The sequence below is a fragment of the Kordia sp. genome, from assembly GCF_050633145.1.
Taxonomy (GTDB): domain Bacteria; phylum Bacteroidota; class Bacteroidia; order Flavobacteriales; family Flavobacteriaceae; genus Kordia.
In genome coordinates this window covers 1-57,671 of sequence record NZ_JBOEFY010000002.1, presented here as the reverse complement: position 1 = coordinate 57,671, position 57,671 = coordinate 1, and the positions used below count along the sequence as shown (strand labels likewise).

The following is a 57,671-nucleotide window of genomic DNA, read 5'->3' as shown; positions in this document are numbered from 1 at the left end:
GTGGTTTGGGCGGATGTAGATTTACTGGTTCTGGAACACTAGATCTATTTTTTACATGGACAGCAACAACCGATGGTTTAAAATTTGAGAGATTTGGAAGTAATGAAGCTGTTGGAGTCATTGTTAGAAATGCAATGGCACCGTATGATATAATTGATTGTACAAGCCTAGGTTCAGGTAATTCTTCAGATATTATTTTTACAGGTTGGGAAGTAGGAGACAATCTCATAATTCAAGTAAATAGAACACGATTTCCTTCTGGTGGAACTATGATTTCACGTTTCTGTTTAGAAGAAAAAACAATTATTCCGCCACCGAACGATACAGCTGCTGGAGCAATTCCGATAACGCCAAGCGCTGTAGGAAGTGATTGTTCCATAACGAGTAATAACCTAACTGTACTTTTCGACACAGATACCTATACTACCACAGATAGCGGATTAGATAGTAGTTGTAGAGGTGAAAACACAGGTGCAGATCAATTCTTTACATGGACAGCAACTTCTACAGGTTTGCTTTTTGGACCCAATACTGACTTAGTTGGAATTACAATTCGAAGTACTTCGGGGGTTGAATATGTATGTGCTGTAAGATCATACGGAGATTCTGTGAGACTTAGTGGATGGCAACTTGGAGAAGAACTCATCATTCAAATACATTTATACAAATACACACATCATGATTCTCGTACATTCTGTTTGCAAGAATTCAATACTCCAGAAAATGATTTAATAACTGGAGCCATTCCAATTGTTCCTGATGATTTTGGGGAGTATTGTATTGAAAGAACCTTACCTTTTAGTACGGATGGAACTACCGATAGTGGACTAGACGGAACATGTAATGCTGGCAATACAGGATATGATCAATTTTTTACATGGACGGCAACAACCGATGCATTAATTTGGACAACACTTGGAGGTAATCCTGGGATTATTATAAGAAATGCTGTAGGAAATGAGATTATATGCACAAATGCTATTGGTGTTACTCCAGAAGATACTGTTTTAAGTGGTTGGGAAGTAGGTGATGAATTAATTATTCAAATTTATTCTTGGGTATTTCAAACGAGTATAGAGCCTTATCCATTGGATCTAACACCCGCGAGGGATGTGTCATTCTGTCTGCAAGAATATATGTTAATAGTACCTCCAGGACAAACATTTGTACCAGACAATAACTTTGAGCAAGCATTAATCGATTTAGGTTATGATGATGTGTTAGATAATTATGTGCTTACGGCAAATATTAATACACTAACTTCTTTAAATATTGCCAACAAAAACATTGTAAAACTTAAAGGAATTGAAGATTTTACAGCATTACAGCAATTGGATTTTAGTGATAATATGGTTACTGTTTTAGATGTTAGTCAAAATGCACAATTGACAACATTGGTATTTCCTAACAATGCCCTAAGGGAGTTAGATGTTTCTCAAAATCCACTGTTAACAACGATACTTGCAGAAGGAAATTCATTATGGAGAATCGATGTCATTCAAAATCCATTATTAGAAAATTTGAATGTTGCTAACAATTCATTTAATAGTTTAATTTTAACTCAAAATCTAGCGTTAACAATCGTAAATGCAGCAAATAATTCATTAAGAAGGATCGATGTTACTCAAAATATCGCATTAACATCTTTAACAGTAAACGAAAACAGTATTACGACATTAGATGTTACAAACAATCCATCACTGTCGTATGTGTCTGCGGCAGATAATGAATTAACCTCAGTTGATATAACTCAAAATCCACTACTGTCAGCTGCATATTTTGGAAACAATCAATTAAACAGTATTGATGTATCACAAAACCCAACACTACAAACACTAAATATTGACGGAAACAGTCAAATTTCAACTATAAATGTCACTGTAAATACTGCTTTGGAAGTTTTAAACATAAGCAATACGCAAATTTCAGAAGTAGCTATTTCAGACAATATAAACTTAAAAAGTCTATCACTAGCAAATTGCCCTATCGCAGGAATTGATGTTACGGATAATGTCTTACTAGAAACGTTACATGCCGAAGGAAGCTCGCTATTTAATATAGACGTATCTCAAAACCCAGACTTAGTAAATTTATCTTGTAATGATAGCGACATGCTTAATAGTATAAATATTCAAAATGGAAACAATGCAAATGTCTTAACTTTCAATACTACAAACACACCAAGTTTAAGCTGTGTTCAGGTAGATGATGCGGCATACAGTACTGCCTATTGGAACAATGTTGATCTCGGCACAAACTTCACTACGGATTGTAATTTTCCTGAAAATGATAATTGTGTAGATGCCATTGCTGTGCCAATTAGTACTGTTCTTTGCGAAAATGCTGTTGCCGGAACGCTAGCATTGTCTACAAACTCAAACACATTTCAATGTTTTGGAGACTCAGGTAGCTTTTCAGATGTTTGGTTCAGCTTTGTAGCCACAGAAACTACGCATAACATCAAAATACTAAATTCATCTGGAATTAATTCAGGAATATATATTACTGTCATTGATGGACAAACCTATAACTGCGGAAACATCACCGATGCAATCTATTGTTCAACTTCAAATGCATTAGAAGATGAGGTAACAGGATTTACTATTGGAAATACTTACTACCTTCAAGTATATACAGATATAGCTGCTTCGACAGAAACATTTGATGTGTGTGTTGCCACAACAACGACACCAGGACTTACCTATGTGCCAGATGATAACTTTGAACAAGCACTCATCGATTTAAACTTTGACGATGTGTTGGACGATTATGTAGCAACGGCAAATATCAATACGGTAACTAACTTAAACATTCGAAATCTCGGTATTTCTGATCTTACAGGAATAGAAGACTTTGCAGCATTGGAAATCTTAGACTGTGGTGTAAACCTTTTAAGTGTACTAGATTTAAGTAACAATAGCAACCTAAATGATGTAGCAGCAGACAATAATATGTTGACTAGCTTCAATATAAAAAACGGAAACAATACCAATATAATAGCATTTACCACGCTTGGAAACCTTGATTTATCCTGTATTCAAGTAGATATTGCTGTATATAGTACAACCAATTGGCCAAATATCGAACCTACTACAAGTTTTAGTGAACTTTGTAATACTTCGGTTCAAATAGCGGCAAAAGTATACTTACAAGGCGCTATGCTACAAAGCACCAATGGTTTTATGCGAGCCGACTTAAAAGATAATAATTACATTGATACAGCCGCCAGCCCTTATGGAGATGGAGTTAGTATATCTTATGAGGCTTTTACCGCTGTAGGGAATGATAAAATAGTCGATTGGATATGGATAGAACTTAGAGATGCCACAAATCCTACGACGATCATTGATGGAAAATCAGCAATACTACAAAGCGATGGCGATATTGTAGATGCGGCCGCAAACAATGTTTCTACTCCGATAAGCTTCAGTCAAGATGCAGGCGATTATTATATTGTCATAAAACACAGAAATCACTTTGGAATCATGTCAAATAGTACTTTTGCGCTGTCTGATACAGTCACTGCTGTAGATTTTACAAATAGTAACAATCCAATTACCTATGGAACACATGCGCAAACGACCTTTGGAATGCCAGAAAACACTCTAGGAATGTGGTGTGGTGATGTAAATGGAGATCATTTAATCCAATATTCGGGAAACAGTGCAGATACACCAGCGATTCTCTCAAAAGTACTAAATGATCCAGGAAACTTTCTAAACTTCCCTACCTATAGAGTTTTAGGTTATGATGCACACGATATCAATATGGATGGTCACACACAATATTCAGGTACAAATCCTGATGCACCATTTTTATTGCAAAATGCATTGGCACATCCAGGGAACTTCTTAAACTTTCCCACCTTTCAAATTATAGAACAATTGCCAGAACATGAATAGAAGAATAAAAAAATCACTTTAATGATGTGTTTGTTTAAGCTCAAGATGAGGTTTTAAAAGCTTTAAAATAATCACCATACAATTTTAACAATCGTTATTTATAAATATCGATGGATTTAAGATTTTTAATCCCAAAAATAAAATTCATTTAAGTATTTTCGCAAAAGCAATTTCCCCGCTAACCAATACAATCTTTTAATTGACTTTATTATATAGTAAGTAGCAAAATTTACTATATAACGGTATTAGTAAACGCTTTCCTAGTTTGTTTTTACTTGAATTTTAAGGACACCTAAATTAAACCTTTTAGCACAGATCTAATCTGAAATATGTTAAAACAGATCGCTAATAGCAAAACATTCTTTAAAAAGAACCTAAAGTTTTAGGTTACGAAGATTAAAAAATGACATATAGATTAAACGCGTTACAAAACATTCTCAATTGATTTAAAAATATGAAACAGAAATTACTATTAACTTTTCTAATTATTAATAACATTCTTTGGGCAAATACAGAAATAGCAGCTCCTGCAAATGACAATTTTGCAAATGCTATCCCAATAACTTGTGGTAATAATTATACAGCAAGCACAGTAGAAACAACTATAGATGAAGACAATGCACCAGATTCTGTAAGTCCAGCTGTCGATTTAGATGCACCAAATATTTGGTACTCTTACACAGGTTCTGGAATAGCAGAAATTGTAACCCTAGATTTATGTGCTTCAGGGTATGATACTTCTTATCTGGTATATACAGGAACTTCAGGAAATTTAACATTAGTTGCCGCAAATGATGACAATGCCGATCAATGTGGACCAGGATATCGTTCGTACGGAACTTTTGAATCTGATGGAACAACAACGTATTACATCACTATTACAGGATATGGACCTGCAAGTATTGGTGCTGTTGATTTAACAGTGTCTTGTATACCAGTAGGAGCAGAGGAAATCCCTGATTCCAATTTTGAACAAGCATTAATAGATGCTGGATTAGATACTGGACCTGTAGATGGGTATATTTTTCCAGCAGCACTCGATCAAGTAACAGCTTTAAACTTAAGCAACAAAAGTATATCAGATTTAACAGGAATTGAATTTTTTACTTCCTTACAAACACTAAACTGTAGCAATAACAATTTAACAGCATTAGATGTATCTGCAAATACAGGAATTACAACACTAAACTGTTCTTATAATTCAATTGCGACATTGAATCTTATAAATTTGCCGAATCTAAATCTATTGTTATGTAATAACAATCAACTCACAATGTTGAATGTGAAAAATGGAAACAACGCAAACTTTATTGCATTCAGTGCTAGTGGAAATTCAAACTTAACATGTATAGAAGTTGACAATCCAACTTACAGTACTGAAAATTGGTCAAGTATTGATACAGGAGTAACTTTTGAAGTGTTTTGTGATGCTGTAACCTATATTCCAGATAACAATTTTGAGCAAAACTTAATTGACAGAGGTCTAGATGATGTATTAGATGATTATGTTGTAACGGCTAATATTAATACGATCACTGCTGTAGATATTTCAAACAGCAATGTTGCCGATTTAACAGGAATAGAAGATTTTACAGCATTGCGATTTTTATATGCGTACGGAAACCAAATATCAAGTGTAGATGTAACACAAAACACCGCTTTAGAAGTCTTTGAAATCAATGGTAATAACATAAGTACAATTGATCTTACACAAAACACCGCTTTAGTTGATTTGCAAATTTGGAGCAATCCGATAACAACCATAGACTTAACTCAAAATGTAGCATTAGAAAAAGCAAACTTTCAACATTGCCAATTAACTGCTATTGATGTATCTCAAAACATTGCATTAAAAGAGTTAAGTGTCATATTTAATACTCAAATATCAACTATAAATGTTTCAACAAATATCAACTTAGAAGAATTAGGACTTACTTCAACACAAGTATCTACGCTTGATCTTACAAATAATCCAAATCTACAAGAGTTATTCTTGGCCAATTGCCCTATTGCAACGGTAGATATTTCTACAAACTTAGCGTTGGAGTTTTTAAATATTTCTGGAACACAAATTCAAGATATCAATCTATCAAATCATCCAGCCTTCGATGCTTTATTTGCTGAAAACACAACAGCTTTAACGAACATAAATGTTCAAAATGGAAACAATACCAACTTTAGATTTTTCTACACTAGAAACACACCAAATCTAGAATGTGTGCAAGTAGATGATGTTGCATATAGTACAACAAATTGGACATTTGTTGATACAGGTATAAATTTCAGCACTTTTTGTGCAGCTGGTGTAAATGACGAATGTGTAAATGCAATAAATATTCCTATCAGTAGTGTTTCTTGTGATAATGTAGTTGCTGCTACAATGCAAGATGCTACCGATTCAAATTCGTTGCATTGCTTTGGTGATGATGCAAACTTCTCAGATGTATGGTTTAGCTTTATAGCTACGGAAACAAGTCATGTTGTAAAGTTGCAAAACCTAACAGGTTCGCCAGATTTTTTATGGCATACAGTAATTGATGCACAAACCTACAACTGCGGAAACATTACAAATGCTATCTATTGTACAGATGCATTAGAAGATACAGCAACTGGATTAACAGTAGGAAATACGTACTATGTACAAGTATATTCGCATGAAGCCAATGCAAATACAATATTTGATATCTGTGTGTCGCCAGTTGTTCCAGCAAATCAAGTATATGTGCCAGATGACAATTTTGAACAAGCACTGATCGATTTAGGATATGACACTGTATTAGACGATTTGGTGTTACGCGCAAATGTAAATACAGTGACTACATTAGATGTGGTAAATAAAAATATAGTTGACTTAACTGGTATTGAGGCATTTGCTGCATTGGAAGAATTATATATTGATCAAAATAATATTTCTACAACGGTAAACCTAACACAAAACCCGCTTTTAAAAACGTTCTTTGCTGAAAGTAATACGATGACAACATTAGATGTTACTCAAAACCCACTTTTAGAAACATTATATATTGCCGGAAATTCTCTGACGACATTAGATGTTACTCAAAATTCACTTTTAAAATTACTGTTTGTAGAAAACAATTCGCTTTCATCAATAGATGTAACACAAAATGGAGCATTAACGCATATAGCTATAACAGGGAATAATCTTTCAACATTAAACGTTACTCAAAATCCACTATTGCGATATGTTTCTGCAAACAATAACTCATTAACAACAATCGATTTATCACAAAACCCTGCATTGGAACAAGCATACTTTTCAAGCAATCAATTAACAGCTATTGACGTATCTCAAAATACGATGCTAGAAGACTTAGGAGTTTTTAGTAATCCGCAAATACCAAGCATAGACGTATCAAACAATCCAAACCTAAAAACCTTAAATGTAAGTTTTACACAAGTCTCAACAATAGATGTATCAAGCAATCCAGATTTAGAAAGGTTATCATTTGTTAATTGTCCAGTAACTGAAATTGATGTCACGACAAACTTGGCTTTAACACACTTAAGTGTCGCACAAAGTTTAGTGACAAGCGTTGACGTGTCTGGAAACCCAGTATTTGAATCAATATCTTGTAGAAACAGTCCGTTGCTTGCAAATCTAAATATGCAAAATGGAAACAATGCAAATGTAAGCCTGTTTCTAGCTACAGATACACCAAATCTAAGCTGTATTCAAGTAGATAATGTAGCGTATAGTACTGCCAATTGGACAAGTGTAGATACAGGTGTCAACTTTAGTACAAGTTGTCCAACACTTGTATATGTGCCAGATGATAATTTTGAGCAAGCACTAATCGATCTAGGATATGACAATACAATTGATGATTATGTCTTGGCAAGCAACATTAATACCATTACATCTTTAAGTATTAATGATAAAAATATAGCAGACTTAACAGGAATTCAAGGATTTACCGCTTTAGAAGAATTATATGTTTTTAATAATCCATTAGGAAGTTTAAATCTAACTCAAAACCCAGCGTTAGAACTTTTAAATGCAAATAATACGTCTCTTACTACAATAGATTTAACTCAAAATCCAGCATTACAATTTCTATCGATTGAAAGTAATTCACTCACAACAATAGATATTACGCAAAATTCTGCACTTATCAGCGCAAGCTTTCAATCAAACCAATTAACGGCAATTGATGTGTCACAAAATGCAACACTAGAAAACTTAAACCTAGTGCAAAACACGCAACTAGCAAATCTAGATGTGTCTGCAAATCCAAACTTAATCACATTAAACTTAAACTTTACCCAAATATCAAGTCTAGATGTAGCAAACAATTCAAATCTAGAAACAATATCTGCTGCGAGTTGTCCTATAACAACATTAAATGTATCGAACAACTTAAACTTAAAAATATTAAGTCTTGTAGGAACTCCAATAAAAAAGATAGACGTATCAAACAATCCAATATTTGAAAGTCTATATGTTAGTAATTGTAGTGACTTAACAGGAGTCAATATTCAAAACGGTAACAATGCAAATATTCAATTTTTCTTTACTATCAGCACACCAAGTTTAACATGTGTTCAAGTAGATGATGTTGCATACAGTACTGCCAATTGGGGAAATGTAGATACAGGAACAAACTTCAGTATTGATTGTGGTTTTCTTGAAAATGATGAATGTGTAGATGCAATTGACATTCCAATAAGCAATGTGCTCTGTAACACTACTGTTGCAGGAACATTACTTCAAGCATCAGACTCTAATGTATTTCAGTGTTTCGGGAATACGGATTTTTCAGATGTTTGGTATAGTTTCGTTGCCACAGAAACGACGCACAATGTCAAAATACTAAACACTTCAGGAAGCAACTCAAGAGTATTTCATGCAGTAATCGATGCACAAACGTATACCTGCGGAAACATTACAGATGCAATTTACTGTACAGACTCAACAGAAGGACAAGCAACAAATTTAACAATCGGAAACAAATATTTCGTTCAAGTATATACAGATGTAGCTAACTCAACGGAAACCTTTGATGTTTGTGTATCAACAACATCTTCACCAGGACTAACTTATGTGCCAGATGATAACTTTGAGCAAGCACTAATAGACTTAGGTTTAGACACTGTATTAGATGATTATGTAGTAACAAGCAACATCAACACAGTAAATGATCTAAATGTTCGTAACCTTAGTATTTTTGACCTAACAGGAATTGAAGACTTTGCAGCGTTAGAAATCTTAAACTGTGGATTAAATTTCTTAGGAGAATTAGACTTAAGCAACAACACCAACCTAAACTATCTCATTGCGGATAATGCTGCTTTAGTTGGACTGAATGTGAAAAATGGAAACAACATGAATGTTACAACCTTCATCACTCTTGGTAATGTAGATTTATTCTGTGTTCAAGTTGATGATGCAGCATACAGTACAACCAATTGGACAATCATTGAAGGAACAACAAGTTTCAGTGAATTTTGTGGCGATCCTATTCAAGTAGCAGCAAAAGTATATTTACAAGGAGCAATGCTTCAACATACAGATGGTTCCATGCGAACAGATTTGAATGACAATAACCTTGTTTCTTCAATCAGTAGTCCGTATACAGACGGAATAGGAGCATCAGATAATGTATTTCTAGCCACAGGACAAGACAAGGTAGTCGATTGGATTTGGATAGAACTTAGAGATGCTACAAACCCTACAACGATCATTGAAGGGAAATCAGCAATATTACAACGCGATGGAGATATTGTAGATGCTACTGCAGATGATGCTTCAACTCCTGTAAGTTTCAATCAAGATGCAGGCGATTATCATATTGTAATAAAACACCGAAATCACTTAGGAATCATGTCAAACAGTGCGTTGGCATTGTCTACTACTGTCACTGCTGTAGATTTTACCGATGGTAACAACCAAATAACCTATGGTACAAATGCTCAAACGACTTTTGGAATGCCAGCAAATAGTGTAGCAATGTGGTGTGGAAATGTAAATGGAGATAACGTAGTGCAATACTCTGGAACCAATCCTGATGTACCAACCATTCTTTCAACGGTGTTAAATAATCCTGATAACTTCCTAAATTTCCCAACTTATGTAGTTTCTGGTTACGATACAAACGATGTTAATATGGACGGTAGTGTACAATATGCAGGGACAAATCCTGATACGCCATTCATTCTACAAAACATATTTGCACATCCAGGAAACTTTCTAAACTTTAGTACATATCAAATCACAGAACAATTACCTCAAAGTGAATAGAAAATAAAAAACACGGCATTTTTTAGCATTCAAAAGCGATTATTAAATTCATAATAATCGCTTTTGTTTTAGTATAAATTTTAATGATATCTAAATTGTTAAATCCTTTGTAAAGTATTTTCATAAATCGCGACAGATTTTGTAATTTAGCAAACCAGATAAAAAATAAAAATTCTTATAGAAAATATGTCAGATAACATAGCTACGTTAGAAATTAATGGTGAGAAACATGAGTTTCCAATAATCGAAGGAACTGAAAATGAAATCGCTATTGATATTAAAAAATTGAGAGGCGCTACAGGAGGCGTTATTACCATCGATCCAGGATACAAAAACACAGGTTCTTGCCAAAGTGGTATCACTTTTTTAAATGGAGAAAAAGGTATTCTTCGCTACCGAGGTTATGCTATCGAAGACTTAGCTGAAAAAGCAGACTTTCTAGAAGTTGCATACTCATTAATTTTTGGTGAGTTACCAACTGGAGAGCAACTGGCAAAATTCCACAAAGACATCAAAGCACAATCTGTTGTTGATGATGATATCAAAAAAATAATAGATGCTTTTCCAAAGTCAGCACATCCAATGGGTGTTTTGGCATCACTTACAAACGCATTAACAGCCTTCAATCCATCATCGGTAAATGTTGATTCGGAAGAAGAAATGTATCATGCTATTGTAAAAATACTAGGAAAATTCCCTGTGTTGGTAGCTTGGACAATGCGTAAAAAACAAGGTTTACCATTAGATTATGGTGATTCATCACTTGGATACGTTGAAAATGTATTAAAAATGATGTTTAAACAACCACATGAAGAGTATACGTTAAATCCAATAGTAGTAAATGCATTAGATCAATTACTAATCTTACATGCAGATCATGAGCAAAACTGTTCTACATCTACTGTACGTATTGTAGGTTCATCACATGCTGGATTATTTGCTTCACTAGCAGCTGGAATCTCTGCACTTTGGGGACCATTACACGGAGGAGCAAACCAAGCCGTATTAGAAATGTTAGAAGCTATTCGTCAAGATGGTGGAGACACTAAAAAATACATGGCAAAAGCAAAAGATAAAAGTGATCCTTTCCGTTTAATGGGATTTGGACATAGAGTTTACAAAAATTTTGATCCAAGAGCAACAATCATTAAAAAAGCGGCAGATGAGGTGCTAGCAGATTTAGGAGTTCAAGATCCAATCTTAGACATTGCAAAAGGACTTGAAAAAGAAGCATTAGAAGATCCGTACTTTGTAGACAGAAAACTATATCCAAATGTAGATTTCTATTCTGGAATTATTTACAGAGCCATGGGAATTCCTACTGAAATGTTTACGGTAATGTTTGCTTTAGGTCGTTTACCTGGATGGATTGCACAATGGAGAGAAATGCGCCTACGCAAAGAGCCAATTGGTCGTCCACGTCAAATATACATTGGAGAAAACTATAGAGAATTTAAAGAAATCTCTAAAAGATAATATATAAAAAACATTCAAAAGCTTCATAGGTTCAAAACCTGTGAAGCTTTTTTACTATATAAAAATACCCCCGAATTACATGTTAGAATTATACGTAAACGACGAAACTTCTAGACTAAAAGCAGTTGTTCTTGGAACTGCCGAAAGTTGTGGTCCTACACCAAAAGCAGAAGACTGTTACGACCCAAAATCGAAACAACACGTACTGGCAGGAACATATCCTTTAGAAAAAGATATGACTTCCGAAATGGAAGCAGTGGCTGCGGTTTTTGAAAAATATGATGTCAAAGTATTTAGACCAAAAATTATTCAAGACTACAATCAAATTTTTTCAAGAGACATTGCTTTTGTAATTGAAGACAAATTTATCAAGTCGAACATTTTACCAGATCGTGATCGTGAAATAGATGCAATTCAACACGTAATTGATCAAATTAATCCAGAAAATGTAATCACATTGCCAGAAGAAGTACATGTAGAAGGTGGCGATGTAATGCCTTGGGGCGATTATATATTTGTTGGAACATATTCGGGAGAAGATTACCCAGATTACATTACTGCTCGTACCAATACGGATGCAGTGATTACACTACAAGAATTATTTCCAAACAAAATAGTTAAATCATTCGAACTTCGTAAGTCAAATACAGAACCAAAAGACAATGCATTACACTTAGATTGTTGTTTTCAACCAGTAGGTAAAGACAAAGCTATCTTGCATAAAAATGGTTTCTTAGTAGAAGATGAATATGAATGGTTGGTTAATTTTTTTGGGAAAGAAAATATCTTCGAAATTACGAAAGAAGAAATGTACAACATGAATAGCAATGTGTTTTCCATTTCTGAAGAAGTAGTTATTTCCGAACAAAACTTTACACGCTTAAACACGTGGTTAGCATCTAAAGGAATTACAGTTGAAAAAGTACCGTACGCAGAAATCGCAAAGCAAGAAGGGTTATTGCGCTGCAGCACAATGCCATTAATCAGAGCGAAGTAAGGTTTCTTTTTATCTGTAGACTAACATTCAAAAATTGGTCTATGCACAAATATTTTATACAATTTTGCATCTTTATCGGCATTCTCTGTTGTTCTTATAATGGAATGGCGCAAGGAGCTATAAGTGGATTCTACAATAAAAAAGGAGACGCTACGCTCGTATTGGGTGCAGGATTTGAAGATTCTAAAAACTATTTCATCGGAAGAGAAAAAAGCGATCTCAGTCGAAATCTATACAGTGTTTCTATATTTGGAATCTATGGAATCAACAATCGATTGAATGTGCAAGCTTCATTGCCGTATTTATCAAGCAATAAGCAAAATGGATTGCAAGATGCGCAAATCTTCATCAAGTACAAAGCTACAGAAACACAATACAAAAAAGGAAAACTAGAACTATCGTTCGCTGCAGGGTTTTCTTCCAATGTAAGCGATTATCGTATTGGTGGATTAAATGATTTAGGACAACAAGCTAAAATTTTAGAAACACGTGCGTTAGTGCATTACCAAAAACAATCAGGTTGGTTTGCCAATGTGCAAAGTGGTTTCTCTTTTAAATTTGAAGAAGTTCCGAATAGCTTTCCGTTTACATTCAAATTTGGAAAAGCCAGTAACAAAAGCTATTTCGATTTTTGGTATGACTTTCAATACGCTTTTGGCGGAATTGACTATCGTGGCACACCAAGACCACAAAACTTTAAAGAATTTGGTGTTACGTATCACAAAGTAGGAGGAACATATCACTTTCCACTATCCAACAAATCAGGAATATATATCGCACCTTCCTATACTATCTCAGGAAGAAATGTATTTCAAGGGTTTGCGTATCATGCAGGTTTTACATATCAATTATAATACATTAAAACAACAAACCTTTCTCTCTTTATTTTGATCTTCTATTGAATTGTATTAGCTTTAGTTTTCATAACTAGATGTCTTAACACAATGAAAAAACTAGTATCAATACTAATTATTTGTCTCTTCAGTTTTCCAATTTTTGCACAAGATGCAATTACGACTGAACTCGAAAACGCATATCAACAACGAAAGTATGATATGATTATCGCAGAACATGCAACAAAAGTAAACGAATATTCTGCAAAGGCCATTTATTATGTAGGCATGGCGTATTACATGAAATCTGACGATAAAAATGTTGTAAAACTAATGGATATATCAATAGGTAAAGATAACTCAGATCCTGATGCGCATTATATAAAAGGTATGGCTTTGAATTATATGGAACAATATCAAACAGCGATAGAAGCATTTAAAGCAGCAATTAAATTAGATGACAGAAATGCGAATTATTATAGCGGACTTGGCGATTCATATCTAAATACAAAAAAATACGATTTAGCTTTAAGCTCATATACAGCTGCTACAGAAAAAGAAAACCATATTGACAGACCGTATGCTATGATTCCTCAAATGTACGCAGAATTAGGTCAGCCAGAAAAAGCCTTGCAAGCATTTTATACATCCAAAGAAAAGGTTTCAAAGGAATCCAGTTCGTATATAAATGCTCTATACAATATTGGGCTCTACGAATATTTGAATAAAAACTATGATGCCTCAGAAAAAGCTTTGACAGAGCTTGTTTCTTTAGCACCAGATGATTTTCAATCCTACACAAAACTTATTCAGGTTTTTTATGCAAAGAAAGAATACGAAAAAGCAGAACCTTATAAAGAAAAACTATACAAAGCCTATGAGCAAGGAGTTTTAAAAGGAACTTCAAAAACAATGTTTTGTTTCGATCAATTCTTATGGAAAGACAAAAGAATATTTGCCTATGAAAAATATGCTGTAAAAGAAGGAGAACTCTATTACAAGCACGTGTTTTATGTAACAGGTAAAGACGGGAAAAGTGAATTTACCATACAAACCGAAAATTCTCCAATTTCAATAGAAATGGGCGGACCTAAATATGTGCTCGGAATGGACAAAAAAGAAATGCACTCAACATTTAGATATGGATTTGAAGAAAACTTTGATTACGAGGATTTAAAAAAAGCGGTACTTACTGTTTTAGAAGGAGAAATTAAACCTAGTGCTAGTTCTACCAAAGTAAAAAAACAATAGGTCATTGCAACCAACAAAAAATCAGGATAAAAAAACTATAACTAGTATTTGTTATCTCAATTTTTGCGTAATTTTGTAGCTTTAAAAACAACAACAAAAGTTAGCTACAATGCAGCAAATTACCAATACGATTCTTATGGTGCGTCCGGTTGCGTTTCGAATGAACGAACAAACCGCCGTAAACAACTATTATCAAAAAGTATTAGAAGATTTATTACCAGAAACAGTACAAACTAAAGCGCAACAAGAATTTGATGTGTATGTAGAAAAACTTCGCGCTATTGGTATCAATGTAGTTGTCATTCAAGATACAAAAGAACCTGATACGCCAGATTCTATCTTTCCCAACAACTGGATTTCATTTCACGAAAACGGAAACGTAGGTTTATACCCAATGTACGCTGAAAATCGTCGTCATGAACGTAGAGAAGATGTGTTAATCGAGCTAGAAAAAGCAGGCTATCATATTGAAAATATTGTAGATTACACATCTGCGGAAGAAGAAGATATTTTCTTAGAAGGGACAGGAAGTTTACTGTTAGACAGAGTTAACAGAAAAGCATATTGCGCATTATCACCAAGAGCAGACGAAGAACTCTTCATTGAATTCTGTGAAGATTTTGAATATTCACCTGTAATTTTTACCGCAAACCAAACAGTAAACGGAGAACGAAAAGCCATCTATCATACAAATGTAATGATGTGTTTAGCGGAAACGTTTGCAGTTATATGCTTGGAATGTATTGATGATAAAAAAGAACGTGAAAACGTAAAAAAACATCTCAAACAAGACGGAAAAGAAATCATTGTGATTACTGAAGCACAAGTAAACAACTTTGCTGGAAACATGTTGCAAGTAAAAGGTACAAATGACGAACCTTTCTTAATAATGAGTGCTGCAGCGCATCAATCATTAACAAAAAGCCAAGTGCAAGCCATTGAAAAACACTGTAAAATTGTATCAAGTTCTTTAGATACAATTGAAGCTTGTGGTGGCGGAAGTGCTCGCTGTATGATGGCTGAGGTTTTCTTGCCGAAGAAATAATATTTCGACTCCGCTCAATATTTTCAATCAAAAATGCATTGAGATTCAATACTAAAGTACATTGAGCGGAGTCGAAATGTACTTTGTTAAAATCTACTACTATTGAATCAACATCCTACCAACCAAAAAAAACGAATTGAACTCTTAGACGTTTATCGCGGGTTTGCCATTCTCGGAATCTTTGTTGTCAATATTGTCATAATGAATTCTACCTTCTTAAATCAGGATGAATTTGCATTGCAATGGACATCAACTATTGACAAAACTACGGGAGACATTTTAAAGCTATTCTTTTACACAAAATTCTTTCCAATCTTCTCATTACTTTTCGGGTTAGGAATTTCAATGCAAGTCTTAAAACTATTTAAAAAAAAACAACTTTCATTTTCATTCTTTGCAAGAAGAATGTTCATATTATTCCTAATAGGCGTTTTTCATATTCTATTTTTATGGTCTGGTGATGTGCTAAACATATATGCAGTTCTCGGATTGTTTACAACGTTAATGATCAAGCAATCAAACAAGTTAATTTTAGCATTAGCGTTCATCTTTCTATTCTTTCCGTTTTACGATCAAGTATTTGCATATGTTTTTAAGTTGCTTCACTTTCAACCGGAAACCTATTTGAATGAATATACGGGCGAATCTGTCAATCAAATCATAAAAAACGGAACCTATTTAGAAGGATTAAAATTACGTGTTTCGGAATATATGGCTAACATTCCGATGCTGTTTGGATTTCTAGGTCCTATAGCAACTTCTATGTTTCTCTTCGGATTGTATTTAGGAAAGAACAAAATCTATAATTCCTTAGAAACATTCATTCAAAAGATAAAGAAACCAATGTTGATGCTCGCATTGATCACTAACATATATAGAATTGTTTTCTTATATGTATTAGTGTATCAGGATGTTTTTAGAATTGCTGAATACAGAGAAGTATTCATTAAAATCATGGTGCTTTGCGACACATTTATGGGCTTGTTCTACTTATGGATTATTGGCTGGTTGTGGTACAATACAAAATGGAAAAAAGTATTAAAACCTTTGCGGTATGCAGGAAGAATGGCGCTAACAAACTATATTATGCAGAGTTTTATAGGTTTGATACTATTCTCGTCTATCGGATTTGGATTGTATGAAACTTTGAGTCCATCTGAAACACTAGCAACAGCAATAACAGTATTTATTATGCAAATATTCCTAAGCAAATTATGGTTGACTTATTTCCGATTTGGACCACTAGAATGGATTTGGCGCTGTTTAACATATAAAAAGTTATTGCCTATTAAAAAGAAACGAAAAGTTACAACGAAATAAAAAATCCTGAGAAAATAACTTCTCAGGATTTATATTTATTATTCTATTAGGAATCAAAAACTACTTACCACAATCATTATATTCTTGAATAATCTGCTGTAGGTTTTCTTCGTTCTTTACATCAAATTCACCAGCTTTTAAATCGTTTGCTACTTGCTTGCATTTCTTTAAATACTTTGCCAATGCTTTTGAAATCTTTTCGTTCTTACGATCATCAATCATAAAACCAGCTTTTTGTTCTTTCACTTTTATTACATACGTTCCTTCTTCGCCAGGTTTTACCAATAGCATATTTCCATTCTCCTCATAAATTTTTTCATAAAAATAGGAGTTGTTAAATCCGAAATTCGATGCGTTTGCCATCTTTTTCAAAGCATTTCCTTTCGTTTTCATTCCATAAAAAACCTTTTCAACACCTTCATCTGTTGCAGTAAATGAAATTCCATCTTTAGCAGAAAACTTTTTAACACGTGTACGTCCTTTGGCATTTTCATAACGAATGCTAATATGCTTTCCGTAATTATCAATAGAATTCATATCGTGCAAACCAGCAACTTGTTGTCCCGGATCAATCTGTAACTTTTCAAAAACTACATATACCGTTCCTGAGTATTTTTTTCCCTTCTTATCGGTAATACTTCCTGGAACTCCATATAAATTGACGCTGTTTTCTTTAGCAATTTTAATTTTCTCTTTACGTAATTCAATTTGTTTATTTTTTGCTTGACGACCTAAAGTATAACCACGACCAACGGCTGCTTCGACAAATATTTGACCAAAAGTTCTGGAAAAACGATTGGTAAACATGGTTTTTGAACCTTCATCAAACTGAAACGTTTCACCTGTATACGATTCTGCAACTGCAGCTGTAGAACCAGTTTTGCGCGATTCTGTTGCAGTAACCACTCGAATTCCATCCAAATCTGTAATTATATATGCTCTCTCACTTGCGGAATAATGTACTTTCCCCACAATTCGAGTTCCTTGCGAACCGCCAAAAGTAACGGTTCCATCTGGGCGAACATATGGTTTGTAGCGTCCAACAGTTTTATTGCGTTCATCGGCTTCTAACTTTGCTTTTGCAGCAGCTTGCATATACTTTTCACTAATAGATTCACGCTCTTCGGCAAAAAAGGCAGCAACCTTTTCTTTATTAATTCCGTTTGCATCAATCAAACCATATTTCTGACTCAACAAGCGAATGATAATTTTCTTAGTACTAAAAGAAGTTTTTAAAATTTCATACAGAATCTCTGTTTTCTTTCCTTCGGCAGAAGTAACTTCTAAATATTGATGGTCTTGAATTTCAGAAATAGAAATTGCTTTATACGCTACATCAAAAGCTTTTTCGCCCGACAAATATTTAAACGTGTAAAAATCTCGCTGAGGAGATTCCATAATGGCAACTTCTTTCTTATCAAAAAGCACCTTATTTTTCTTAATCTTAATTTTTTGGCTAATGGCCATTACTGGAAGTAATAGTAATAGGAATACGATTTTTTTCATGTAAATATTAATTTGTAATAATCTTCCTCTAAAGTAGTAAAATAAAAACATCTGAGTGTGAGAAAGTTATATTTATAACATTATAGTGGTTATTCAAAAAAGCAACTTTATAAAAAAATGGTGAAAAAAGTTAAATAAGACGATAAATACGTTGAAAATTAGCAATATCTCCATAAAAATGGTAGATAGTTTGTGAATACTTTTGATTTTAACAAACAACCAATTATTTTTACGACCTAGACTGGAATGCCTCGAAAACATTACCAAGATCAGAAACTAACTCACATGCTTTCAAAAAAAACAAAATACGGACTCAAAGCATTAACGTACATTGCAAGAAAAGATGGCGACGCACCTGTGTTGATCTCTGAAATTGCTACGGAAGAAAATATCTCTAAAAAATTTTTGGAGGCAATCCTTTTACAACTTAAAAACAATGGTTTATTAGGTTCTAAAAAAGGAAAAGGTGGAGGATATTACCTTATTAAAACACCAAGCGAAATTAAAGTGGCTTCGCTTATCCGAATTTTAGAAGGACCTATTGCTATGTTGCCTTGCGTAAGTTTAAATTTCTATGAAAAATGTGATGATTGTATTGATGAAACTCAATGCGGATTGCATCATTTAATGTTAGAAGTACGTGACAATATGCTTGCTGTCTTAGAAAATAAAACCTTAGACGATCTTACGAATTTGTAAAATAAGGCACTTTGTTTTTAGTATTTAATTAAAAATAATTGAACCTTTAAAGTTTTACAAATAGTGTCTTTATTCTCTAAGCGAAGCGATCTTGAATCCTTTTTTAAAGAATAAACATTATCTGCACCAACTTTTCGTTATTCATTGTCAATAATTGATATCTTTGCATCTTAAATTTTTTTGAGATCATGAATATTCAAGAAGTATTAACGGAAAAAGTCAAAGAAGCATTTGAAACCTTGTATAGTGCTACACTAGAAAGTGTAGAGTTTCAAGCAACAAGGAAAGATTTTGAAGGTGATATCACAGTTGTGGTATTCCCGATGCTGCGCGTTAAAAAAATGAATCCTGCACAACTCGGACAAGAGCTTGGGCAGTATTTAACGGATAATGTTGCAGAAGTAAGTCGTTTCAATGTGGTAAAAGGATTCTTAAATCTTGTAATTGATGACTCATATTACTTGGATTTCTTCGCTAGTACAAACAAGAATGATACGTTTGGACATACAGATCCGAAAGATGGAGAAAGCGCCGTAATGGTTGAGTATTCTTCGCCAAACACCAACAAGCCGTTGCATTTAGGACATATTCGTAACAACTTATTAGGATACAGTGTTGCGGAAATCATTAAAGCTTCTGGAAAAAAAGTATACAAAACACAAATCATCAACGATCGTGGAATTCATATCTGTAAATCGATGTTGGCTTGGAAACTTTTTGGAAATGGAGAAACACCACAATCTACAGGATTAAAAGGTGATAAGTTAGTTGGAAACTATTATGTTGAGTTTGAAAAAGTATTTCAAATGGAATTTTCTGAATGGTTAAAAACAACTGCAGGAATTGATAAAATAGAAATATTTGCAAAGAAGCCTGAAACTCAAAAAATGTTAGAAGAGAAGTTTTCAGAGAAATATGAAAATGGAGAAGACCTTTCTGAAGAAATTATAAAAGCATTTAAAAAATCATTCAAAAATGAATATTTCGCAAACATAAGTGTAATTGGAGCTGATGCCCAAGAAATGTTGCGTAAATGGGAAGCTGGTGATGAAGAAGTGGTAGCACTTTGGAAGCAAATGAATGAATGGGTATATGATGGTTTTGCCGTTACGTATACAAACTTAGGTGTTGATTTTGATGCGTTGTATTATGAAAGTAAGACATACCTTTTAGGAAAAGACTTTGTACAAGAAGGCTTAGAAAAAGGTGTTTTCTATAAAAAAGAAGACGGTTCGGTTTGGTGCGATTTGAAAGATGAAGGATTGGATGATAAAATTGTATTGCGTGCCGATGGAACTGCGGTGTACATGACACAAGACATCGGAACTGCAATTCAGCGTGTAAAAGATTATCCAGATATTGGCGGAATGATTTATACGGTTGGAAACGAGCAAGATCACCATTTTAAAGTATTGTTCTTAATCTTGAAAAAACTCGGATTCGATTGGTCAAAAAACCTACATCATTTATCGTACGGAATGGTAGATTTACCAAGTGGGAAAATGAAAAGTCGTGAAGGAACTGTAGTTGATGCTGATGATTTAATGGTAGAAATGGCAACAACAGCCAAAGAAATTTCACAAGAACTAGGAAAGTTAGAAGGATATACCGACGAAGAAAAAGAAGTCCTATACAAAGTCATCGGAATGGGCGCGTTAAAGTATTTCATTTTAAAAGTAGATCCTAAAAAACGTATTCTATTTGATCCGAAAGATTCCATTGACTTTGCAGGAAATACAGGACCATTTATTCAATATACATATGCGCGTATTCAATCAATCATACGTAAAGCTGACTTTGATTATTCAGCAGAAATAAGCGGAATTGATATTGACATTCGTGAAAAAGAAATTGTAAAACAATTGCAAGGATATCTTGCTGCGGTTCAATTGGCTGCAAACAATCAGAGTCCGGCTGTTATTGCAAACTACACGTATGATTTGGTGAAGTTGTACAATTCATTCTTCCAAAATATTTACATATTAGGAGAAGAAGATGAAGCAAAAAAAGTATTCAGAGTACAACTATCAAAGAAAGTAGGAGATACAATCAAAAATGCATTTGCATTATTAGGAATTGAAGTTCCTGAGAGAATGTAGTCATACTGAATTTGATTCAGGATTCCATTCTAATAAAATATCTTAAAATCGTTTAAATTGACATTTCGACTCCGCTCAATGTCAGTTTAAACGATTTTTTTATGCGTAACAATTATTTTAATCGTGTCTTATATCCAACTCATGTTAAATAGTATTAGACCGTATTTAAAATAGAATATAAGTTTATATCTTCGTTTTTTTCAGGATTGATTTGGAAGTTTGTAACTTATACTTACTAACCAAAATCAATCTCCTATTTAGAATAAAAATAATACGTCTTTAAATTATGTATAAAAAAATAGTATTCCTTTTTCTCTTCGTTCTAGTATCTATTGTTAATGGACAACAAAAAACGGATGATACAGCTCACTTTACGTTAAAACCAACATTAACTCCAGATGCAAAGGATGTTATATTTAGCTACGAAGGCGATTTATGGAAAGTTTCTTCAAATGGAGGAGAAGCGTATAGATTAACTGCAATGCAAGGAGTTGAAACAAATCCTAGTGTTTCTCCCGATGGAAAATGGTTGGCGTTCTCTAGCAGTCAATACGGAAATAGTGATGTGTATATTATGCCACTAAAAGGCGGTAAAATTACACAACTAACATTTCATCAAGCAAGTGATAGGGTATCTTCTTGGAGTTGGGACAGTAAAACCATCAATTTTACATCAAATAGGTATAATTTAATGACTAATTATACAATAAGCATTAATGGAGGAACTCCAAAAAGAACCTTTGGACACTATTTTAACAGGGTTCATAACGTGATTCAACATCCAAAAACAAAAGATATTTACTTTAATGAATCTGGTGAATCTTCTCTCGATGCAAATAGAAAAAGATACAAAGGAGATTACAATCCTGATATAAAATCATACAATCAGAAAACAAAAAAATATACGCAGCACACAACGTACAGAGGAAAAGATTTTGCGACAACGATTGACGAAGTTGGAAATGTGTATTTTAAATCAGACAGAGATAATGGTGAATACAATTTATACAAACTAGAAAACGGAACTATAACGCAATTAACCAATTTTTCTACGTCAATTATGTGGCCTAAAGTAAGTGCCAATGGTGAAAAAATAGTGTTTAGAAAAGACTATCAATTGTTTGTATATGATGTTGCTAAAAAAACTTCGAAAAAACTGAATGTAAACATCAACAATAATTCTACATTAGAAAAAGAAGAGTCGTATGCAGTAAAAGGTGCGATTACCTTTTTTGATATTTCTCCGGATGGAAAAAAGATGGCATTTGTGGCTAGAGGAAAACTATTTGTCTCTGATGTAAAAGGCAAATTTGTCAAAGAAATACCGACCAATTTCTTAGAAGCTGTTAAAGAAGTAAAATGGTTAAAGGACAACAATTCGTTACTGTTTTCAAGGTCTGATAAAGGATATTATAATTGGTTTGTGACAAGTGTAACTAATAAATTTAAAACGAAACAACTCACTAAAAAAACACAGAATAATAGACAAATTACTTTTAATGCAGACAAAACAAAAGGTGTGTATTTAAGAGGTAGAAACGAAATTTATTTAATCGATTTAAAGACCTTTAAAAGTGAATTGATAGTGACAGATGAATTGTGGGGATTTTACAATTCAAATCCATATTTTTCCCCTGACGGAAAGTATATTTCATACACTGCGGTTAGAGATTTTGAAGCAGATATATTTGTGTATAATATCGCTACAAAAAAAATAATCAATCTTACAAAAACCAAAGTTTCTGAACGTGAACCAACATGGTCTGCTGATGGGAAATATATATATCTATCTTCTGAAAGAACAGCACCAAATTTTCCAAGTGGTGGAAATGGAAATTCTAAAGTGTATCAAATGGCTTTAGATAAATATGAAAAACCGTTTAAAATTGATAAAATAAACGAACTTCTTGAAGAAGAAAAAGAAGAGAAAAAGGAGAAAAACTCAAAGGATAAAAAGGATATAAAGGAAAAGAAAAAAGTTACGGTTGCAATCAACGAAAAAGGCTTGATGGATAGATTAACATTGATTAGTCCAAGGTTTGGAAATCAAAGAAATATCAGTGTTATAAACGATGGAGACAAAACACATGTATTGTACATATCAAATCACGATCAAGGAAAAAGTAAGTTGTGGAAAACTACCTTAGCACCTTTTGAAGACAATAAAACAGTGAAATTGAGTGATAAATCGATATTTAGATACCAATTTATCACTGCTGGAAAAAAGAACTATATACTATCTAGTGGAATCATCAGTACTGTAGATTTAAAAGCAAATAAAATAAAGCCAATAGCTATTGATTACCGCTTTAATAAATCATTATCAAATGAATTTGATCAGATGTATTATGAAGCTTGGGCTGGAATGGAAGAGAGTTATTATGATGAAAATTTTCATGGAGAAAACTGGCAAAAACTAAGAGATCAATATGCTGCATATTTGCCCTATGTTTCAAGTAGAGCAAATTTAAGATTAATCTTTAACGATATGCTTGGTGAGTTAAATACATCTCACTCTGGATTTAGTTCGTACGGGAAAGAAGAAGAAACGTATTATGGAACACGTACATCAGAAACAGGAATTATCTTCAATACGGAAAATCCGTTTGTTATAGAAAGAATCGTTCCAGATGGACCAACAGACATCAAAAATAAAGATCTTAAAAAGGGAGATAAATTGGTCGCTGTAAATGGCAAACGAGTAAATGAGAAGGCTAACAGAGAACAGTATTTTTCCAATCCAAAATTTAATGATGAACTTAGGTTAACATTCAGCAGAAACAATAAAGAGTTTTACGTAAACGTGCATGCAATATCATTTTGGAGGCTTAAAAGTTTATTGACTGATGAATGGCAAGATCAAAATCAAGCACATGTAGATAAAAAGTCTAAGAATAAGATTGCGTATGTATGCATGTTAGATATGGGGCGTGGAGAGCTGACCAAATTCTATCAAGACTTAATGAGTGAAGAAGCGTATAAAGATGGTTTAATCCTAGATTTACGTTACAACACGGGAGGAAATGTACACGATGCAGTATTGAATTTCTTGCGTCAAAAACAATACCTAAATTGGAAGTATAGAGAAGGGAAATTAACGAGTCAATCAAATTTTAACTATGGTGATAAACCAATCGTTTTACTCGTAAATGAACAATCTTTATCTGATGCAGAAATGACAGCTGCTGGCTTTAAAGAACTAAAGATGGGAACGATTGTGGGAACAGAAACCTATCGTTGGATTATTTTTACAACGAGAAGATCTTTAGTAGATGGTTCTTCATATCGATTGCCAACTTGGGGATGTTATACCTTAGACGGGAAAGATTTAGAAAAACACGGAGTTGCACCAGATGTATATGTTGGTAAAAACTTTAAACAACGTTTAGAGAATGAAACACCGCAATTAGATAAAGCGATTGAAATTATCCTTAAAGAATTAGAAAAGAAGTAAATCAACAATCAAAGTATTGCGAGTTAGTGCCTTTTATTTTAAGTTCAAGCGAGATTTAAAACAGTGAATCAAGTTTAATAGAAGCTAGTTTAACTAATGATTTATAGGCATTCATATAATCGTTCAATTTTCTTTTTTCGGTATTGTAGGTTGGCGTCCAAATGTCATATACATTCATGACGGTATTTTTGTCTTTTTCATAAAAAGTAATTGAAGTCGATATACCATCAAGTCCCATTGTTTGTGATTCTTTTTCAATATTTGATCGGTCGATTTTTAAGATGCTTTCTGTGATTTTTTCAAATTGAATGGAATCAATCGAATAGGATTTAAAATCAATCGTATCAGTATTACAGCCTTTGTGAGGCGTATATTTATAAGAAACATCTATAGCACCTGTTGAGTATTTTTCAATATGAACAATTAAAGATTTACAACTCATTAAATGCTTAAAAGAAAGACTTATTCTTTTAAACTCGGTGGCATCTTCTTTTTTCTCTGCAGTCTGACAAGAATAAAAAATTACTAGGACTAAAAAAATGATTCTCTTCATAATTAGTGCAATCGATACGTTATAAATGTAAACGATTCTTTTTGTGTTTTATGATAAGATATTGAATCGAACTCTCAATATAAAAATTCCATGTTTGCAATTGCAAAGAAAATGAAGTAATTAATTTTAGTATATTTAAGAAATAAACCGATTAATACCATGAATAAATACATACTTTGTTTTCTTATTTGCGTTGGCTTTGGCGTAAATGGGTTTTGTCAAAACGATGCACAAACTTCTCTTAAGCCAGTACAAAATGTTTACTTTATGAAAGCTTCTGATGGATTTCATTACATAAACAACAATATTAATTACACGATGAAATTCCTTGGGGAAAATGTAGATTATATGGAAGGTGGCGCTTTCAAAATACAAGATCACCTAATTACATTGATAGAAACGGATTATGATACTTCTGTCTATAACAATTCAAAAGGAGTAGCAGAGCAAAAACAAGTGCTACAAGCATATAAAGATTCTCAGCTCAAGTATTTTGAAGAGTTTAGCGAACAGAAAATGAACTTTAAAGAAGAGTTTTTCTCTAATAAAGATGGAAAACTATTTTACTTATTTTCAATTGATATTCCGCTAGATAAAGTAAATACTGAAGAAGATTATTTACAAAAGATGAATATTTTATGTTTTGTGGTGAATGATAAATTATCAACCATAAGTTTTCCGCTGTTTAAATCGGAAGATGAAGTCGAAAAAGCTGCCTATATAAAAGCATTGACAGAATCTGTAGCAATCTTTCCTTCTAAAATAGATATTGACTTTTTAAGAAGACGTGTGCTAAATGAAAAAGACGAGGACTTAGTAGTTAATTACGAAAATGAACACTTTCAATTTACGGTTCCAGACTATTTAAATGTTATCGAAATGAATGCAGTAACTATATGGTCGGCAAGTTTTCCAGATGTCAATAATGTTAAAAATGCTGTTGTAATAAGAATGGTAAAAAAGGAAGCGTATGAATCTTTAAAAGCATTTAATAAAGATGTATTTCCGCAGGGGAAAATGGGAGATGAAGATGACAGAATGAAATTACTTTTGAAAGAAGAACTCGAAAATACGGGAGAAATTAATGGAAAAAGTATGCGATTTCAATACATGCCAAAAGGGACAATGCGTTTGTATCATGCGAAAAAAGTAACTTTTGAAACGAAAACACATTATGTTATGATCATGTTTAATGCAACTCCTTCAACCTACGAAGGCAATGTGAAACGATTTGACGCGTTTTTGGAGACTTTTAAAATTGAAAAATAAAATAACGAGTTAATATATAATATTGAATGACCATTTTGATTTTAAAATGTTGAAAAAATGGAAGTTATATGGTTTTAACTAAAATAGAGAATCATCATTACATTAATATCCTTCATATTTACGTGCTGCGAATTTAAGTTTCTTAATACAACCGTTTAAACAATCGGGAAACCGAGTTCTTTTAAAGTTTACTTCTATATAGGATCTGTTTTTTTTGACAATTCTATAATTTCCAACACGAAAACTTATTTTTTGTCTTATATAAAACTGTCTCAATTTAGATGCATTAGGAAGTGTTTTTTCAGCATTAATAAATACCATATAATCAAAACGGTCGATATCTCTTCCGTCTATTTTTTGTGATGTTAGATTTTTCAATGATGTAGAGATATTTTGTTGTGACAAGAATTTTTTTTGATCTTTTTAATGTAATTAATAAAACAGCAAGGTCGTTATCATCAATTTTTATGGACTTATTATTGAAATTTACTGAAGGTTCGTCAAAAAAACGGATTCCTCTGCTGTTGCGATAATACCTTACTTTTTTAAGGATTTGATCTCGGATGGCTTCTTTTTTCTTTCTATATCTAATATTCAAAATTTGACATTTAAAAATGAACAGTTATTTCAAAGCAATCTAAAAATCAACACGAAAACTCAAATTTGGCGTAATGCTAAATTTTCTTTTTTTGTAAGCGCTATTTTTTTTGAATGTAGCAGATTTAATAACTGCATTTTATTTTTAATTCGCAGTAAAGCAGAAAATTGGAATTCAAGGCTTTTAATGATGAAGACTGTATTGCTTTTAGTCAATTCTAAATTACTCAATCTTTCATATAAACTATCAGATAAATTTTCATTGTGAGTTTCCCTCATGTGAGTTAGATAACTGCTGAATGTCATATCTTTAAATAGAAGTTTATTAGCAGCATTCGCTTTTAAAATGTAATTTTCGATGTTTAATTGAACTTCTTCTGATAGCTTTTGAGTTGCTTTAAATTGTGCTTCTAAAAGATTTGTCTCTTCTTCTATTTTAGGTTTTGAAAAGAAATTGTATGTAAAATCAATAATAGCAATGATAGCAGTGATAAATCCTAAAATTCCAATAGTTATTTCCATGTGTTTTAAAACTATTATAATATAATTAAAAATCAAAGCTACTTATCATTTTTTTAACATCAATTATTGAGCTTAACTATGTTTGTGGTAAATCTAAGGATTAAATATAGAATGATATGTAGCTTAAAAATCTACACGGAAACTCAAATTCGGCGTAATACCCAAAGCACGATTCTGAATTTCAGAAACAACTTCGTTATCTAAATTGTAATATTCGTTCAAGATATTTTGCTGATCGAATACATTCCAAACAGACAACCCAATTTTGGAATATATTTTTTTCTTTTTAGAAAGTGTCAAACGATAGGTTGAAGAAAAATCAGTTCTAAAATAATCGTCTAAAGTTGAAGCATTTGGTGCATTATAGTTTATCTCGCCATTTGCAACAGTTGGTATGCCAACACTTGTAGTTGGTCTTCCTGTACGAAAATAACTTCCCAAAGAAAATTCGAAATCATTCCAAGAATACGTTCCGCCAAGTGTAACATTATGTGTGATATCAATATTATTTGGAAACGGATTTCCGTTGTTAAGCGATGTAAATTCATACTCGTTTTTGCTCACCGAATAACTCATCCATACATTAAAATCATGCCATTTTTTATTGAATAACAAATCGATTCCATAAGTTTCATAACCGCCAATTGCATTGACAAATTGAAACTGATTTTGAAAACCTTGACTTCTCGTAGTAATTCCGTCTACATTTTTAATGTATGCTTCCGCAGTAATCAATAAATTGTTTTTCGTGTATTGCACTCCAACAGAAGCTTGCTTGCTTTCAATTAACGGTACAGAAGTTCCGTTTGCTAAGGTCCAACGGCGTTTTTCAATTCCTAAAAAATCATTCTGCAAATCAATCACTTGAGAAATTGCCTGACTTTTATATTCACCCAAAACCAACAAGCTAAAATGATTGGAAAATTGCTGTCTAAAGTTCAAGCGTGGTTCAAAACGGAATGTGTCAATCTTTCCATAACGATTTCCACGAATTCCAAATGTCAACATCGTTCGGTAACTATCTGAAAAATAATGAACTTCCGAATACAACGCATGATTTCGCATCACATCTTTTCGTTCACTACGAAATAACGGATTGCTTACATCTTGAATATTCGTGATTCCGATCTCTGAAAATTGATACCCACTTTCAATAGTGAAATTTTCATTGATGCGGTATTTTGTATGGAGTTTAATCGCGCTGTCTGCCAAATCATTCTCTTGAAACAAACGTTGATTATTGGTAATATTAAAGTTTGTCGCTTCTAAATTATAATTGGAAGCATACAACTGCAATTGTGTGCTAAACGCAGGATTCCATTCGCGATTATAAGTCAAGCCTGTAGCTAAATTTCGTTGGGTAATTCCGCTATTCACAGAACGTTGTCTGTTGTTCAGTATTGCATTTTCCGTATAACTCAAATCATTAAAAATATTCAAAAAGCTAAACTGTAAATTGTCTGTTTTAGAAATATCGTAAATGAATTTTGTACTCATATCATAGAAATAAAAATCTCTATTGGTAGTAGTTGTATTGTTGGTTTCTTGATTATTATTGGTGATGTCGGTATCTTGAAAAATACGATCAAAATAAATGGCGTACGTTGGAGTTTCAACCAAATCGGTAATAGATCGACGTGCCGAAACTTGCACTTCCATCTTCTTATTTAATTGCACTTTTGCAAAACCATCTACATGAATCAGGTTTAATCCTGCACCAGCAATCAAAGAATCGTTTACATGTTCGTCTAATTCCATTTGAATCATTCCAGAAACACCATCGCCATGTTGTGCACTTGTTCCATTTTTGGTAACTACTACTTTCTTTAAGAAATATGGATTAAACGCAGAAATCAATCCGAAAAAGTGTCCAGATTGATACATTTTAATATCGTCCCATAACAATATATTTTGGTCGTTTGTACCACCACGAATATTAATATTAGAAACGGTTTCGTTTATGCTTGAAATTCCTGGTAAAGCTTGAATGGTCAATAAAACATCAGGTTCGGTAACACCTGGAAGAATGCCGAAATTCTTAGGTTTTACAGTAATTTGACCTGTTCTATTCGTGGAAATTCCTGAAGCAATATATTCGGTTAAATAGACTTCATCCAATTCTTGAATTTGATCCTTAAAAACAGTAACTGCAATATAGCGTTCGTTAATAATTGTAAATCGAAGATTTGTTTCCATTTCAAAACCATCAAGTAGTTCTTTCAATGAAATAGAAGTAGCTTTCGGAGTTACCAAAACAGCGTCCAATGTAGCATCTACATACGAGAAAACTACATCATAACGTTTTTGGATTTCGGGTAATAATTTAGACAGTAAAATTTTATCTCCTTGATTTTCCTGTGCGATACTGCATTGAAAATTAAGAAAGAAGCAAAAAAAGGTGAAAAAAGTGAGTACGCGTTTTTTAATCACGTTTTAGAATAATCGAGTTTTGTTTCTTTTGATACTTCAAATTGAAAGGCAGTGTAATTGATTGTAAAGCCATATTAATATCAGCATGTGTAAAACTTCCTGTAACTATCTCGGAAGTATCAATATTCTGGGCTTCAATCGTTACATTATACTGTCGTTCAAATTCTTGAATGACTTCTTGTAAAGGTAAACTTTTAAAAGAACTTTCGTTATGTATCCACGTAGGTTCTTTTAGATTTTCTTCTTCGTTGCGGAATTCCTTCCCATCAAGTATCAAATAACGTTGTCCTGGTTTTAGGATAACACTCGTATCGTTGTGGCTAACTTTTACAGAACCTTCATAGCAAAACACTTCAAATATGTCATTTCGTTGTTTTACATTAAACTCAGTTCCTAAAACAGTGACAACTCCATCATCAGTAATAACGCTAAACGTTTTGCCTTTGGCTACTTTAAAATACGCTTCACCATTTAAGTTTACTTCGCGTTTTTCTTCCCAAGAATCTTTGTCATAAGACAAACTTGTAACTGCATTCAGCGAAACCTCAGAGGTATCAGGTAATTTAATAAGCGTTTTATTTGCTGCAACCGTATCGTGGGTCGTTAATGTTGGTAAAGTTGCATACATATATGTACCGAATCCTATTACTAAAATTGCGGCAATTTTTAACAATGGTTTAAACCATGAAGTAGGTTTTGGTGTTTCTTTCTTTGTAGTAGTAACAGTATTGTAAGCGGCGTCAACATCAACCTCAGGTGCTTTAAAATACTGCAAAGCGCTATGCATCTTCGTTAATTCCTCATAATCTTCAAGCTGTTTAAAAGCTTCTAATTCTTTAGGAGTCAGCGAATGATCTAGCCATTTCTGTATTAAATCTTCTCGTTTCATAATCGTTACTTATCTATATAACAACTTACTATCTAAAATTCCTACCCTAACTTTACTAATATATACTTTTTTGTGCTTTTTTTCGTTACGTATGTCGTTTCGAGTGATTTCCAATATGTAATCAAAAACGTCTGATCGAGTAGAATTTGTGCAACAAATTAGTATCGAGATCTACTGTGATGTCAGATGGTTTCTAAGTTGATCTCGATACAAAATTCTTTCAGAATTCCACTTGATCTGACGTTTCGGTAAATTATGTAACATTCTCAAATCAACAATCAACAATCAACAATCGTAAATCAACAATCAAAAATCAAAGTTCTTCAATCTCTTGTCGCAATTTACTCAATGCTCTATAAATACGTTTTTCTACGGCTTTTGCCGAAATATCAAGAATTGCAGCAATCTCTTTATGACGTTTCCCTTCTACACGATTCATTAAAAAAGCCGTACGTTCCGATTCTGTCAAATTCCCAATAGCACGTTGCAGTTTTTGCAAATACTCTTGTTCTTGCATCAAAAATTCGGGACTCTCGTTGGTATGTGATCTTGGCTTAATTTTTTGGTGTTGCAATACTACTTTATGATGTTTTACTTCATTCAACATCATATTATTGCCAATTGTAAACACATAACTTTTGGCTTTTTCGGGTTTTACTTTTCCGCAATTCTGCCAAAGTTTGGTAAATGCTTCTTGTGTTTTATCTTCGGGATTCAAATAATCACCAAACTTATAGTACAAATACGAATACAGGCTTTGGTAATGTTTCTTGAAAAAACTAGAAAACATCACTTCGTTACAAATATTATCCTGTAATGATTTTGGCATTTGTGTTGGCTTAATAATTCGCTAAAAGTAAACATAAATTTTTTATAAATAAAGGTGGGAATTTTGTCGTTTAAGTTGTTTTAGTAATAGCATACTAAAAGACTAGAGTATGTAAAATTGCATAATATATGAATAGAATTGCCCTAATTAAAGCTGTAAAAATAGTGTTTTCGCTTTGCGCGATATGTCTCATTTTCAATGCTTGCCAAGAAGAAAATGTACAAACTACTGAGCCAGATACACAAGCTACTTTGGTAGCCAATACAACCTTGCCAAGATTGATGGAGCGTGTGTCTTTATTAGACGGTTCTACAGATAATTTTATAGATAATGCCAATTGTTTTTTGGTCGATTTACCTGTGACAGTTTCGGTAAACGGAATAACTATTGTTGTAAATAGTACAAATGACTATGCTGCAATTCTTGAATTGTTAGGTCAATCAGATCAAAATTCAGTAGAAATTACCTATCCAATCACAATTATTTTAAGTGATTATACAGAAATTACCATAGAAACAGAAGAAGAACTCATTTCTCAAATCTCAAATTGTGCTGGACCAAATCAGCCAGATATTGATATAGAATGTATTGACTTTCAATATCCGTTTAGTATTGCCGTTTTTGATGTAAATTTTGAAGTCATTGAAACGGTTGCGATTTCGAATGATGAAGAATTATACAACTTTTTGGAAACGCTTTCTGATGGTGTAGTGGCAAGTATCAATTATCCGATTAATCTTGTAAATGCTGACGGAACTGTAGTTTCAGTTAATAGTAATAACGAATTAGAAACGGCAATCGCTGCGGCGGAAAATACTTGCGATGAAGACGATGACAATAATTACAACGATGCCGATTGTACGGAAGCACAAGTAAACGCAAGTTTGGTAGATTGTTTCTGGAGAATTACCAATTTTGCAGGAAATACAGAACTTGAATACGAATTCTATTTTAATGATGACAATTCATTTACGTTTTCTACGGATCCAATGAGTAGCACAGTCTACACAGGAAATTGGGATGTAACAACTTCTGAAGGAAGTTTGGTGTTAATCGTAACCAATATTGATACTGAGTTAACGATGTTGAATGATTCATGGATTATTGACGAATGTAGTGAAGATCAAATATTACTACACAGCGGGAATCAAGAAGTCACGTTACAGAAAGTTTGTGAAAATGCAACACCTTTTGAGTGTTTTGAAAATGTTCAAACGACTGTGTGCGACGAAGAAAATCCGTTTGATGGTTTTGTAGAAATGAACTTAGAACAATTATTCATTGCGAATATAAGTTGTACGCAAGATTATAATTTTTCTTTTCACCAAACACAGGCAGATGCAGACGCAAGTACCAATGCGCTCATTCCAACGTCGTATACAAATACAGCTTCGCAAGAAACGCTATACTTACGAATTGAAGACTCAGTAGGAATGTATCAAATCTACACCATCACAATTTCTATAGAAGACTGTTGTACAAATAATACAATCTTAACAGATGATCTAATTTTATACTTGCCGTTTGCCAACGAAACCAAAGATTTAGTGAGCAATTGGGAAGCATCAGGAAATTATAATTATGTCGAAGACAGAGCAGGAAACGCAACTTGTGCCATTGCTTTTGATGGAAATGAAACAATAGAAATTCCAATCACAACCGCCAATCAAATAGTACAAGGCGATGCTTTTACAGTAAGTCTGTGGTTTAAAATGCAAAACACCGATCCTTCCAACTATGAAATTTTATTTCAAAAAGGAAATGCGGTTAGTGAAGGTTTTCAAATCAGTGTATTCGATTTAAACACACCAGTATTTAGTGATGCAGATTCTGGATATGGTTTATGGGACGATCCATGGAATGTAGATCCAGATTTACCAACCGATACAACCAACTGGCATCATTTAGTAGTTACCGTTGATAGTAATAATACCGTGCGTTTATATAGAGATGGTGTGCAAAGAAATGTAGATGAAAATGCATCGATAGATATTGGAAGCGTTCCGTTAATGAATTACATGTTAGGAAATGGTTTTCAAGGACATTTAGATGATATTAGAGTATATAGAACGGCATTAAATCCAAACCAAGTAACAAACTTGTTTACTTTGGAAGCCGATTGCAATAATTGTTTATAAGAAATAAAAATTAAGTGTTTATTTAAGTTAGTTTAGTGACTAATTTTTAAAGCTGCCTTTTGTTGAATTAGGGCAGCTTTTTTGTTTTTAGAATGCTAAGATGTATATTTTTCTTTTTTTGTTTCAGATTCTTAAAATTAGCATCTCGTACGGTACATATCTACTCAATTGGAGTTATTGTAGCTGTTGAATCACCACAAACTCTTTTACAAGAATTTTTTTTACTACATGCTTTTCCAATTGATAAAAAGTAAATAGGATCTTGTGCCGCATTGTTGGCAGCATCATTAGCATTTTCTGCACCTCCATTAACTTGTTGAAGATTTGAAATTGAAGCTTTGTTAAGCTTTAACGACTTTAATTTTTTTGTTTTCATATTTTTTGTTTTAAAATGTTATGGGCAAATATTCAAAAACAAGAATCTGAATTTACTAGGGAAAACACCGAAAGAATTAAGAAAAAAACGCTTAATTTAATAGTGAATACACATGGGTTTTGTTCTATGGATACTTAGATTTTACTCAGCATAACGGAATTTTGTTTTGATTTGTGTTAAGGATAGGAGCGAGTTACCGTGTAACGTGGATAGCCTGACCGTCTACGGGAACACCCACATACTTTGTAAATGTAAAATGCTAAATGTTGAATTTTAAATGTAAAAGTTGACTTTAGTTTAAATTTTTTGCAGTGTAAGCATGATTTTTTTAAGTTTTTGAAATAAAAGCCATAAGAAATTCATAAATCCGTAAAAAGGTAGAAAACAAATCTACTTCTATGGCATAACCAGTCCGTTTAAACTTTCAAAATTTAGAAGTTTCCACTATCTTTGCCACTTCTCAAAAAAAGAATTCAAACGTATGTTTAATAATTTAAGTGAAAAGCTAGATAAAGCGATGCATGTTCTTAAGGGACATGGAAGTATAACAGAAGTAAATGTTGCGGAAACGTTGAAAGAAGTGCGTAGAGCATTACTTGATGCCGATGTGAACTTTAAAATTGCAAAAGATTTTACAAAAAGAGTAAAAGAAAAAGCTTTAGGACAAAACGTACTGACTACTTTACAACCAGGACAGTTAATGGTAAAGATCGTTAAAGACGAACTTACCGAGTTAATGGGTGGCGATGCAGCAGGAATCAACTTATCGGGGAAACCATCAATTATTTTGATGTCTGGTTTGCAAGGTTCGGGTAAAACGACGTTTTCGGGAAAACTTGCCAATTATTTAAAAAATAAAAAAACAAAGAAGCCTTTATTAGTTGCCTGTGATGTATATCGTCCGGCGGCGATAGATCAGTTACATGTAGTAGGAGATCAGATAAAGGTAGACGTGTATTCTGATAAAGGAAATAATGATCCAGTTGCTATTGCAAAAGCAGGTATTGCGCATGCAAATCAAAATGGACATAATGTAGTGATTATTGATACCGCAGGTCGTTTGGCAGTTGATGAAGCCATGATGACCGAAATTGCAAATATTCACAAAGCAATTGAACCACAAGAAACACTATTTGTTGTGGATTCTATGACAGGTCAGGATGCAGTGAATACAGCAAAAGCCTTTAATGATATCTTAAATTTTGACGGAGTTATTTTAACAAAGTTAGATGGTGATACACGTGGTGGAGCAGCAATTTCTATTAAATCGGTTGTAAATAAACCAATCAAGTTTATTGGTACAGGTGAAAAAATGGAAGCGATTGATGTCTTTTATCCTTCACGTATGGCAGATCGTATTCTTGGAATGGGAGATGTTGTTTCGTTAGTAGAAAGAGCACAAGAGCAATTTGATGAAGAAGAAGCTAGAAAGCTACAAAAGAAGATTGCAAAGAACCAGTTTGGTTTTGACGATTTCTTAAAGCAAATACAGCAAGTGAAGAAAATGGGTAACATGAAAGACCTAGTCGGCATGATTCCTGGAGCTTCCAAAGCAATGAAAGGTATGGAAATTGAAGATGATGCTTTTAAACATATTGAAGCGTTAATTCACTCTATGACACCATCAGAACGTTCAAAACCAGCTATGATTAATGCAAGTCGTAAAAAACGTATTGCCAAAGGAGCTGGACGTTCGGTACAAGAAATGAATCAGTTACTTAAGCAGTTTGACCAAATGAGTAAGATGATGAAGATGATGCAAGGCGGCGGCGGAAGAAAGCTGATGCAGATGATGAAAGGAATGGGACGCTAGTTTTGAAATTAAAAAGGTTTTTGGTCTTGGGTTTTTGGTACTAGGAAGTATCATAGCTAATGAATAGACTAATAATATTTGTAAGTTTACGAGTTTAAATTTTTGATTACGATTGTAAAAACAAATTAACAGCCAACAGCCAACAGCCAACAGCCAACAAGACACACACAACACAACTATACATGATTTTATTAGATGGAAAAAAGGTATCAAATGATATCAAGGACGAAATAGCAGAAGAAGTCCAGAAAATGAAAGATCGCGGAGAAAAAGTGCCGCATTTGGCTGCCGTTTTGGTCGGAGATGATGGAGCGAGTTTAACATACGTAGGAAGTAAAGTCCGTGCTTGCGAACGTATAGGCTTTGAATCTACATTGGTACGTATGTCCAATACGACTTCAGAACTTGAGTTATTGAAAAAAATTCATGAATTGAATGATAATGATGATATTGACGGATTCATTATTCAGTTGCCATTACCGCCACAAATTAATACCCAAAAAGTATTAATGGCTGTAAACCCAAATAAAGATGTTGACGGATTTCATCCTGAGAACTTTGGGAAAATGGCATTAGATATGTCTACATTTATTCCAGCTACACCTTTTGGAATCTTAGAATTACTAGAACGTTATAATGTAGAAACCAAAGGAAAACACACGGTTGTAATTGGAAGAAGTCATATTGTTGGAAGACCAATGAGTATATTAATGGGAAGACGAGGTTTTCCTGGAAACTCTACAGTGACGTTAACACACAGTCACACTAAAAACATTACACAAATTACCTGTCAAGCAGATATCATCATTACTGCTTTAGGACGACCAAATTTCTTGAAAGCAGAAATGGTAAAAGACGATGCTATTATCATCGATGTAGGAATTACGCGTGTTCCAGATGAAACTCGAAAACGTGGATATCGAATTACTGGTGATGTAGATTTTGAAAACGTAAGTAAAAAAGTAAGTCACATTACGCCGGTTCCTGGTGGAGTAGGACCAATGACGATTGCCATGTTGTTAAAAAATACTTTATTGGCAAGAGAACGTCATATAATGGCGAAAAAATAATATATCATATACAATATATTGAAAAGCGATCTTTGAAAAAAGGTCGCTTTTTTTATACTCAATTTTTGAAATTATAAAAAATAACTACTTTTACCTAACACCTAACACCTAACACCAATGAAAACCACTGAACCACCAATTATTGTCTCACAAACGTTTGCACAATCTGTAGAAACGGTTTGGAAAGCTATTACTGATGTTTCGCAAATGCGCGAATGGTTCTTTGATACTATTCCCAGTTTCAAAGCTGAGGTAGGTTTTCAAACGCAGTTCAATGTAAAAGCACCTTCACGAGATTTTATGCACTTATGGATGGTTACAGAAGTAATTCCACAACAGAAATTGGTATACAATTGGAAATATGAAGATTTGCCTGGTGATTCGTTTGTAAGTTTTGAATTGACAACAGAGAACAATGAAACGAAACTTACTTTAACCACAACAGTTACAGAAGATTTTCCTGATGAAATTCCTGAGTTTGCTCGCGAAAGTTGTATTGGCGGTTGGACCTATTTTATCAAACAACAATTGGTTGCTTTTCTGAAAGATTAAAAAAAAGGAAACACTCTATTTTCTACTGTAGTTGTCAGAAACTCATTGCATAGGAATTATGTTTCGTCTATATTTATGAAAAATAAGCGAAACCTTGAATAAAAACGCCACATATACATTTGCTAAACATAATTTTATAAAAGCAACAATAACAATAGTACTCACCTTTTTTATTTCAGTTACTTTTGGGCAATCAAAAGAAGCATATCAAAAAGTTGCAGACTCATTGCTGACAATAGGACAGAATGATGAATTGATCCAGTATTTCGATAATGAACTAAAGAAATATCCAAAGAACGAACATGTGCTACGCATGCTCGGGTATGCGCATATTACAAAAAACAACCTTGATCTTGGTGAAAAATACTACACGGATGCATTAGAGGTAAACCCAAAATGCGCTCGATGTTACTTAAATATTGGTAGAATTTCTGCTTTAAGAGGAAACAACAAAGAAGCACTTGATTATTTTAATAAAGCAGTAGATACAGACCCAAATGATGTTTTACTGTATTCTAATAGAGGAAAATTAAAAGAAATGCTTGGTGATAAGTTCGGTGCGTTGAGTGATCACAACAAGGCTATAAAAATGGATCCCAACAATGTAGATAGTTATATTTTACGTGGAATTTACAACTCAAATTCTGGCTATCCATCATTAGCTATTTCAGATTTAACAAAAGCAATAGAGTTAGCTCCCGAAAGCTATTATCCTTACTATCATAGAGCAAGTGTTTATTATGATCAAAAAAGATTTGAAGAAGCTTTTACAGATATCAATGAAGCAATTAAAAAAGACAGTAATCAATATATATTATATACCGTACGAGCTGCAATATTTGAGTTAATGCAAGAACATCAAAAAGCAGTAGACGATTATTCAAAAGCGATTTCTTTAAATAAAAATGATTATGCATCCTATGTAAACAGAGCCTTGTCATATTACGGATTAGAAGACCTTGATGCTTCTTGCGCCGACTATTCAACACTGAAATCATTAATTGAAGAAGGTAAAATCAATGATAAAGCAATACTAACACAAGTAAATAATGCCATGCAAGATATTTGCGATGCATCAAAACCTAGTTATTATTTTCAAAGAGGTGTTGGTTATTATAATCTAAAAGAGTATCAAAAAGCATTTGACATCTATGATGTTGGACTTGAAAAGTTCCCAGATAATGCAATGATGTTGTCATTTAAAGGAAATACGTATTTGGTTCTAAATGAATATGAAAAAGCGCTTAACTATTACAAACGGTCATTAGAGCACAAAGAAAATATTAGAGAAGAAATAAAAGTAAATCCAAGGTTTTCAGGCGCATCAAGCGAAAGAATTAACAGTTATTATAATGGATCATTAGCGACCATATATCTTAGCATGTCTGAATGTGAAGTTTATTTAGGAAATTTTGATGAAGCATTCACTGCAATAGAAGAAGGATTAAAATTAGCGCCTGTTATTGATGGATTCAATACAGAAGCATACTATAACATGAGAGGTTATATTTATGTGACAAAAAAGAAATATAAACGTGCGCTAAACGATTTTGATAAAAGTATAGCAATTAACAAAAACTATCCTTTGGCATACGTATACCGAGCAATTGCAAAAGTGAGTTCGGTTGAAAAAATAAAATTCAGCTCGTTTTCTATGTATGGAAATTTCAAAAATCAGGCAATGAATATTCGTTGGAATTTGCCAACTAAATCGTCATTTAAAAAATCAGAAGCTGTGCTCTTGTCTGCATTATCTGATTGTAATACTGCCATTGAAATTGACAATACGCTTGGTTTCGCTTTTTACATTCGTGGACAAATAAAACAAATGTTAGCCAAACCCGATTATTGTTTGGACTTGCTTAGGGCGAAAGATCTCGGTATAAGAGTAGAAGCACAACTATTGCAAGATTGTAAAAATTAAAGGACAGAAATAAAAACAACTGCAATTCTCTGTTAGTTACCGAAAGTTATATTGACGGTTGGAACTATTTTTCTAAAAACTACGTTGTAGTATAGTAAGCTATTGTTCTAGAGAATGATAGTCGAAAATCATCTGCAACCAACTAAAAGTAAATTTTTATGAAATTAAAACTCTCAATGCTGTCACTATTAGTAATCCTTATAAGTTGTACAGATGCAAAAGTGAATGAAAAAATTAGTGATGTACTTACTTTGGGTTCATTTGTCGATTTAGATAAGTTGAATGCTGTGAAAATGAGCAATAATTCAGGAACTTTTACTTTGACAAATACACAGCTTCAAAAGTTCAAAGTAGCGCTTTCAACTATGAAATACGATCCAACTATTGCTGTAAAAGTAGGGTCAATTGCTATTGAGCTGGAAATTGATGGAAAAAAACATAACATTTCTTCAGGAACACACAAAAATCATATAGAAGCTCATAAAAGTATTGCAACTAAAAATATACACTTATTGAAGTCTTCCGATTGGCTATATTTTGAAACAGGCGGAATCAATTTTAATAATTACAAAAGAGAAAACTGATTGTATGATAAAAGGTTTGAAAATAGGAATTTTTTATCTGCTTTTTGTTTTCTTAATGATACAATCATGTGATACAACCAATTATCAATTCACACCAGAACAGTTTGTTGCATTAAAAGATAGTTTAGGGAAAAAACTCGTTTCACAATGTTCACGAACTTCTCCAAGAGGCGCTACTCAATTTTTTAATCTATCCGAAAGCCAAAAAAACACATTACACAAAAACTTTAAAAAAGTATATACGCTTGAACCTGAAGAAGACGCTTTTAAAGACTTGAAAATTACAAGTTTTGACGAAAGTATCTTTCAATATGTAGGCTTGATTTATAATGATAAAAAGTATATTTATATCAATGCATTTCCAGAAGAATTAATTAAACGTACCAATCATGATTGGAAACGGTATCCTGTTACAGGTTGTGATGGCGGACCTCATTTTTGGGGCGTATTATTTGACATAGATGACGAACGCTTTTTTGATTTGTATATGAACGGGCCGAGGTAAATTCTATAAAAAATAAATGCCTCTATTCATACTAAAATAATAATGAGTAGTTTCGTAAATCAAAAGTAATACAAATGAAGTCTATAATAGTAAGTTTTATTGTTTCAATAGTATGTTGTACAGCTGCATTCGCACAAGAAAATAAATTGCCTTCAATAGATAAAGAATGGACTATAGAAGATTATAAAAGCTTCAATAACTACTTAAACACAATTTCTTTAGATTCCTATCCTACTTTAAAAAATGAAAAAACAAAAGCGTTATTTCAAAAGATAATTAGTAATCATTACAAGAGCTTTTTACGTGATGAAGCTATTAGTTTAGATGTGAAAGGTCCTTATATGATGAACTATCAAAAGAACATAGGAGAAGTTTTAAGTAAATATTTGGCAGGTTATGCAAAAGGAAATGATTTCGGAATTGAATTAATGCATTTAGAAGGAACAGCTATAGATATTTCTGCGGAAATGATTCCTATGATCAGAGAATTTATGAAGACACTTGATAAAAATGATAAGACATATCAAGTCCGAATGAATGGTATAAAACAAATGAGACTAGGCTTAAAACAACAACTGGAAGGAGTATGGATAATTATTAGAGATACGGAAAATTTATCTACTGAAGAACGCATCATTCTATCAGAATATTTTTTAAACGCCGCTGTTTCTATTTTAAACTTTATAGATCCAGCTGATAAAAAAGAGTTTGTCACCAAAGTAAAGAAATATATTCCTTTCGAACCCAATCAAAAAGTAAAAACGTTGTTAAGTCAGTTACTTTCTAAAGTATAAAACAAATAAAAACCGAACAACAAATTTTAACAAAAAGTTACTCGGTTTTCAACTAACAATACTACAACGTATTATCTTTTATTTCTTTCTGAATAATCATCAATGATATTCAGTATATCTTATAATGTATACACAAATCGGAACGTAATAAATCGTGGTTGAATAAAAGTTTCTTGACTGAAAACCGATAAATTATTCGCGCTGTTTCGTACTTGTGAATCAATGTTTAAAAGGTTTGTAGCCTTAATTTCATATTCCCATTTTGCATCTCTGTCCTTTCTGTATGAAAGTGTCGCATTCCATGTTTCGAATGATTGCGATTCGCCATTTCCTAAATCCTGATTTGTATAGGTGTAATCTGTTCTAAACGTAATTCGCTTCCAGATATATGCATCAAAATCAAACGTAGTCGCGTTGGTTGTAAACTGCGTACTTCGTCCACCTTGTGTATTATCAGTTACGCTATAACGATGACGCAATTGTACATTTGGCGCAATTTTAAAGTTTGTACGAATAGCAGGAGTATAGGTTTGTGTAAATCCTTCGTTTACCGATTGTCGCTGTTGAATAAACTGATTGATTTTACTATAATTAAAACTAGCGTTTAATGTTGCGCGAATCTTTCCAAAAGTACGTTGTACACGTCCAAAAACACTCACATTTTCATCTGCAAAACTCGAATTAAAAAATGTACTTGTACGAATAACACTTTCAAAATCTGTCAAACCACGAATTTGATCAATATTACTTGAATACGAAGCTCTTGCAAATACATTTGTATAATTAAAGAGATTGAAACTCGTATAAATCAAACTTACATTGTGTGATAATGCATTTTGCAACTCAGGTTCTCCAAATTGGAAGCTATTAAAGTTATTCATCACCAAACCTTCAGCCAAACGAGTTACGTCTGTAAACTGATTACGCATTTGGTAGCGTAAGGTCAACGCTTCACTCTTTTTAAACTGAATTCGCGTTTCAAAATCAGGTAAAACTCTAAAGAAATTATCTTTATACTCTACACCAAACTGACTGTTTTTATTTCCATACGCATGTACTGAAAATCCTGGCGTAAAGGTGAACTTCCCACTTTTTAAACGGTAATGAAAACCTAAATAGATATCACTAAAATTGTATTCTGTATCATTTGTAGCACGTCCATCATTAAAAGTTGGAATAGGATTCAATGTCAATCCAGGACCTAAAAACTGAAACAAATTCGAGTTGAATTGCTGATTGCTCAAAATAGTTCCGAAAGTAATATTGATATTACTTCGCGCATTCAAAATATTATAATAATCCAACTTCATATCAAACTGATTGGATTTAATACGTCTGTTTTGACGAAGATTGTATTGTGAAGTAGTAGTGTCTAAACCTAAAGCATCTGCCGTTGTATCAAACGCACTATCGGTATCATTATCTAAAATTGCATTATAAAAAGGATCTTCATTCTTAATTAAATGCTGCGCTTCCAATGCAAAAATATTATTCTCATTCAACGTATAATAATAATTTAAATTCTGATTGAAACTATACGGAGTTACTTCATCAATTTGATTTGTAGTACCTATTACAGATGAAAATACACCTTGATTTTGTGTGTCATTTGAAACACGACCAATCACGTCATAATCTAATTGATTGTTGAAGTTTGGTTTGTACGAAGCACTCAATTTCGCTACAACTTGATCTGAGCGTTCTCTGCTTCGTTGTTCGGTGGCTTCATCAGGAATTCCTAATTCAGGATCCGTATACTGTACAAAACTCGATTCTTTCGATAAAATTCGGCTACTGTTATAAATTAAAAATCCGCTTAAATCCAATGCTTTATTTGGAGAATAGCTAAAGTTTCCTGTCGCTAATTTACTTTCTATTTCTAAGGCATTATTCTGATTCGTCAAAAAGTTCAAACCATTATCACCGAGATTAATATTAGTTCCGCTACTTCTACTTGGCGGACGAAAACCACCGCTAAAACCTCGAATATCGCGTCGTGATAAGGCAACTTCTCCAATATTATTCAAATCTCCAATAAAATTGATACTGTACTTTGGACTGTAATAAAATAATTTGGGTTGAAACAAATAGAGTTCATTATCGGGAGACGATCCACTACCAGCGGTCACATTACCAAACCAGAAATTTTCTTTTCCTTCTTTCAGTTTGATGTTAATAGCAACACTATCTTGATTATTAGTCACGCTTCGCAACTGACCAACTTCCGAATAATTACGCAATACTTGAATCTTATCTACAGCTTTAGAAGGAATATTTTTTGTAGCCAATTTGGTATCTCCATCAAAAAAATCTTTTCCGTTTACCATCAACTTATTGACGACTTTCCCTTCAACTTCTATCTGACCATCTTCATTGATTTCTACGCCAGGTAACTTTTCTAAGACATCTTCTAGCTTCCGTTCGGTACCATTCTTAAAAGAGTCGGCATTATAAACAAGTGTATCTCCTTTAATAGTTACAGGCATTTCATAAGTCAACTCAACTGCTTTTAAAGAGTTGGCGCTTTTCATAATAAAGTCTTTGGTAATATCACTTTCTTTGGTAGAAAGTTCTTGTTCCAAATTCTTTAAACCTATGTAGCTTACCTGAATTTTGTAATTGCTATTCTTTGCTAATTTAAGTCGGTACTTCCCAAACTTATCTGTAATTCCGTATGATTCTAAGGTATTACTTTCCTTATTCAATGCAATTACATTTGCTAGTTCTAGTGGTTTATTGAGGCTATCTTTTACAACTCCTTCCATTTTAATTTGCGCAAAAGTGCAGTTTGCTGCAAAGAATAGGATAATACAAAGTATTTGTTTCATTAGTTTTTCTAGTTAGTTTCTTATTTAGACTATATATTAAAGTAAAAGTTTAATACTAAACTAAAAAAAATTAACCTCTTCTTCTGCCTCGATTACTCATCATTTCTTGCATTTTCCCTTTGATGGTTTCTTGGTACTTATCTTTTGTGATTTCTTTTCCGCTTTTTGGCGCTTCAATCTTGATTTCTTCTTTCGGATTGATGACAATTTTAGAACACAATATAGTTGTATCGCCAGCACTTACTTCTAAAATCAATCCTGGTAATCCCCAAAACTCTGCGGGTCCATGACTCACAGGAACTTGTAATGAATACCAAGCTTCCACTTCAACCATTGGAACATCTGGTTTTCCGTCGCCATCTTCATCTTTTCTTCTCAAATCGCTCCATGAAAAATTATACCAAGCCAAATCGTCTTGAGAGATAGAAGCCGTTGCTTTAAAACAAGTATACTGTCCAATTTGCTTCGTTTCTTTCCCCATTTTCCAATCAATCTTGTGTAGTTTATCTTTTACCAAAAACTTCTTCCCATAAAATTCCTGCGCTTGCACCAAGGTTACATCTTTTACATTCTTGTATTGTACGCCTCTGGTAAAATTTGCGCCCCAAGTATCTGTTGCTCCAGAAATTGCATCTAACTTATCTTCTTCTTTAAAAACCGAAGCTACTTTATCAAAGCTCAACACATAGGTTTTCTGTAATCGGTTCTTCAAACGTGCTGCTACATCTTTCTTTTGTGCTTCGCTGAGTTTTGCGCCCCAACTTCCTAATTGCATTTTCGATTTTGAAAAATAATAGGCTTTTCCTTGAAACTTTTGTGTGTCACCAGCTTTAAATGAAAGCAATGCGATAAAGGAAAGTGATAGAAATTTAAGTAAAAATGACTTCATGATGTGCGATTAAATGGTTATTTTGTTTAACGAATATAGTGAAAGATTAAACATTTTAGCTAGATTCTTAAAGAAATTAACATTTATTTATGTGTAACGACTTTGTTTTCAGTTGTGTTTTAAGAAGAATGAGAAGATTGTTTGTGAATTATGATGGTGATTGTGGAAAACCGTAAAGTTGGAAAAAGTTAGTGATTTATCTTTATCTAAAATAACAGTAGCTTTAAGTAGAAGTTTCTGTTGTGTGTACATAAAGTATAATTAAGAATCAATAAATAATGGAACAAACCCTCGCTAGCGCGAGTTTCCGAACTCGTGCCAACAAACAAGCCAAGAAATAATATTGAGTATAGAGAAGTAGTTCTTTTAACCTAAACCTCAAAACCTACTCCTCACGCTTCACACAAGAAATCTTCCAAAAAGGAAAGTTAATGGTCTCTTTTGGATCTACCCATTCGCCAATCCATTTGTAACCTTTGTCGGTAATATCATAAAAAGTCAAACGTGAAAAGCCATCCGTACCATTTGGTGCTTTTTGTGGTTTGTAGAGTATAATTTTTCCATCTTCTGTTTTCTTTCCTTCCCAAGAACCCAAAGTTGGAGTAGGCGAGGCAGAGGCATAATAGTGCACATACCATTTTAAACTGTCTTTATGAAACTGTCTGATGCTTCCCGAATGTTTCCCATCTGCTTTCAATGTTTGATCCTGAATTGCCATTCCGTTCATAATATAGCTATACTTCCAAGTCATTTTTATGGCTTTTGCCCAAGTTCCGTCTGGGTTTCTACGTTGTGATTCACAATCACATTCGCCAATCATCGGTTTAAAATCGTCTAACTGTGCTGGTGCTTTAGGATTTTTAATTCCATACGGATTTGTTTCAGAAGGTTCATATTCATTTTGTGCTGAAACCAGCGTGACCATTCCTAGAAATAGGAGCATAATTAGTATTTTCATAATATTCGTTTTTTGATGTTCTTGAAGATAAGAAATTCTAATTAAATGGCTTAGATTTTAGGTGTTAGGTATTAGGTATTAGGTGTTAGGTGTTAGGTGTTGGGTGTTGGGTTTTGGTGTGAAGAAAAAAAGACTGCCTTTTCAGACAGCCTCTTTATACTATGGACATACTCTAGGATGTGACGGACATATAACCCTGCATTCCGTAAATTTAGTTTTTCGAGCAATCGGTTGTGCTGGTGGTTTCCCAGGAATTCCTCCTAAAATATTTTGATGATTAATCTTAGAAATTACCTGTTTCTTTAGCCTTAAGCTTTTTAAATTCTTTTTTTTCATATTATAAATTTTTAATGATTTATATATATGGGTGAAAAAAGAAAAATCATTACCCAAAATGTAAAATATGAAACGTCATTGTGAGGAAGTATACCGAGGTGATCTGTTTTTCTATAATACAGGTTGCAACGAATTTTTATAAAACTTTCTCAATGACGTTTCTAATTTTTTTTAAACGATAAACCTATCTTTCTGATTCTGTACAAGGTCCCATTTCACCTGGGTCAGTGGTATAACAATGACAAGTGCCACAATAACTAACGATACAATCTTCTCCGCAAAGTGTTCCTCTTTCTGATTGAATAGGGCAGAATCCAGGACCAGTATTACCACCTTTAATTCCAAATTTATCTACATTAAAATTTGAGATTGTTTTTTTACTTAAGTTTAAACTTTTAAGACTCTTTCTTTTCATATTATATACTATTTAAATAATTAATTTATTTAAAGGTCATAAGAGTCTTCATCAGACACAATATATAATGTAAATGCGTAAGCTTTTATTTCATATTTGTTGTTGGTTAAGTAAATATTGCGAGCGTTTTTCGTAGATATACTGGTTTTTATAGCTATTTGATTTGATGTAGAAATAGATCATTAGTACAGGTGCTTTGTCATAACGATTCATTATCAAAGCGTCACTTCGAGTGATTTTCTATCATATTGAACGCAGTCGAAATATAAAGAAAATCGTATTGAGAAGTCCTTCGAAGAGACATCTAAGTAATCTAAAAAGTCTAAAAATCTAAGCAAGTCTAAAAGCGAAGCGATCTAATATCTAACAGCGTAAGCGATCTAAAAGCGTCAGCGGTCTAAGAAAAATCATTTCCGATGAATACTACTCAAAATATCCATCACTTCCACTTTTTTACGAACCGAAACAGGAACCGTACTTTTATCTTTCAATAATAAATAACCACCATCGGTTTTAATAAAAGCTTTAATGAATTGTAGATTGACTAAATGACTTTGATGGACACGCAAAAATTGATAATTACTCAACATATCTGAGAAATATTTCAGCGTTTTAGTTACAAAAATTTTCTGTCCGTCTTGCAAGTAGAAAATTGTATTATTACTGTCAGATTCACAACGGATAATTTCATCCATACTAACAATAATAATCTTGTCTAAGGTGTGAAGCGATATTTTTGTAGGCTTTTCGTTTGGCGCTGCCAAAGTGTCCTTTAAAATATCCAAACGCTCTTTATTTGGGTGAATTTGTCCTTTGGCTTTTTCAATAGCAGCCGTAAGTTCTTCTTCCGAATATGGTTTCAATACATAATCAATCGCAGCAAATTTAAAGGCTCTAATAGCAAACTCATCACTAGCAGTTACAAAGATGATTTTAGAAGTCAAATTCGGAAAAATCTCTAACACATCAAATCCAGAACCATCGCCCAACATAATGTCTAAAAATAAAATATCGGGTTGTTGTTTGCGTAATAACTTCGCGGTTTCCACAACACTTTGTGCAGTTCCGATAATTTTCAATTCAGGATGTAAACGTTCAATATCGCCTTGTAGCATTTGCAAAGCAGCTGGAATATCGTCAACAATAACAGTAGTGAGCATGTTTTTTAAAAGGTATTAGGTGTTAGGTATTTGGTGTTTATCATTCCTGTGGAATGGTAAATTGGAATTTCTTCTAGTAAATATAAAAATCAAAAATCATTTAGATACGTCATTGCGAGAATTTCATAGAAATTTGTGGCAATCTGTTTGTCTCAAAAACTATTTTGGATTTTCAAGGACTTCTCGATACAATTTTTCTTCATTTTATTCCGAAAAACCACTCGAAGAGACGTCTAAGTAATCTAAAAATCTAAGTAAGTCTAAGAGCAAAGCACTGAAAAACTTTTACATTTAAAATTTCACATTCAACATTTAAAATTTAGAACTCCGTTTCTAATGGAATTTTAAAAGAAATCTTCGTTCCTGCTAAGGTAGTATCTTTTTCAGAAAGATCTTCAATTTTTAGCGTATTGCGACCAGCTAATGATTCAATTCGTTCCTTGGTTACTTGCAATGCCATCGATTGATGATCTGTACTTTGTTTGTTTTTTTGCGATTGCTGAATTCCAATTCCGTTATCAGTGATTGTAGCATACAAAAAATTAGCATCTGTCTGAAAAGCTACTTTCAATTCGCCAGGTCGTTGCAATGGCATGATTCCGTGACGAATGGCGTTTTCTACAAAAGGCTGAATCAACATTGGCGGAATCAGTACTTCTTCAGGATCTAAATCAGATTTTAAATCAATTCCATAGCTAAAATCCTTACTGGCCATCAACCGTTCAACTTCTATGTAATTTTTTAATGTTTTAATTTCTTGATCTAGTGAAATCGTATCTTTTCTAGAATTTGTCAACGTTTCACGAAGCAGCACTGCAAAGGTATTGATCGTTTTGTCCATCTTATTGATGTTGTTTCGGCTCATGCCTTTAATCCCATTCAACACATTGAAAATAAAATGTGGATTCATTTGTAAGCGCAACGCTTTTTGTTCCAGCGAAAGCATATGATTTTCCAATTGCAAACGCTCACGAATGGCTCGGTTTTTAGCTTTTACACGCTTGATATAACTGTAAATTATAAAAGCGATAATCAAACCGAGAATCGTCCATAAAATATTTTTAAACCATGTTTTTTTGTATAAAGGTTGAATGACGTGAAACTTGAAACCAATTGCATCACTTTCCAACCAATCTTTATTGCGTGATTGTGCCAAAAAAGTATGATCGCCATAATCCAAATCGCCAAAAGTAATTTTACTTTCTTGATTCCACGGACTCCATTTGTTATTGTCAAATTTGTAACGATATACAATCGCTTCCGGATTGTCTAAATCTACGGAACGAAACTGAAAAGCCAAATCATTTTCATCTTCTGTAAGCTGTAATTGTTTGTCTGAATTTGTCCAATCTTGCAAGTTGATTGAATCTAAACTTTGATAGGCAACTTCAACCTCTTCAAAATGTATTTGCGGTTTTGAACTTTGTTGTATTCCTGTAGAAGGCTGGTATTTAGTTAATCCGTCAATTGTTCCAAACCATAGGTTTCCTTTTGTGTCTTTTGTGGTAGCATTGTGACAGGTTTCAATTCCTAAAAAACCATCATTGCGACCGTAGTGAATTACGTTTTGAATTTCGTTTTTCTTATTGAGTGTAATTTGATCAACACCACGTTCACTTCCAGCCCAAAGTACGCCGTTATCATCAAAAATGAGTTGATAAATATTGTTGGAATACAACTTTTTCTCTCCTTGTAATTGCTCAAATTTTAAGTCTTTTGATAAAGTAGAAAACCAAATTCCTTTCCCTAATGTACCTAAATACATATCGTAATTGTGAAAGCGAATTGTTCCGATAGAAACTTCACTTCCTGTGACTTCTTTATGTGTTAAGTGCGTGACTTTATCATTTTTAATATATCCCAAATGACCTTTACGTGTCGAATACCAAATACGACCAGTTTCGTCACGTGCTATATCGCGAATACCAACATCTTTAATGCCATCTTCCGTTCCAAAAGTTCTGAGATTGAATATTCTTTTCTTTTCATGATCGTACTGAAAACGGGAAATTCCATCAGAATATGTAGCAATCCAAATGTATGAACCGTATATTTTTATAGCGCTAATCCAATCGGAAGGCAAGCCAATATCTGTGGTAATACTTGCCGAATAAATATCTTCTATTTGTTCCGTTTTATACGAAACTTCATCTACTAGCAAACTGTCGTATATAATAGTATCGCGTACTTTTTTTTGATACACATAAATTCCTTTTCCTTCGGTTCCAGCCCAAATTCGACCTTCGTTATCGTTGGTCAATGTTTTTACTTTCTTGTCCAGATATTTGCTAGTTTCTTTTTCTTGATGAATTCCTGTAGAATCAATTTTTGTTAAACCAGATTCTGCTGTCGAAACCCATAATGCTTCGTTTGTGTAATGAAGCGCGTAAATTCTATTTGCAACTAAACCATTGTCTTTGGTGTAATGTCTAAAATTGTTCTTTTCAAACTTAAACAATCCACCACCAGAAGAGCCAATCCATACATTATTTTGGCGATCTTTAAATACATTTCTAATGTTGTAAACTGACAATCCATTGCGTTTACTAATAGATTTTTCTGCTAAATTATCAGTCAGGTTGATGCGTTTAATTCCTGCATTTGTGGTATTAATCCATAACTGATCTGAGTTGATTACATTGATGCTATTAATTTGTCGTATTTCAGAAACTTCTTGAAAACCTTGTTCGTTATTTTTAAATGAAAAAATACCATCTGTAAAACTTGCGGCAATAACTCGATCCTTATAGCGTACTATGGATTTAAAGTCACTATCAAACATTTTCTGAAACTTACCATCTGCCGCTAGACGATCTGTTCTCCACAAGCCACGACGCGACGCAATCCAATAATGTGTTCCATCAAACAAAATGTCATTAATCTGAGTTGAATTTAGCGTAGTATTACAATCTACACGTTGTATTTTATCAGTAAGCGTATACTTATAAATTCCTTTTCGTGTTCCTAAAAAAACTTCATTATCTACAATTTCAATGTCGTATACACGTGGCGATTCGTATTTATCGAAGGTGTTTTTAGCACGAATAGAAAGTCCTTGATGCGTTCCTACCAATAAGGTATTTTTGTGAAATTTAAGTGCGTGAATATAATTAGAACCCAAACCATTTTTTTCGTTCCAAACCTTAAAAGAGATTCCGTCAAAACGTGCAATTCCGCCACCTTGTGTTCCAATCCACAAATACCCCAAATCATCTTGCGTAATTGCATTTACTTGCGATTGTGGCAAACCATCTTTTAAAGTATAAGCGCGCAATTGATCGTTCTGCGCTGTAGAAAACCAAGTTCCTGCAACAATAAATAATAAAAGAAATGCTACGCTTGAAGCAATTTTCATATTAGTCTGATTTTTTACGTTTGTAAAACTCTTTAGAGAATTCTGGTACTAATTTCGTGCCATTCCATTCATATTGACGCGTCATTGTTTTTGATTCTACCCATGCTGAACCTTCATCTATAGTTTCACCTGATTCTTTTGTGAATACAATAACAGGCTGTCCGTTTTGTTCATTTGTCGTGAATGTAAAGGTTTCCGAATCAAAATATCCTCCATCGCCACTTACGGAAAGATTTGCAATATGAATCAACTGATAATCTTCTGTTAAAAAGAAATATGTTGATCCGTTTTCTGCGCCACAAGAATCTCCATGATAACTTATTTTGAGTATGTCTGTCACATTTTGTAACCCTTTGTTGTCTTCCACAGTAAATGAAATAGCGCTTTCAAAAAGAGGCAAAGTGGTTTCGTGATATGCTATTTCAGCATCTCCATACGATGTTCTAATTAGTAGATAATTTTGATTGTCTTTTTCAATCAAACGAAAATAGAAATCAGTATCCGAATTAATTATATAAGCATGCGCCATAAATTTTTCTAAAACATATCCAGTTTTTCCTTTGTATTCAACTTTACACCAAGGCGTTTTTGTGTCAGATATTTCATGAAACTTGTCTGTGATTTCAAGTAATTTAACTTGATCTGAAATACGAAGTAAGGTAACAACGTCTGAAGTTGTATTTGGCGCTGTTCTAAGTTTTACTTTATCTCCATAAAGAGAATAGTTGTTGTTTACTTTAAAAGTTGGATATACAAACGTAGGCTCTTTTTCTTCTTGAGCTGAACCAAAATTGAAGCATAACAAGCAAAGAAGTACTAAAATGGTATTGGGTTTTAAAAAGTACATAAGACAAATATAGGTTAAAAATTAGTGGTTGATTTGATATTTTTTTTAGAACTCGAAACGTCAGTTCGAGTGGCAAATCTTTGATTTGTTGTATCGAGAACAGTTTTGATTGCAAAGTACTTCTCGATACAATTTTCTATCGAAAATCACTCGAAGTGACGTTTTGAGTATTAAAATTGAAAATACAGTCAAATGTTTACTCCGTATAATAAACATGTTGACTGCATTTCGACTTCGCTCAATATGAACATTTCGGTATGATATTTTTGAGTGTTGATTCTGTAAAGGTTAAATACTTCTCGATACAATTTTTCTTCATTTCCTTTCGAAAAATCACTCGAAGTGACGTTAGTGTATCGAAAACATGTTGATCAACAAATTGACACATTTTCAAATGAACAATCATAGTTTTGTATAGTAACGCTGATTGTCAAATTCGGTACGCACATACGATAATGGATTGTTGCGTTGCATCATAGGTTTTAAAATACAAACCGCTGTCGTTTTTCCTTTAATGATTACTTTTTGACCAGATTTGTACGCTTTCCATCTAAAGTACTCTACTTTAATTCCCATGTCTTTAATAATGTTGCTGTACTTTTCGTTATCGTCAATCCAATCCATAATTTCATTTGCATCTGCCAATGATGGTAAGTCTTCGTCGTCTGAGAATTCAATTTCCCAACGCACAGGAATGTTGAATTTGTATGAGAAAGCTTCTCCAGGTTCGCCTTCTTCTTTAGTTCTGATAGCATTTAACCAATGGATATCTTCTAAAGGATATTTACGAATAAACTGTTTTGATAAATCAATATTCCCAGGCGATTGTGCAGTTGGATAGTATCCGTAAAATACATCTGCTAAATAATGCTTTTGAAACTGTCCATTAAAAAGCGTCGCGTGCTGTGTTGCAAATACTTTTGGCTGATAATTTGCCGTAAATGTTTGCTTTAATACTTGTAATAATTGCTTGTTTTTTCCTAATTCAGAAGTGTGAAACACCAATTTACTATCTGCTGCTAATACACTTTTTAGTTTTGGAAGTTTATTTTCTTTCAAACAGTTCAATAAAGATTGTTGTGATAATAATTCACCGTGAATTGTAGTTTCGAGTGATAATCCTTTTTTAGAATTTCCTTTGTTTACAATATGAATTTCGCTGTAATCCTGTTCGTTATGATTTTTGTTTAACCATGCAATGATTTCTTGAAGTGAAAACGCATTGTCAACAATTTTATAGTGTAAACCTTCAAAGTGTTGCTTAGCGTCTTTATAATACGTGCTTTCTCCTTTGTCATATCCTGCAATAAACACAACTGCTTGTTTTGAAGCTACTGTTTCGCTTTCGTTCATTGCTGTTAAATTCTCAGTGTTTTCTTGTGGAGAACATGCAAAAACCAATGTTAATACAAGTCCCATGAATGTTGCCATTTTTATTGCTTTTGTTTGCATAGTGTTGTGATTTTAAGTGTTGTTTTTAATTTTTCTTTACGTTGTTATGTTTGATGATTTGTTGTTTAATTTAAAAATCAACTTGGATGATTTCAATCTGCTTTCGGATTGAATCTACTATCAGCATTGCATTTGAAAACCCACTCTTCAATACATTTGATAGTACTTTTTTGACAGCCGTCTAAAAGATCCAAGTTGATTTTTCCCAACTAACCAACCTAATTTATCTTTTTAGTGTAATGGATGCTTCTTGTCGTACAGGCAAAGCAATATGTTGTAAGCGCATTCGTTTTGCCAATGTCGGACTCGAAATCCATCTGCCTTCTTGAAACAAGGCAACTTTGTTTATTTTTCCTTCTGCATCAAATTGCATTTTGATTTGCGAATAGATATTCAAATACTTTTGAATCATTTTTGTTGCTGTTATATCGTACCACATTTGATGTTTGTTTTTAAAATTTATTTTTTGATGCGATTAAGATGACTTTGTTTCTTAATTACATTTCAAATGTAGTGGCAACTTCACGCTTTTTTGGAGTGCTTTTAGAATTCGTTAGCGTTAAACTAGAATTCGTAATGAAAGGTGGAAATTTGTAGTTTATTTTATGATAAAAGACACGAAAAAGAAGATGTGTGTCTAGATTGAATGAAAGTTTTTATTTTAAATCGAATCGGATTCTTTTAAGCAACCTATCAGAATCTAAATCAATTTTTGTACGACCGTGTAGTAATAGATCGTTTCGGAAGAGAATCAAGTCTCCTTTTTTTAATTTGAACTCTACGACTTTACTATTAAAGATCTTATCGAGTTTGCTGAGATATTGTTTTTCGGTATCATTTAATTTAGAAAAGGTTTCCATTGTTATTCTGTCATAACATATTTGATACTGATTGGATTCGTTAGTGATAATACTTCGCGATTGTCCTCTAAAATTCCATTTTTTAGTAGTTAATTCTTGAATTTCTTCTTTTGATAATTGCTTTAGAATTTCTTCTAAAAATACAAACCTACTTTTCCCTTGATGCAAAGGTGAAGGTTGTACACATAACAATCCAACACAATTTGGAATATCTTTAAAATCAGCGGCATCGGTATGCAACGGAAATGCTAAATTTGAATTTGCAATGGAAGTAAAGAAACCATTTTGTTTAAAAACTTTTACATCAAAAACATCTTTGCCGTTATTATTTCTTATTTCTTTGATGCTAATTCCTAGACGTTTTATAAATGTTTGAAGATCAACATCAGTTAACGGAAAGTTTTCTACGAGAACAATTGTATTTCCTTGTTGTAAATTGTTAATGACAGGTTGCAAAACTAAATCCTTATGATACGTATATTTAGTTACCATAGGCAATAATGTTGATCATATGCAAGCTTAATTCTCCATTAGAACCGTTCTTTGGGAAATCTTTTATTTTTCGATCTAAATCTTCAACGAAGCTGAAATCAGTAAATTCATTTTTATGCTTGTAATAATACTTACAAGCTATTTTTTCTACGTTCCCATCCCATGTAACTTCTCTATATCGCGATATATTGGTAATATCATGAAGTTTAGAAAAAAGTTCTCGTATAGGAGCGTTTTCATCAATATCAATACTATATATTTCTTTTATTGGTATTTTTTCGTTTGTATTATCTGCGAAAACTTCTGCATCATCATCATAGCCAGTAAGGAAGTAAAATTCAATATTCATAATTTGTAAAAAGAATTAGAGTAATAAAGTTTAATTGACAAATCCAGTGTCTGTGTTTATATAGATACTTAGTTCACCGTTAGTTCCATTTTTAGGAAAATCTTTAATTTTTTGGTCTAAATCGTCAATAGACGTAAAACCTATCAAGTCCCGATCAATTTTATAAGAATAACTGCATGCTATTTTTTCAGTGCTATCATCAAACATTACGATTTCGATATAACGAGGTATTCCTGTAATATCATGAAGTTTAGAAAATAAATCTTTTATTGGTAAGTTTTCATCGATGTCAACAACGATAATTTCAGGAATTACATCTTCATAGAGTTCTGAGAAAAATTCAATATTCATGCTTTTATTAGGAGTTGTATTCTGTGTGAAATTACTAAAAAAATACAAGCTCTGACTTGTTCGCTGTCAATTATTTTAAGGGGGAAAACTCCATGTTTCTATTTTTTCACCTAAAATATCATAGTCTTTTTCCTAAGAAGAATTAGGTATTCGACTCTTACGCAGTTTTTTATGTCTAGGTAGTTTTGTGCCAAGAAATATTATAACCTAAAAACTAGAGAAAATTATGGGAACAATTAAATCAACTTGGGCAGGAACGCCCATTTCGTTAGACGATCAATTAGAAGATGCAGTTTGGTCTGGAGCACAAGAAAAACAAATGAAATTTGATGGCGGATTTATGCTTGCAAAGAATGATGCAAAATATTTGTATGTCGCATTAGATGTTGTAAAAGATACACACAACGATCCTGGAACTGAAGACTATTTTTGGTTTACGTTTGATAGAAATAGAAATAAAGCGATTACACCAAATTACGATGTGAATTATGGAAATTATCCTGGCAACCCTAATAAAATTGGTAGACAATATTATAAAGGAGCAGGTCGATGGACAGGTTTGTTGAATGAAGTACAAAAATCAGAATGTAAAAGTACTTTCGGAACTTCCCCAAATTCCGCAACGCCACATAGAATCTGGAAGTTTAAATTTAGATTGACAGATTTAAAAGTAAACTTATTATGGTGGTGGTTTAGTTCATACACAAAGTTTGGTTTTAGAGTACATTCAAACAAACCCAATCTAAATTATGATACACCAACCAACTTTTTTAGAGATTTCTCAAAGTTACACACCTTATACTTCTCAAGAAAACCATCTATTTCAAATGCAGATTTAGGACCAATTATGGGAAGTGTAGGATTGATTCCAACCACAAAAATTAACTCAGCAACAGGACGTGCTACCACAGCATCAAACTATTTTATTTATGCTAGAAATGCCGCTTTTGGAGGAAGATTGAATGTAATTGGGAATCGTACAAAGATGGATCAATTGCCAGGATTAGGAGCAAAGAAGTACAAAGTGTTTCATAGAAAGGGAACTTCAGGAGGATTTTCTGAGTTTGTGACTTCTTGGTATAATTATAAATGGGATGGTTCCGATTATGTTTTGGAAGCTGCTTCGCCAGATGGTAGTAATTTCTATAAAATGCCAAGCGCAGGTGTCGATTATTCGATTGATGATTTGTTGTTTCAGTTCAACTCTACAAAATTGGATACAGGATTGCATCAGTTTAAAGTGAAATTTTATAACAATGCAGGAACCGAAGTTGGCGCAACGAACCCAGAGCAAATTTTGACAATGTATATTGATAATAATGTTCCGGAAGTAAGTATCAATTCAGTCAAATATAAAAATGCTGAAATTGGTGCATGTGGAATTGTAAATCTTCAAAATCCAAATGATACATTAGATATAGATTTTGAAGCCTATGATAAAGAAGGAAACTTATTAGATTATAGCTTATCAGCAAGGTGGGGCGAAGGTGATTCGAAGAATATTGTATATAAAAAGTACGATCCAATAGCTACGCCAGGAAACTGGAAAGGAAGTCATAGTATTACAGGAAGTTTTAATCCTAAAGTGACATGCGCGCATTCGTTTAATGTATATGCAAGAGCAAGAACTACAAATGGATATGGCTATGTTGGAAAAAATAGTACGTATAGATATGTGACGATTATTAAGTAA

General features: G+C 33.1%; 42 protein-coding genes and 1 pseudogene (1 of these 43 running past the window's edge). 22 read left to right on the top strand and 21 right to left on the bottom strand.

The genetic code is table 11. The features are described 5' to 3' along the window. From ACRBBL_RS00610 to ACRBBL_RS00575, 8 genes are all read left to right on the top strand, one after another. Positions 1-3,902, top strand: partial view of a leucine-rich repeat domain-containing protein gene (locus ACRBBL_RS00610; protein ID WP_431367100.1) — the 3' portion only. 277 nt of this gene lie to the left of the window's left edge; only the last 3,902 of its 4,179 coding nucleotides appear in the window; the start codon falls outside the window, past its left edge; the stop codon is at positions 3,900-3,902. 454 nt (positions 3,903-4,356) lie between these two features. Beyond that, positions 4,357-10,161: a leucine-rich repeat domain-containing protein gene (locus tag ACRBBL_RS00605; protein ID WP_431367099.1), complete on the top strand. Its 5,805-nt coding sequence runs from the start codon at positions 4,357-4,359 to the stop codon at positions 10,159-10,161. Positions 10,162-10,347: 186 nt separating this feature from the next. Then, positions 10,348-11,637 (top strand): citrate synthase, encoded by a 1,290-nt coding sequence (locus ACRBBL_RS00600; RefSeq protein WP_431367098.1) that lies wholly within the window; start codon positions 10,348-10,350, stop codon positions 11,635-11,637. A gap of 79 nt (positions 11,638-11,716) precedes the next feature. After that, positions 11,717-12,634, top strand: a complete 918-nt coding sequence (locus ACRBBL_RS00595; protein ID WP_431367097.1) for a dimethylarginine dimethylaminohydrolase family protein — start codon at positions 11,717-11,719, stop codon at positions 12,632-12,634. Between the two features lie 41 nt (positions 12,635-12,675). Then, a complete protein-coding gene (locus tag ACRBBL_RS00590; protein WP_431367096.1) occupies positions 12,676-13,488 on the top strand; it encodes a hypothetical protein in 813 nt (270 codons plus the stop codon). Between the two features lie 90 nt (positions 13,489-13,578). Then, positions 13,579-14,718, top strand: coding sequence for a tetratricopeptide repeat protein (locus ACRBBL_RS00585; protein ID WP_431367095.1), 1,140 nt, complete (start codon positions 13,579-13,581; stop codon positions 14,716-14,718). Between the two features lie 109 nt (positions 14,719-14,827). Continuing rightward, positions 14,828-15,763 carry a citrulline utilization hydrolase CtlX gene (gene ctlX, locus ACRBBL_RS00580; protein WP_431367094.1) on the top strand — a complete coding sequence of 312 codons (936 nt, stop codon included), beginning with the start codon at positions 14,828-14,830 and terminating at the stop codon, positions 15,761-15,763. A gap of 102 nt (positions 15,764-15,865) precedes the next feature. After that, positions 15,866-17,083, top strand: a complete 1,218-nt coding sequence (locus tag ACRBBL_RS00575; RefSeq protein WP_431367093.1) for a DUF418 domain-containing protein — start codon at positions 15,866-15,868, stop codon at positions 17,081-17,083. A 60-nt stretch (positions 17,084-17,143) separates the two neighbouring features. Here ACRBBL_RS00575 and ACRBBL_RS00570 read toward each other — a convergent pair whose 3' ends face one another. After that, entirely contained in the window at positions 17,144-18,589 is a 1,446-nt protein-coding gene (locus ACRBBL_RS00570; protein WP_431367092.1) for a hypothetical protein, read from the bottom strand. A gap of 285 nt (positions 18,590-18,874) precedes the next feature. Between ACRBBL_RS00570 and ACRBBL_RS00565 the strand changes: the two genes are divergently transcribed. From ACRBBL_RS00565 to ACRBBL_RS00550, 4 genes and pseudogenes are all read left to right on the top strand, one after another. Beyond that, complete coding sequence (locus ACRBBL_RS00565; RefSeq protein ID WP_431367091.1) at positions 18,875-19,288, top strand: RrF2 family transcriptional regulator; 414 nt, start codon at positions 18,875-18,877, stop codon at positions 19,286-19,288. Positions 19,289-19,476: 188 nt separating this feature from the next. Beyond that, positions 19,477-20,163 (top strand): annotated as a pseudogene (argS, locus tag ACRBBL_RS00560) (arginine--tRNA ligase); the annotation flags it as partial. Positions 20,164-20,175: 12 nt separating this feature from the next. Then, positions 20,176-21,387, top strand: coding sequence for an arginine--tRNA ligase (argS, locus tag ACRBBL_RS00555; RefSeq protein ID WP_431367269.1), 1,212 nt, complete (start codon positions 20,176-20,178; stop codon positions 21,385-21,387). Positions 21,388-21,673: 286 nt separating this feature from the next. Continuing rightward, positions 21,674-24,841: a S41 family peptidase gene (locus tag ACRBBL_RS00550; RefSeq protein WP_431367090.1), complete on the top strand. Its 3,168-nt coding sequence runs from the start codon at positions 21,674-21,676 to the stop codon at positions 24,839-24,841. Between the two features lie 55 nt (positions 24,842-24,896). Here ACRBBL_RS00550 and ACRBBL_RS00545 read toward each other — a convergent pair whose 3' ends face one another. Further along, a complete protein-coding gene (locus tag ACRBBL_RS00545) occupies positions 24,897-25,394 on the bottom strand; it encodes a hypothetical protein (RefSeq protein ID WP_431367089.1) in 498 nt (165 codons plus the stop codon). Positions 25,395-25,553: 159 nt separating this feature from the next. Between ACRBBL_RS00545 and ACRBBL_RS00540 the strand changes: the two genes are divergently transcribed. After that, complete coding sequence (locus tag ACRBBL_RS00540) at positions 25,554-26,663, top strand: hypothetical protein (protein WP_431367088.1); 1,110 nt, start codon at positions 25,554-25,556, stop codon at positions 26,661-26,663. Positions 26,664-26,765: 102 nt separating this feature from the next. On the opposite strand, the gene ACRBBL_RS00535 is transcribed toward ACRBBL_RS00540, so the two are convergent. The 5 genes from ACRBBL_RS00535 to ACRBBL_RS00515 all read right to left on the bottom strand — a co-directional run bounded on the left by ACRBBL_RS00535 (position 26,766) and on the right by ACRBBL_RS00515 (position 31,930). Continuing rightward, on the bottom strand, positions 26,766-27,068 hold the full coding sequence (locus tag ACRBBL_RS00535; RefSeq protein ID WP_431367087.1) for a hypothetical protein: 303 nt from the start codon (positions 27,066-27,068) through the stop codon (positions 26,766-26,768). 252 nt (positions 27,069-27,320) lie between these two features. Then, positions 27,321-27,782, bottom strand: a complete 462-nt coding sequence (locus ACRBBL_RS00530; RefSeq protein WP_431367086.1) for a hypothetical protein — start codon at positions 27,780-27,782, stop codon at positions 27,321-27,323. Between the two features lie 123 nt (positions 27,783-27,905). Beyond that, positions 27,906-30,212, bottom strand: coding sequence for a TonB-dependent receptor plug domain-containing protein (locus tag ACRBBL_RS00525; protein ID WP_431367085.1), 2,307 nt, complete (start codon positions 30,210-30,212; stop codon positions 27,906-27,908). Beyond that, on the bottom strand, positions 30,205-31,101 hold the full coding sequence (locus tag ACRBBL_RS00520; RefSeq protein WP_431367084.1) for a FecR family protein: 897 nt from the start codon (positions 31,099-31,101) through the stop codon (positions 30,205-30,207). The genes ACRBBL_RS00525 and ACRBBL_RS00520 overlap by 8 nt, the downstream gene beginning before the upstream one ends. A gap of 313 nt (positions 31,102-31,414) precedes the next feature. After that, positions 31,415-31,930, bottom strand: coding sequence for an RNA polymerase sigma factor (locus ACRBBL_RS00515; protein WP_431367083.1), 516 nt, complete (start codon positions 31,928-31,930; stop codon positions 31,415-31,417). 128 nt (positions 31,931-32,058) lie between these two features. Here ACRBBL_RS00515 and ACRBBL_RS00510 point away from each other — a divergent pair, with 128 nt between their 5' ends. After that, the gene (locus ACRBBL_RS00510; protein WP_431367082.1) at positions 32,059-34,068 is read left to right on the top strand and encodes a LamG domain-containing protein; all 2,010 of its coding nucleotides are present in this window, start codon (positions 32,059-32,061) and stop codon (positions 34,066-34,068) included. 160 nt (positions 34,069-34,228) lie between these two features. Here ACRBBL_RS00510 and ACRBBL_RS00505 read toward each other — a convergent pair whose 3' ends face one another. Continuing rightward, positions 34,229-34,444 (bottom strand): hypothetical protein, encoded by a 216-nt coding sequence (locus ACRBBL_RS00505; RefSeq protein WP_431367081.1) that lies wholly within the window; start codon positions 34,442-34,444, stop codon positions 34,229-34,231. Between the two features lie 481 nt (positions 34,445-34,925). Between ACRBBL_RS00505 and ffh the strand changes: the two genes are divergently transcribed. The 7 genes from ffh (at position 34,926) to ACRBBL_RS00470 (ending at position 41,686) form a co-directional block, all read left to right on the top strand. After that, positions 34,926-36,257, top strand: a complete 1,332-nt coding sequence (gene ffh, locus ACRBBL_RS00500) for a signal recognition particle protein (protein WP_431367080.1) — start codon at positions 34,926-34,928, stop codon at positions 36,255-36,257. A 182-nt stretch (positions 36,258-36,439) separates the two neighbouring features. Beyond that, positions 36,440-37,327 (top strand): bifunctional 5,10-methylenetetrahydrofolate dehydrogenase/5,10-methenyltetrahydrofolate cyclohydrolase, encoded by an 888-nt coding sequence (locus tag ACRBBL_RS00495; RefSeq protein ID WP_431367079.1) that lies wholly within the window; start codon positions 36,440-36,442, stop codon positions 37,325-37,327. Between the two features lie 117 nt (positions 37,328-37,444). Next, complete coding sequence (locus ACRBBL_RS00490) at positions 37,445-37,879, top strand: SRPBCC family protein (RefSeq protein WP_431367078.1); 435 nt, start codon at positions 37,445-37,447, stop codon at positions 37,877-37,879. Positions 37,880-37,973: 94 nt separating this feature from the next. Then, a complete protein-coding gene (locus tag ACRBBL_RS00485) occupies positions 37,974-39,803 on the top strand; it encodes a tetratricopeptide repeat protein (protein ID WP_431367077.1) in 1,830 nt (609 codons plus the stop codon). 158 nt (positions 39,804-39,961) lie between these two features. Further along, positions 39,962-40,387 carry a hypothetical protein gene (locus ACRBBL_RS00480; RefSeq protein WP_431367076.1) on the top strand — a complete coding sequence of 142 codons (426 nt, stop codon included), beginning with the start codon at positions 39,962-39,964 and terminating at the stop codon, positions 40,385-40,387. Between the two features lie 4 nt (positions 40,388-40,391). After that, positions 40,392-40,892: a hypothetical protein gene (locus ACRBBL_RS00475; protein ID WP_431367075.1), complete on the top strand. Its 501-nt coding sequence runs from the start codon at positions 40,392-40,394 to the stop codon at positions 40,890-40,892. A gap of 74 nt (positions 40,893-40,966) precedes the next feature. After that, a complete protein-coding gene (locus tag ACRBBL_RS00470) occupies positions 40,967-41,686 on the top strand; it encodes a hypothetical protein (protein ID WP_431367074.1) in 720 nt (239 codons plus the stop codon). A gap of 119 nt (positions 41,687-41,805) precedes the next feature. Here the strand turns inward: ACRBBL_RS00470 and ACRBBL_RS00465 are convergent, their stop codons facing one another. The 13 genes from ACRBBL_RS00465 to ACRBBL_RS00405 form a co-directional block, all read right to left on the bottom strand. Then, positions 41,806-44,514, bottom strand: coding sequence for a carboxypeptidase-like regulatory domain-containing protein (locus ACRBBL_RS00465; RefSeq protein ID WP_431367073.1), 2,709 nt, complete (start codon positions 44,512-44,514; stop codon positions 41,806-41,808). A gap of 70 nt (positions 44,515-44,584) precedes the next feature. After that, entirely contained in the window at positions 44,585-45,403 is an 819-nt protein-coding gene (locus ACRBBL_RS00460) for a GLPGLI family protein (protein WP_431367072.1), read from the bottom strand. 385 nt (positions 45,404-45,788) lie between these two features. After that, a complete protein-coding gene (locus ACRBBL_RS00455) occupies positions 45,789-46,361 on the bottom strand; it encodes a hypothetical protein (protein WP_431367071.1) in 573 nt (190 codons plus the stop codon). Positions 46,362-46,520: 159 nt separating this feature from the next. After that, positions 46,521-46,697 (bottom strand): hypothetical protein, encoded by a 177-nt coding sequence (locus ACRBBL_RS00450; protein WP_431367070.1) that lies wholly within the window; start codon positions 46,695-46,697, stop codon positions 46,521-46,523. Between the two features lie 184 nt (positions 46,698-46,881). Further along, a complete protein-coding gene (locus tag ACRBBL_RS00445; RefSeq protein WP_431367069.1) occupies positions 46,882-47,112 on the bottom strand; it encodes a hypothetical protein in 231 nt (76 codons plus the stop codon). Positions 47,113-47,519: 407 nt separating this feature from the next. After that, positions 47,520-48,272, bottom strand: coding sequence for a LytR/AlgR family response regulator transcription factor (locus ACRBBL_RS00440; protein ID WP_431367068.1), 753 nt, complete (start codon positions 48,270-48,272; stop codon positions 47,520-47,522). A gap of 319 nt (positions 48,273-48,591) precedes the next feature. Beyond that, complete coding sequence (locus tag ACRBBL_RS00435) at positions 48,592-51,627, bottom strand: ligand-binding sensor domain-containing protein (protein WP_431367067.1); 3,036 nt, start codon at positions 51,625-51,627, stop codon at positions 48,592-48,594. 1 nt (position 51,628) lies between these two features. Then, positions 51,629-52,474, bottom strand: coding sequence for an SH3 domain-containing protein (locus ACRBBL_RS00430; protein WP_431367066.1), 846 nt, complete (start codon positions 52,472-52,474; stop codon positions 51,629-51,631). Between the two features lie 402 nt (positions 52,475-52,876). Then, positions 52,877-53,926: a hypothetical protein gene (locus ACRBBL_RS00425; RefSeq protein WP_431367065.1), complete on the bottom strand. Its 1,050-nt coding sequence runs from the start codon at positions 53,924-53,926 to the stop codon at positions 52,877-52,879. 223 nt (positions 53,927-54,149) lie between these two features. Further along, a complete protein-coding gene (locus ACRBBL_RS00420; RefSeq protein WP_431367064.1) occupies positions 54,150-54,365 on the bottom strand; it encodes a hypothetical protein in 216 nt (71 codons plus the stop codon). 217 nt (positions 54,366-54,582) lie between these two features. After that, positions 54,583-55,278 (bottom strand): TauD/TfdA family dioxygenase, encoded by a 696-nt coding sequence (locus ACRBBL_RS00415; protein WP_431367063.1) that lies wholly within the window; start codon positions 55,276-55,278, stop codon positions 54,583-54,585. Continuing rightward, positions 55,268-55,627: a hypothetical protein gene (locus ACRBBL_RS00410; protein ID WP_431367062.1), complete on the bottom strand. Its 360-nt coding sequence runs from the start codon at positions 55,625-55,627 to the stop codon at positions 55,268-55,270. Before ACRBBL_RS00410 ends, ACRBBL_RS00415 begins: the two co-directional genes overlap by 11 nt. 30 nt (positions 55,628-55,657) lie before the next feature. Continuing rightward, positions 55,658-56,026 (bottom strand): hypothetical protein, encoded by a 369-nt coding sequence (locus ACRBBL_RS00405; protein ID WP_431367061.1) that lies wholly within the window; start codon positions 56,024-56,026, stop codon positions 55,658-55,660. Positions 56,027-56,204: 178 nt separating this feature from the next. On the opposite strand from ACRBBL_RS00405, the gene ACRBBL_RS00400 reads away from it, so the two are divergent. Continuing rightward, positions 56,205-57,671 carry a hypothetical protein gene (locus ACRBBL_RS00400; RefSeq protein ID WP_431367060.1) on the top strand — a complete coding sequence of 489 codons (1,467 nt, stop codon included), beginning with the start codon at positions 56,205-56,207 and terminating at the stop codon, positions 57,669-57,671.

Coding starts and splice junctions, on each gene's coding strand:
- ACRBBL_RS00595 (WP_431367097.1), top strand. CDS start 11,717: ATGTTAGAATTATACGTAAACGACGAAACTTCTAGACTAAAAGCAGTT.
- ACRBBL_RS00470 (WP_431367074.1), top strand. CDS start 40,967: ATGAAGTCTATAATAGTAAGTTTTATTGTTTCAATAGTATGTTGTACA.
- ACRBBL_RS00605 (WP_431367099.1), top strand. CDS start 4,357: ATGAAACAGAAATTACTATTAACTTTTCTAATTATTAATAACATTCTT.
- ACRBBL_RS00410 (WP_431367062.1), bottom strand. CDS start 55,627: ATGAATATTGAATTTTACTTCCTTACTGGCTATGATGATGATGCAGAA.
- ACRBBL_RS00520 (WP_431367084.1), bottom strand. CDS start 31,101: ATGAAACGAGAAGATTTAATACAGAAATGGCTAGATCATTCGCTGACT.
- ACRBBL_RS00550 (WP_431367090.1), top strand. CDS start 21,674: ATGTATAAAAAAATAGTATTCCTTTTTCTCTTCGTTCTAGTATCTATT.
- ACRBBL_RS00445 (WP_431367069.1), bottom strand. CDS start 47,112: ATGAAAAGAAAGAGTCTTAAAAGTTTAAACTTAAGTAAAAAAACAATC.
- ACRBBL_RS00600 (WP_431367098.1), top strand. CDS start 10,348: ATGTCAGATAACATAGCTACGTTAGAAATTAATGGTGAGAAACATGAG.
- ACRBBL_RS00440 (WP_431367068.1), bottom strand. CDS start 48,272: ATGCTCACTACTGTTATTGTTGACGATATTCCAGCTGCTTTGCAAATG.
- ACRBBL_RS00465 (WP_431367073.1), bottom strand. CDS start 44,514: ATGAAACAAATACTTTGTATTATCCTATTCTTTGCAGCAAACTGCACT.
- ACRBBL_RS00430 (WP_431367066.1), bottom strand. CDS start 52,474: ATGTACTTTTTAAAACCCAATACCATTTTAGTACTTCTTTGCTTGTTA.
- ACRBBL_RS00530 (WP_431367086.1), bottom strand. CDS start 27,782: ATGGAAATAACTATTGGAATTTTAGGATTTATCACTGCTATCATTGCT.
- ACRBBL_RS00490 (WP_431367078.1), top strand. CDS start 37,445: ATGAAAACCACTGAACCACCAATTATTGTCTCACAAACGTTTGCACAA.
- ACRBBL_RS00435 (WP_431367067.1), bottom strand. CDS start 51,627: ATGAAAATTGCTTCAAGCGTAGCATTTCTTTTATTATTTATTGTTGCA.
- ACRBBL_RS00570 (WP_431367092.1), bottom strand. CDS start 18,589: ATGAAAAAAATCGTATTCCTATTACTATTACTTCCAGTAATGGCCATT.
- ACRBBL_RS00565 (WP_431367091.1), top strand. CDS start 18,875: ATGCTTTCAAAAAAAACAAAATACGGACTCAAAGCATTAACGTACATT.
- ACRBBL_RS00420 (WP_431367064.1), bottom strand. CDS start 54,365: ATGTGGTACGATATAACAGCAACAAAAATGATTCAAAAGTATTTGAAT.
- ACRBBL_RS00540 (WP_431367088.1), top strand. CDS start 25,554: ATGAATAAATACATACTTTGTTTTCTTATTTGCGTTGGCTTTGGCGTA.
- ACRBBL_RS00510 (WP_431367082.1), top strand. CDS start 32,059: ATGAATAGAATTGCCCTAATTAAAGCTGTAAAAATAGTGTTTTCGCTT.
- ctlX (WP_431367094.1), top strand. CDS start 14,828: ATGCAGCAAATTACCAATACGATTCTTATGGTGCGTCCGGTTGCGTTT.
- ACRBBL_RS00480 (WP_431367076.1), top strand. CDS start 39,962: ATGAAATTAAAACTCTCAATGCTGTCACTATTAGTAATCCTTATAAGT.
- ACRBBL_RS00505 (WP_431367081.1), bottom strand. CDS start 34,444: ATGAAAACAAAAAAATTAAAGTCGTTAAAGCTTAACAAAGCTTCAATT.
- ACRBBL_RS00545 (WP_431367089.1), bottom strand. CDS start 25,394: ATGAAGAGAATCATTTTTTTAGTCCTAGTAATTTTTTATTCTTGTCAG.
- argS (WP_431367269.1), top strand. CDS start 20,176: ATGTTAGAAGAGAAGTTTTCAGAGAAATATGAAAATGGAGAAGACCTT.
- ACRBBL_RS00450 (WP_431367070.1), bottom strand. CDS start 46,697: ATGAAAAAAAAGAATTTAAAAAGCTTAAGGCTAAAGAAACAGGTAATT.
- ACRBBL_RS00400 (WP_431367060.1), top strand. CDS start 56,205: ATGGGAACAATTAAATCAACTTGGGCAGGAACGCCCATTTCGTTAGAC.
- ffh (WP_431367080.1), top strand. CDS start 34,926: ATGTTTAATAATTTAAGTGAAAAGCTAGATAAAGCGATGCATGTTCTT.
- ACRBBL_RS00475 (WP_431367075.1), top strand. CDS start 40,392: ATGATAAAAGGTTTGAAAATAGGAATTTTTTATCTGCTTTTTGTTTTC.
- ACRBBL_RS00425 (WP_431367065.1), bottom strand. CDS start 53,926: ATGCAAACAAAAGCAATAAAAATGGCAACATTCATGGGACTTGTATTA.
- ACRBBL_RS00590 (WP_431367096.1), top strand. CDS start 12,676: ATGCACAAATATTTTATACAATTTTGCATCTTTATCGGCATTCTCTGT.
- ACRBBL_RS00585 (WP_431367095.1), top strand. CDS start 13,579: ATGAAAAAACTAGTATCAATACTAATTATTTGTCTCTTCAGTTTTCCA.
- ACRBBL_RS00455 (WP_431367071.1), bottom strand. CDS start 46,361: ATGAAAATACTAATTATGCTCCTATTTCTAGGAATGGTCACGCTGGTT.
- ACRBBL_RS00515 (WP_431367083.1), bottom strand. CDS start 31,930: ATGCCAAAATCATTACAGGATAATATTTGTAACGAAGTGATGTTTTCT.
- ACRBBL_RS00460 (WP_431367072.1), bottom strand. CDS start 45,403: ATGAAGTCATTTTTACTTAAATTTCTATCACTTTCCTTTATCGCATTG.
- ACRBBL_RS00415 (WP_431367063.1), bottom strand. CDS start 55,278: ATGGTAACTAAATATACGTATCATAAGGATTTAGTTTTGCAACCTGTC.
- ACRBBL_RS00495 (WP_431367079.1), top strand. CDS start 36,440: ATGATTTTATTAGATGGAAAAAAGGTATCAAATGATATCAAGGACGAA.